A 57671-nucleotide genomic window follows, 5' to 3' on the forward strand; every position below is an offset into this window, starting at 1 on the left:
AAACTAAAAGAACTTCAGAAAAAACTAGGATCTGAAAGATCTAAGCGGTCAAAACCCGGACTTGACGACAAATCAATCGCTTCCTGGAATGCAATGATGATCAGCGGATATTGCCATGCTTTCCAGGCGCTGCAAAAAGAAGATTATCTTGTAAAAGCTGAAGCTGCTATCAATTTTATTCTGAAGAATCTAGTTCAGCCGGGCGGCAGACTTTATCATACTTATAAAAACGGAAAAAGTAGTATCAATGCCTATCTCGAAGACTATGCTTTTGTGATTCAATCTTTATTGGATCTGTATGAGAGCAGTTCCCGAGAATACTACCTGGACAAAGCTCAAGAATTACTTGAGATTGTGGAACATGATTTCAAGGATGAGGAGACCGGCCTATTTTATTTTACTTCATCACTAGACCGGGCGTTGATTAACAGAATTATAGATGTACAGGATAATGTGATTCCAGCAGCTAACTCGGTGATGGCACATAATTATTACAAGCTAGGTAAACTTACAGGTAATACCACGCTTATTGACAGGTCAGAAAAAATGTTGCAGGCAGTGCTTCCAGGCATTACCGACTATGCACAATCCTACTCGAACTGGTTGCTTTTATTACTTAATTTCACACATCCTTTCTACGAGATTGCCATTACTGGAGATAATTACGAAGAACTTGTGAAAGGATTTCAACAGCAATATTTACAAAATAAAGTGCTGGCCTCTTCTAAAAGCAAATCTGAACTTGGAATATTAAAGGATCGGCTTAAGTCTGGTGTTTCATTGATCTATGTTTGTAAACAGGGAAATTGTCAGCTTCCAGTGCAGAAATTAAGTGACGCTTTAGGACAGATGATTTAATTTTAACATAAAATAAACAGGATATGGCCTCTATTTTTTTAGACTAGGGGCTTGAACTTAAATTAGAAAAAAAAGAATGGACAAGTTGAACAACTACGGCGAAATCGCAAAAGAATACGCGAACAAGTTTATCGATTACCTCCCTACGCTAATCGGTGCGATCGTGCTGCTACTTGTAGGACTTTGGGTAATAAAACTCATTGTAAAATATTTAAAGAAATTATTCGACAAGAAGGACTACGATCCTACTCTAGAAAAGTTCACTGTAAACGCTGCCAGTTGGGGTCTCAAGGTGTTACTTTTTGTGCTGGTTATCACACAACTTGGTGTGGAGAGTGCATCGCTTGTAGCAGCAATTGGTGCTGCAGGTCTGGCCATTGGTCTTGCTTTGCAGGGATCGCTTTCCAATCTTGCCGGTGGAGTGCTTATAATAGTTCTAAAACCATTTAAAGTTGGAGATTGGATCGAAGCACAGGGAGTTTCCGGTAGTGTAGTAGAGATCTCATTATTTTACACGAAGCTTGACACTTTTGGGAACCAGAGAGTGGTAATTCCAAATGGTGAACTAAGTAATGATAATATCACGAATTACAGTTTCAACAAAACCCGTAAAGAGAATCTAAGCTTCGGAATTTCTTATGATGATGATATTAAGAAAGCAAAAGAAGTGCTTACAAATATGGTAATGGAACAAGAGAAAATCCTTAAGGATCCAGCCCCGCAGATCATTGTTTCTGAACTTGGAGATAGTTCGGTTAACTTCTCTGTTCGATATTTTGCTGAATTGCCAGACTTCTGGGATCTACACTGGTATATGATCGAGGAAGGTAAAATTAGACTTGAGGAGGCTGGAATGACCATTCCTTATCCACAAAGGGATGTTTACCTGTACGATCAAACTAAAATGAGAGGAACTGAAAGAGATAAAAGATCGGCAGAATAATTAACCGATCATAAAATCTTTGAGATAATAGGGCTCAAAATAAGCGACATCTTCGGTGTCGCTTTTTTGGTACTTTACCTCAACGATCTCTGCCATTCCTGAAGCCGAAGGGAACTTTTGTTCGTGGAAAACTGCATTTTCAGAAGAGATGATCTCCCTGAATTTTGCCACTCCATTCCCAATAAAATGCACTTTAGATTTCTGAAGATATTCCGAAAAAGAGGTTTGATCTAAAATCTCAGCATTCGTATCACGGACCTGGCTTAGATCCTGAGAAAAAACAGCAGCATAAACTTCCATTCTTCTGGCATCAAGCATAGCGATTTTCATACCGGGTTCATTCTTTAATTGATGCACCAGCAGGTCCAGCGTAGGAACAGAGATCATTGGTATATTAAGAGAAAAACATAATCCTTTGGCAGCAGAAACTCCAATTCTTAAACCTGTATAAGAACCTGGCCCCTTGCTAACTGCAATTGCATCCAGATCCTGAAGAGTCTTCCCAGATTCCTTCAATACATCCTGAATGAACAGGTGTAGCTTTTCAGCATGTGAATAACCTTTGGTATTATCTTCCTTTAGACCGATTAGTTTCCCATTAACAGAAAGACCAACTGAGCAGTTGGTCGTTGCAGTTTCAAGACATAATATAGTCGCCAAATCTTTAAAATTTATTCAGCCTCTTCTTCCTCCGTCTTTTCTTTTTTAACCTCGATATCATCTCCGGTATTAAGATTTTTAGTAACGGTATTGTAAGGGCCAGTGATTACTACATCACCTTCTTTCAGACCTTCTGTGATCTCGATTTGAGAGTCATCCTGAATTCCAGTTTGTACCACGCGAAGTTTAGCTTTTTGTCCGTCTTTTACAAATACACATTCAAATTTTTCAGTTCCTTCAGTAGCTGGAGTAGTTCCGTAAGTCTTTTTAGTCGCTGTAGTATCAGATTTAATAACGATCGAGCTAATTGGAACTCCAATTACATTCATTCTCTTATTCGTGATAATATCTACTGTAGCAGTCATTCCTGGTCTGAATGGAGAATAACTCTCCGGCTTCCCTTCCATCAGGTCTTCGTAAGACTCCTTCAGAATACGAACTTTTACCTTAAAATTAGTTACCTGATCTGTGGTTAAGGTATTATCTGCAGTGTTAGAAATTTCAGTAACGATTCCTTTAAAATCTTTTCCAAGGTACGCATCTACTTCCACGATCGTAGAGTCACCTACCGCAACTTTTACGATATCATTTTCATTTACATCAACCTCAACTTCCATATTGTCCAGGTTTGCTACCCGAAGAATTTCAGTCCCGGCCATTTGCTGAGTACCTACAACTCTTTCCCCAAGCTCTGCATCCAGTTTTGAGATCGTACCACTCATTGGAGCATAAATATTGGTACGTCCAAGATTATCGGTCGCTTCAGTTACCGTAGCAGCGCTACTTTGCATACTATAGTAAGCAGATTCTTTATTAGCTTCTGCCATCTCATAATTTGAAACGATCCCATCCCATTCAGCTTTTGAGATCACACCTTTTTCAAACAAAGTTTTGTTACGATTATAATCAGCTTCAGCCTGTTTCAAATTTGCCTGTGTCTGGGCAAAATTTGCTTTGGAATTGGAATAACTTGCTCTGGCTCTCTGTACGCTGGACTGGTATATATCAGGGTTTACTTTTACTAAAAGGTCTCCTTTTTCTACTAACTGACCTTCAACGATTGGTAATTCAATGATCTCTCCGGAAACTTCAGAAGAAAGTTTTACCTCAACCTCTGGCTGAATTTTACCTGTTGCCGATACGGTTTCGATAATATCTACCGGTTCAATTTCAGTGATCTCCACTTCTTTGATGTTGGCGGAACTTCCAAACCAACCGGATTTTTTACCGATAACTAGTACAACGATTAAAACGATGATGATCCCAAGGATGATGAAAAGCTTCTTCTTATTCATTATTTACAGTTTTAAATCCCTAACCGGAATTCCAAAATAAAGTTCTACAACTTTTAATTTAAAAATATAATCGTATTTGGCTCTTAGTGCCTCTCTTTGTATATTCTCAAAACGAATCTTAGCCTGGCTAAAATCGAACGCGTTGGTAAGACCAACATCATACCGCTCTGTGGCATATTCAAATGCTTTCTCCTGAGCTTCAGAAGCTACCAAAGCAGCTTCATAGGCTTCGAAAGCTCCTTTTGCATCAGTATATGCCTGGTAAACATTCGCTTCCAGATCAAGTTCAGCCTGCTCCAACTGGAATTCAGCTCTTTTCACATTGATCTGATTTCTTTTTACAGCATTTCTGGTGGCAAAGCCATTTAAGAATGGAACGCTTAACTGGAAACCATAACTTATCCCGTCATTTCTATATAACTGATCGAAAAATGGCAACGGACTTCCTAGCGTTGGTATGGTATTAGGAGCCACTACAACCTGCTCTGTATCCTGCACCAAACCAATTTGTCTTGTAGGTTCGGTTGGATCCAGCACGGCACCTGTTATTCTGCCCTGTCCTGTTTCCCTTGTATTATAGTTAAAGAAAGCACCTAAGGTTGGCAGGTAAGCTCCTTTAGCCAAAGCAACATCCTGCTCTGCAAGATCTCTGTTAGCTTCCGCTATTTTTAATTCTGAACGCTCCTCTTTAGCTTTTTCGATCACATCGTAAACAGAGTTCGCAAGAATCTCATTTCCGAAGACCGCGTAATCACGATCCACAATGTCGAAACTTTGATAATCTCTTATTCCTAAAGTTTGTGCTAAACCTATAAGTGATATTTGTATCTGGTTTTCAGCAAGAATGATTCGTTGCTTCTCATCTGCCATGGTAGCTTTAATCTCCAGAAGGTCACCCTGAGGCAATACTCCTGCTTCAACCAGATCCTGAGTTCGGGTTAATTGTTCTTTGGTAACTTCATTCTGAGCCTGTAGAACATCAAGATTTTGTTTGCTGAACAATACCTGCAGGTAGGCATCTGCAACGAACAAAGCTATATCATCTTCCATTTTATCCAGAGAGTACTGGCTGGCCAGTCTTGAGATCTTAGCTCTTTGTAATTGTTTGAAATTTCGAAGTCCGTCAAAAATTGTAAGACCAGCAGTTAAATTCGCAGAGAAGTTTCTTACTGTTTGATTCTGAAGGATTCCCGTGGTAACATTCTGAGTAAGACCGGTATTCCATGCATTGGTAGCCTGACCGTTAATACTTGGAATAAAATTACCCAGTGCATCCAGTTTCTCAATTTCGGAGAGTTCAAGATCAAGTTCAGATTGTTTAACCTGAATATTATTTTGCAATGCGTACTCCACACATTCTTCCAGTGTCCACTCTTTCTGCTGCGCATTCATCATTCCGCAGAAAAGAAAAAGGGTAAAAAGTAAACTATAATTCTTCATAATATAATTCTGTATGATATGTCTGTAAAAGGTACAGGTTGTTACACCTAAAAATTAAATTCTAGTTTTGAGCTATGTTTGTTGGAGCTTTAAGTTGGTTCCAAACCTTGATTTTATCGCCCATTTTCAGACCTTCGGTCACCTCTACATTAATTCCGTCACTTACTCCAAGTTTAATTTCCCTGCGTTCAAATTCCTGGTCACCGGTCATGATCTCCACATATGGCTTCTTGCTCTCATCATCAAATTGCACAAGCGCTTCCTTGATCGCAAGTACATCTGTAGCTTTCGCAAGAATAATAGATGCATTCGCACTAAGCCCCGCTCTAATAAAGGTAGTATCTGCCTTGTTAAGAGTTCCCTTAATCTCAAATTGTATCGCCCCGTTCTCCTCTACTCCTTTTGGAGCTATATAATCAAGGACAGCATCGAAAGATTTATTTTCAATCGCACCAACGGTTACTTCAAGCGGAAGATCTTCTTTAATCTTTCCAACTTCACTCTCATCAACTTTCCCTTCAAAGATCATTTCGTTCACATCGGCAAGCGTTGCGATCGTGGTCCCATCGTTGAAATTGTTACTTTCAATTACCTGGTTTCCAGTCTTCACGGGAACATCCAGCACCATCCCCTCTACAGTGGAACGTATAAGGGTATTTGCTGCACTTCCAATTCCACTGGTGGTTCCGGTTCTTACGATCTCATAATTTTGTTGTGCTGAACGATAGTTTTGCTCACTTCTCTGGTAAGAAACTTCAGCTGCATCATAATCGTTGGCAGAGATCACGCCTTTATCATAAAGCTCTTTCTGTCTTTGATAAACTTTCTTTTCGTTATCAAGGTTAATACGGGCAGTTGCCACGTTATCTTTCGCGCTTTGCAGTGATGATACATTTGGAATTACGCGAATTTTGGCAATTAGATCCCCTTGTTTGATCTTATCACCAGCCTCGATGTATATTTCATCGATGATTCCTGAAATATTTGGCTTAATAAGCACTTCTTCCTTCGGAACAATTTTTCCGGTAGCGACAGTTTTCTTAATAATAGTTTGTTCTGAAGGTTCCTCGGTTTGATAGACAACTGGATCTTCTTCACTTTTTTGATAGAGATAATAAAGCGCCCCTACGAAGGTCACCGCTATTAAAACTAAAATTCCGATGGTTACAAATTTTTTCATTTCTTGATTGTGTTTCTATTTACTAACTATTCAGTACGCAGAGCATCCACAGGTTTTACTTTGATGGCGTGCTGCGCAGGTATAAGACCGGCCAGAAGACCAGAGATTATTAAAATACTAAGGGCTACGATCACCACTCCCAGGTCTACGGAAGGGTTTAAGAACATCATTTCTGAAGTATCCATCTGGTCCAGCTGGAAATTGACCAGCCAGATTACCCCGGTAGCAAGAATGATCCCACTCATTCCTGAAATGATGGTAAGAAAAATTGACTCCATCAGGATCTGCCCTCTTATAGACCATGGCGTTGCTCCCAAAGCACGTCTTACTCCAATTTCATTGGTACGCTCTTTAACCACAATGAGCATAATATTACTAATCCCAATAATTCCTGAAAGTAAGACCAGTACTCCCACAAAATAGGCTACTGCCTTGAGGGCTACAAAAAGTCCGTTTACTTTAGAAAATTCCTGGTAGAGGTCAAAATTACCTACCGCGCGATCATCTTCCGGATGTATTTTATGACGTTCCTTGACCAGATCGATAATATCTCCCTTAAGTGCTGTTATACTATTATTGTCTTTTGCGGTGATGGCCATCCAGCCAACTTTGTTCCCACGATTAAAGGCCTGGGAAAAAGCTGTAAAAGGAACAAATATTTCCTTCTGACCTTCCTCGGCGTCACCACCCCGACTTTTCTTCTTGTAAGTTCCAATCACCATGAAATTCACTCCACTAATCTTGATGTAAGTCCCAAGCGGATCTTCGCCCTTGTCGTAAAGCGCAGCTAACACACCGGTTCCAATCACCGCAACTTTCCTTTTCTGATCGATATCTGAATGATTAATGAACCTTCCGGTGGTAATATCCATGGGTTCCTGCTGAATAATTTCCGGATAATCTCCGTACACATTGAAAGCACCGGTATTTAAGCCTCGCACCACGTTATTGTCTCCACCAAAACCGCCAAGCTGATTTCTAGGCGAAACAAACCTTAAGTCTGGTATTTCCCTTTTGATAGCCGCTACATCTTCTACTTCAAAGCTGTAGAATCTTCCTTTCGGCATTCCTTTATAAGGTCTTGAAGCTACCTGTGTCCACATGAACATGGTGTTGGTTGCAATACCACCAAAACCCTGCTTTACTCCGTTTTCCAATCCTTTTCCTGCAGCTAGTAGGATGACAAGGATAAATATTCCCCATAAAACTCCAAAAGCAGTCATCAGGGTTCTAAACCAGTTCGAGGTTAGTGCTTCTATAATTTCATTCCAACGATCTCTACTAAACATACTATTCGTCTCTTAGTGCTACAATTGGTTTGATCCTGGCTGCTCTCCAGGCCGGGAAGAATCCCGCCAGTGCTCCTGCTATCACCAGAATAAACACCGTATTGATCGCTACCGTGAAATTAACGGTTGGGTTATAAATATATTGGGTTTCGATCATAGGTCCCACAAACTCCAGTAGTGCGAGACTAAATATGAGTCCGAGGAAACCTGCAATAGCTGTTACAAAGATCGATTCATGAAGTACCATTCCAATAATTGAAAGTGGCTGAGCTCCTAATGCTTTCCTTACGCCAATTTCACGGGTGCGTTCTTTCACAATTATAAGCATGATGTTACTAACCCCAACAACTCCCGCGATAATAGTACAAACACCAACACCCCAGAAGAATAATTTTATCATATCCATTAAAGTGAAAAAGCGTTTCGCATTTTCCAGCGAGTTATTTACGTAGATGGCACTATTATCATCTGGTGCAACCGTATGGCGTTCCTTTAAGAACTGGTCCAGTTCTGCAGTAAATTGTGTGGAGGCAGCTACCGACTTGTCAAAATCATCTTCAGGTTTGAGGGTAAGATACATTCTGGCTATATCATTTCCACCACCAAAAGCTTTCTGAGCAGTGGTTATCGGAATTATAGCGCGGGATTCTTCACGTTCTCCCCCGGGATCGGTATAAACTCCAACAATTTTAAAGTTCACTCCGGAAACCTGCACGTATTTACCAATAGGATCTTCATCCTTAAAAAGGTCCAGCTTGATTCGCTGACCTATCACCATATTTTTTTCTGAATTATCAAGGTCTGGGATATTGATAAATCGACCTGTAGTAAGAGTGTTGTTTTCCAGAACCTGGTAGCTGGGAAAACTTCCGTAGACCTGGTAGGAACCAGATTCTTTCCCGTAAGTGAGCACCTGTCCCCATTGCTGATATAACGAAGCGCTTTTATCAAGTTTATCGCCGTAAAGTCTTAGAATCTGATCGTAGTCTTCATTTTTAAACTGAATACGTCTTCCCGGGTTTAGTCCTTTATATTCTTTAGAGGTCATTCCTGGATAAACCAGCATTAAATTTGCAGCATCCTGCTCAAATTCGCGGGCAATACCATTTCTCATTCCTTCACCAATTCCAAGCAGGATGACCAGGATAAAAATTCCTGATGCTACTGAAAGTCCGGTTAAGAATGTGCGTAACTTATTTTTTCGGATGGTTTCGAAGATCTCATCCCAACGATCCAGATCAAACATTTTCTGAAGCTCTTATTTGTGAAACCAAAGTATCTTCAATGATCAAACCGTCCTTAAGATTTACGATCCTTTTAGTCATCTGGGCGATATCATTTTCATGAGTTACCACCAGTATGGTTCTTCCTTCATCATTTATCTGCTGAATGAGATCCATCACTTCATAAGAAGTTTTTGTATCTAAAGCACCTGTTGGTTCATCTGCCAGCAAGACTTTTGGATCACTAGCTAGTGCTCTTGCGATGGCAACACGCTGCTTCTGTCCACCTGAAAGTTCATTAGGTAAATGTCCAGCCCATTTAGCCAGACCTACCTTCTCCAGGTAACTCATTGCTTTATCCATACGTTCACCGCGAGGTAAACCCTGGTAATAAAGTGGAAGTGCTACGTTATCCAATGCAGATTTATAGCTTATCAAATTAAAAGACTGGAAGATGAAACCCAGAAATTTATTTCGATACTTCGCTGCTTGTTTCTCGCTAAGTCCCTTGATAGGAACTCCATCGAGAATATAGGAGCCTTCATCGGCTTCATCCAGCATTCCCAGGATATTTAGTAGTGTAGATTTTCCGGATCCTGAAGAGCCCATAATGGAAACGAGTTCACCTTCAGCAACCTCGAAATTGATCCCTTTGAGCACGTGCAATGAATTCGCGCCCATTTTATAGGATTTGTGAAGATTGGTAATATTGATCATGATTGATGGTTATTAAACAGAAGAACCTGTCTTCTATTCAATAAGACTATCAAAAAAATGAAATGTTACAATAATGTTAGGGAAAGTGTAATTCTTAAACTTAAGTTTACAGTAGACAGAATCTAAGCTTCTTCTTTTTCTCTTCTCTTCCAGGTGCGATAAATGAAATAACCAATTCCACCAATAAGCAGATATGGGAAAATCATAAGATATAGAATACCATCATTAATTCCCTTTGCGGTACTTTGATCACCTTCACTTTCCAGCACGGCGCGACACATGGAGCATTGCGCTTCAGCAGTTTCAGGAATTAAAAGAAAGGCTGCAAATAGAATGCTTAGAATAAGTAGTTTCTTCATCTTCAGTCTCTTGATCTCACCAAATTAAAAATTTCCGAAGAGAATTAATAATACGGCATCATAAATAAAAATACCAGTACACCAGTTACGGCTACATATAACCAGATTGGGAATGTCCATCTTGCTATCTTCGAGTGCTTATTATATTCGCCACTCAAACCTCTATACATTGTAAATAAAACCAGCGGCACTATGATTCCGGATAATATGATATGGGAAACAAGAATGAAGAAATAGACGTATCGCAAAACTCCCTCTCCTCCATAAGGCACCGGTTCATTACTGATTTTTGAAAGCACATAACTTACCAGGAAAACTACAGAAAGGCCAAATGCGGCGATCATAGTATTTCTGTGTGCTAAAAAATTATCTGCCTTCATGAAGAAATAGCCAACAACCAGTAAAATTGCAGTTAGGAAATTAAGCACGCCATGAAAAAGCGGAAATGTTATCGAATTAGTTCCAAAGATGTTGTAACGCTCAGGTAGCAACATAAGAACTACAACGATGGCAGGAACGGCGATAGAGAGACCTATGATCACAGGAACAGCGATCTTATCTGAAGTGTTCAAAGAAGTTTTCAAAGTAAGTTATTTATATCTTCAATTAATATTTCGATCTGCGGTTCTTCCTGGTCTCCAGTAACCGACTTATTTCGTTCTACAGAACCACGATAATAGATGATTGGATTTCCAAAATCATCGGTTCTTGACCTTATATAACCTTCCTTATCTACTAAAGCGAACCAGCCCTGATGGGCAAATCCTCCAGCTACAGATGCATCTTCCCCGGCGTATATTCCAAAACCTTTATTCGCCACCTCGTAAATCTTTTCGCGATCTCCAGTGAGCAGGTTCCAGTCTGGATCTGTAATTCCATACTTATCGGCATACTCTGTGAGCACTTCTGGAGTATCATGCTCTGGATCAATAGAAAATGAAGCAATCCCAAAATTGGAAGCATCTTCAAACTCATCCTGTATTTCAACTAGATTTTTGTTCATAATCGGGCAAATGGTAGGACAGGTTGTAAAAAAGAATTCTGCCACATATACTTTACCCGCGTAATCTTTGTTGGTGATCGTATCGCCGTCCTGGTTTACAAAACTAAATTGAGGTGCTTTTTTTCGCTCTCCGTCAATTTCAAGGTAAACCAAAGGAACATCGGTTTTAGTACGCTTTTTACTGGTTGTTTTATTCAGGCGATCTGCTTTAACGATCTCATCATCACTAATCCTGTCTATGATCTTCGGAATAAAAATAATCCCGAAAACCAGGATGATCAGTGAAATTCCTATATATGAGTAGTTTTTCATTAGATCTTATCTTTTCGATTATTACGCTTTAAAGCCAGACGATATTCTGCAAGGATAACTTTTACGTCATCGTTCATCTTGTTATTGAGCTCTGCAACATCTCGTGAATCATAACCATAAAGCTCACCGTGATCTTCATCGTCATCACGCCCGCGAAGATTACGATCTTTATCTACGATATAAACATAAGGCGTGTATTGATCCTTATCAAGTTTATGCGGACTGGCAAAACTTTCAAAGACTGTTTCGATCTCTTCAGAAGTGGCATAAGCTATTTTCCATTTTGAAGATTCACTAATCTTTTTAAATTCTTCAATAAAGTTCCCGGTATCTTCTTTAGTTTCCGAAGGAAGAATTAGAACAAATTGAAAATCGTCAAAATCGTAATATTTTTCAAGTATCTTTTTATCGAGATTGAAGGTATTGCCCTTAATTTTTTCAAGATCTGATCCAAAGAAAGCGACAACTGTGATATGCTCATCAAAACTAAGAACACTATCGGTATTGGTTTCCATTCCTGTTATATCGGTTACATTTTCTGTGAGCACAGGTAACCTGGCGAAGTTGTTCTTGCCAGAAGCAAAGAACAAGTATGCGGTGATTGGAAGGGCGAATAAAATACCAAGAACTAGAAACTTCTTCATAGCAATGAGATGCTTTACAGACGGGTACAAAAATAAAAAGACGGTTTTATAAAACCGCCTTTTCCTATGCTTTTAACTTTTGTTAGAAGTCCCAGGCTACATGCCCGCTCTTATACACTTCGTAGATATATCCACCTTCAGTAAGAAGGATGAAAATAAGATAAGATATAAGGAAAATAGACGTCCAGACGATCGATCTTCTAAGTCCTTTGGTTTCATGTTCAAGGTGCATAAAAGACCAGGCGATATAATACGCTTTATAGATAGTAAGCAGGATAAATATCCAGTTAAGCAATCTCATTCCTAAAAACATAGTGTCTGTTAGGAAAGCAGGCTTAATAATTCCAAGAATTACTTCTGCGATTGTTACTACTGAAAGTATTGCGAAAACAAACCAGATCCTTTTAGTCGCAGATCCTTCGTGTGTTGTATCGTGAGCCATAATAATTTATTTCAGAATTAAACCAGGTAAAAGAATGTAAATACAAATACCCAAACTAAGTCTACAAAGTGCCAGTAAAGACCAACTTTTTCCACCATCTCGTAACTTCCTCTTCGTTCGTAAGTTCCAATAACTACATTAAAGAAGATAATGATATTGATGATAATCCCGGAAAGCACGTGAAATCCATGAAAACCAGTAATAAAGAAGAAAAAGTCTGCAAATAGTGGTGGGCCATACTCGTTTTGAGTAAGGTTTGCACCTTCTACAGTCCCAATAGCTTCAGCGTCTAGCTTAGCCAGAGACTCATCTCTGCTTAGGATGGTTTTCTCGTTATCTTCGGTAAATGTTTGTGTTCTAATTAGCAGATCTTCATTAGCTGCAAAACCAGCTTTGATCTCATCAAGTGAATAGGTTGGCAGATCAGCTCCGGAATCAAACCAGATCCCGTTGTTAGCTTTATGTTCTACTCTATCGCCTTCAATTGGAATTGCGATCTCAGATAATGCTACACGATGACCTTCACCATCTACGAATTGAAGGATGTTACCACCTTTAGTAGTTACAGCTCCATATTCTCCGCTAATAAAGTTCTTCCACTCCCAGGCTTGTGATCCTACGAATATGATACCACCAATAATGGTAAGAAACATATAAAGCGTTACCTTGGCTTTCTTCATATGATGCCCTGCATCTACGGCAAGTACCATAGTCACAGAAGAAAATATTAAAATGAACGTCATCAACGCCACATAATACATTGGAGCATCTACTCCATGCAAGAACGGGAAGTGATTGAAAACCTCATCGGCTATTGGCCAGGAATCAATAAATTTAAAGCGTGAAAAACCATAAGCGGCAAGAAACCCTGAAAATGTTAAAGCATCAGATAGGATGAAGAACCACATCATCATCTTACCGTAACTAGCTTTTAGTGGATCATTACCACCACCCCAGGTTTTTCCTTCAGTGCCTGTTCTAACAACAGTAGCCTCCATAGAAGTGTTTTAATGTTAAAGGATGCGCAAAAATACGCAATTTTATTATTTAAAGAAATATAAAAAGATAATCAGGTAAATCCACAGAAAATCAACAAAGTGCCAAAAAGTTGCACCAAGCTCAAATCCAAGCATTTGACCTGTATTATAACGTTGTTTAAAATGGTTATAAATTAACACTAAAAGTACTATCAATCCTATCGCCAGGTGGGCTAAATGCGCCAGCACCAAAACATAGATAAAAGATGTTGTGATCGTACTCTCACTACCAGTAAAATAATAACCGGATTGCACTATTTCTGAAAAGCTGTAGAACTGGAAAACCACGAATAAAATAGCCAGAATCAAAGTTCCAATCAAGAACGCCGAGGCATTTTTACGATTCCCAGATCTTATCGCCTGTTTAGATAGCCAGAGTGTGATACTACTCGCTACGATTACCAGTGTGCTCCAAAGAAATGAAACTGGAAGTTCAAAGTCGGTTAGCCAGTCTGGCCTGTTCTTACTCACCACATAAGCACTGGTCAAACCTGCAAAGGTCATAACCATACTTATGATCCCGAACCAAAGCATCATTTTCTTTGCACGGGCCTGTTTCATTTCGTCTGATCCCTGTGTTAAATCCATTGTCTAATAAATTTATCGAGTACATATACAATTTGCAGCAACGTGATATAGGACACACTTGCAAACATTAATTTTTTTGCCGCTTCAGCAGTTTTCTCTTTGAAAAGTCTGATCGCATAATACATCATTCCAAGTCCCAGCAGTAAGATTATGACTCCGGAAACCGGGGTCAGATACAACTTACCGGTAACTCCGAAAACGGGAATTAGCGACACCATGATCGTCCAGCAGGTATATAATATAATCTGAACTGCCGTTCCACGATCACGTTTCCCAGTAGGAAGCATAAAGAATCCACCTTTTTTATAATCATCAAACAACCACCAACCAATTGCCCAGAAATGCGGAAACTGCCAGAAAAACTGGATCATAAACAAAGTACCTGGCTCTATACTGAAGCTTCCCGATGCCGCCACCCAGCCCAACATAAATGGGATGGCTCCTGGAAATGCCCCAACAAATACTGCCAAAGGCGTTTTCGTCTTTAATGGTGTATAAAGACTCACATACATGAAGATGCTTATCGCACCGAACATTGCGGTCTTTGGATTGATCACATATAAAACAATCAAACCCAGAACAGTAAAAATACTTGCGATGGTAAATGCTGTGGTAACAGACATTCTTCCTGCTGGCAGCGGACGGTTTTTCGTGCGATCCATTAGACTATCCAGGTTTCTTTCTATGATCTGGTTATACGCATTACTCGCTCCTACCATGAGGTAACCACCAATGGCAAGTAAAGTAACAGTCACAAAATCTATGGAATCGGCACCTAAAAAATAACCCGCCACAGAGGAGAAAACCACACTAATGGCCAGCCTCATCTTAGTAATTTCCTTAAAATCTGAGAGTATGGAAGCGCTGGGATTATGTACGCGAGTGTTGCTCAAAAAAGCTTTTTTTAACTTGTGCAAAGATACTCCTTAATTAGGTTTTAGCAAGGCTGGCAATGTGTTAATTTTCAGGGATAAAAAGACTAGTAATCGAAATACCAGTTGAAAATATCTGTACGCAATCCAAAGTTGATCCAGGTCGTGGAAATTTCAGAATTTAAAGCAGTATTCACCTGAGGATTAAAGTCCCTGTAGATGAAACTAGCAAACAGTTTTAAGTTCGTAGTTGGATTCACGATATAACCTGCTTCTAGTTCAGAATAAAATGAGTTCGTTGTATTTCCCTGCCCAATTTCTACCCCGGTTTCAAATGGGCGGGCCTCTTCGCTTCTGTATAGATCCTGACCGTAATAAGCTCCGTCTTCAGAAAAATCAAAACCGCGCTTTCCAAGAATCAGTTTCGCACTCCCATAATACCTATCTTTTCTATATCGTGCGATTCCTACAAACTCTCTGAAATTCGCACCCCACAAATGAGACATGGACTGGTTATTATGTGCATAGTTCAGCGTAATAGAATTATGAGAATAAGTATATGGGCGCACCTGGTTATATTCAGCCTGAAGGTAAAGATCATCTACTTTGAAAGCGTTGAAATACTTTAAACCAAGTTGAAAACCAAGCTTATTCTTCCAGCTTCCTTCTCCTCCAAAAACATCGGTTGAAGAAAATTCGTCAATCAACCACTGTCCATACGTATACATCTGGTTCGATATCTTGTATTTCCCTGTTAGTCCTATAATCGCGTTTCCACCATCGGCTCCCGTAGCGAATTCTATCGCACGATAAAAGATCACAGGATTCAAATAATTCAAATCAAAACCACGATCGTTGTCATTCTCCCACATAACCGACTCAAAGAATCCAAGATTAAGACGTTTGGTAAGATTCAGACTCAAATAATGATTTGCGATATATTTTGTTCTGAAGGAGCCGCTATTGGTAACTTCCGGACGAACATCTCTTAGAGACATCCAGGTATTTGTATATTTTATCTTCCAGAACTTGGTATTCAGCTTCAAATAAGGATAAGGAGATGGATTGTCACTTAATAAAAGGGAACGATATCCATCACCAATAAAGTTATTGCCATGTCCAAACTGGATATTTATAAATTCTGAAGGAGTAAAGGATAAATAACCTTCTGCAACCGGGTAGTCATACCCATCATTCATAAAAGTTTTAGCTATTCCTCTACCCGGTACGATCGCCGGATCACCTCCGGCAGGACGTATAGATTCAGCAAAATCATTATAATACTGAGCAAATCTTCCCTGACTTTCATAGATGACTGAATAAAAATTGAACTTTTTACCTAAACCTCCCTGTACAATAAATTCTCGGGTATTGTTATACGTAAACTCATGCTCTGTCTGTTCAAAATCCTTTCCTATTTGCAAATCAAATCCAGGATCTATGGTAAACCAGTAATCGTCTGTCTGAAACCTAACCAGGTGCTCATTCCAAAGTTTTCGCCCTGCATAAGTATTTCGATCCTGCAGCATTTCCTGTCTTTCAGCTTCAAAATCATAGTATTTATTCACCTCTGCAAACATTATCGGTTTAGAAGCCGAATGAGAATTAAGACCTATTTGATTGATCTCAGCATCAAACCGACTATAATATTCATGCGATAGCGGGATATTGATCTGGCTACTGTATCGTGGTTGGGTAAAATCATCAGATTTTATTCTCTCATATTCTTCAAGAATATTGGATTCCATGGATTCTTTCTCCTGGGCAACTACTTCTTTATTATTTTCTTCGGAAATATCTTCGACAGGATACAAAGCTGAGCTGGAATCAAGCGGTAGTTTCAGTGGCATCTTAAACTGCATATGAATCGCTCTGCCGTTGTAGGTAGCAGGTTTTAACCGCGGAAGACCTGCAAACACCCTTCTCACTTCTGTCTTTAGATCTTCGTATGCAGCATCCAGATAAATAACTTGAAAAATACCATCTTCATCAACCTCAAAAACTATGGTGATTTTACCGGTATAGTTTTCCTGCATAAAAGATTCCGGTAGCCTGAATTCATCTTTGAACTTCGCGAGGAAGGTATTCTTAAAACAACTTTCCTGATTTGCGTAAGTAACATTGGAGCATTCTTCAAATTCCGGATAGAGTTCAGATACTGTACTCGAATCCTGACCTAAAACACTTAGACAGAAAAATGTAAAAACAAGAAGCAGGCAATACTTCATAGGTAAGTAGCAGGTTAATTGGTGCTGTAAGATACATAAAACAGAAGTATCCCAAAATAAAAAATCCCGGACATAGCCGGGATTTATATGATATTGAGCGGACACTTAATCCTGCACTTTAAAAGCAATTGGAAGGGAGTACATAACGCCTACCGGTTTTCCACGCTGCTTACCAGGCTTCATCTTAGGAAGACTGTTAATTACTCTAGCAGCTTCTTTCTCAAGTCTAGGGTGTGGAGCACGAGCTCTTACCTGACCAATATTACCTTTTTCATCAATTCTAAACTGAACGATCACACGGTTGATACCAGAAAGCCCTAACTCAGAACCAAGATCTGTATCAAACTCCTTGTTCACATACTTACTGATCTTTTCACTCATACAAGCTTTGCGCTCGTTGTTGTTCTTTAGATTTTCACATCCCGGGAAGATTGGCACATCTTCAATAACCGCGAACGGTACATCAGCTACCTCTTCTTCTTCAACAGCCTCAACAACTTCTTCTACTTCAACGATCTCATCAAGATTGGTTTCTGTAGACTGGATCTCATCCTCTTCCACTTCTTCCTCATCTTCTACAACCTCGATAACTTCCGGTGCCGGTGGTGGAGGTGGCGGTGGTGGAGGTGTGTTTTGCATTTCTGTAATTGGCACATCCTCTTCATCAAGTTCGTCCATGTTTAACTGTCCGATATCTACAGCTTCAGGATCATATGTCTTCCATTCTATTGCCTGCCAGGTTATTAGCAAAACAAGAATAAGACCTAACTGCAAATAAAGAGTTCGGTTTCTATTTAAATCAGCTTTTGGATTTTTCTTAGGTTCCATAATGCGTTTAGTTGTTAAGGGTTGCTAAAATAAAGATTTTTTCTAAAAAACTAAATTAATCTGATAGAATAAGTAATTAATCTACAGCTAATTTTCAGTATAAGCTCAAAACTATTGAACTTTAAACCGAATTGGGATAGCATAAGAGACCGGCACTGCCTTTCCTCTTTGCTTCCCGGGTTTCATTTTCGGCAGTTTTAAGATCACCCGCTTAGCCTCTTCTTCAAGTTTAGGATGAGGAGCTCGAGCCTGCACCTGCTCGATTTCACCCTGTGTATTTACCACGAACAGGACGGTTACTAAGTTCATTCCCGTTAGCCCTAATTTCTCCCCAAGTCTGGTATCAAATTCTTTACCAACGAACCTGCTGATTTGTTCACTCATGCAGCTCTTTCTGTCTGCATTATTATCCAGATCCTCACAACCTGGAAATAAGGGAACATCTTCAATAAATATAAATGGGACAGTTTCAATCTCTTCATCAGGTTCTGCATTTATAATATCTTCAGGTTCCACGATATCATCCAGATTGATCTCAGTGGGAGCTATATCATCTTCTTCTACATCTGCATCGTCTGGAGCAATTTTAATTTCCGGAGGCTCTACAGGTGGTGGCGGAGGTGGTGGTGTTTGATCATAAATGGTTACAGGAACTTCCTCCTGGGGCAGATCATCCATGCTCAAAACATCTTTACCTGCCTGAGCAGGATCATAAGTTTTCCATTGAAATGCCTGTAGCGTAAAAAATAAGGTTACAATAAGTCCAATTTGAAGAAACAGGACCCAGTTCCGACGAAGATCGGCTTTCGGATTTTTTTTCGGTTTCATAAAAAGCTAGGTTAATAAAGGTTAATTACAAAGAATACCTGCTTTTCAACTTTTTTATGGTGGGCGCCATTACCAGGAAAAAGATGACTGCAAGCAATACACCAGTCGAATTTGCCAGGCCATCCCACCAATCGGGTGTCCTGTAACTGGTTAGAGTTCCCTGTAGAACCTCAATTAACATACCAAATAGAAAACACGCGATAGCAACCCAGTAGAGATTAGGGCGATAACGTGTAAAATCGGTGCTTTTCAGGATAAAAAATAGCTTCCATAAAACACATAAAAACAAATATGCTCCGGCATGGAGCATTTTGTCTGTAGGATCGAAACCACCTACACTTACTTTGAAGTTCATCACGATCAAAGAAAAGTACGTGATGGCACCTGTATAAAGAAGCGCTAAAATTAAAACTAATTTATGCACCTACTACTTCCTGATATTCTTCGGCAGAAAGAAGACCTTCAACTTCAGAAGCGTCTGAAAGTTTTATTTTGATCATCCATCCATCACCATAAGGATCATTATTTACTTTTTCCGGCTCATCTTCAAGACTATCATTAAATTCAATGATCTCACCTGAAACTGGCATGTAAAGATCTGAAACGGTCTTTACTGCTTCTACGGTTCCAAAAACCTCTTCTTTTTCAAGAGTTTCATCCAGAGTTTCTACCTCAACATATACGATATCCCCAAGCTCACCCTGGGCAAAATCTGTAACTCCGATAGTCGCAGTGTCTCCTTCAATTTTAACCCACTCGTGGTCTTTTGTGTACTTTAATTCTTGTGGAATATTCATGTGCTAGTTTTATCTTGTGGCAAAGTTAATTTTTTCGCTGAATTGTTCAAATATGCCTTAGTTAATTTCCGAAATTATAGATCAGGGTAAAACCAGATCGAATCGTCGTTTGTGGAAATGCTGTTGAAACTGCATATTCAGAGAATGTATGGTCATAATAGAATCTCGCCGTGAGGTTCCTGGTAAATGCATAATCTGCCTTGAAATTGATAGACCAGATATCCTGTCCCGAGATTGTTTGATTATTAGCAAGATCCAGATACCTTACAATCGTTCGGTTCTTACGATAACTAACATCGGTCCTGAAATTAAGATCACTACTAAGTACTCTTCTTCTTCCTCCAAGTGCCGTTGCGATCTTTAGATCTCTCAATCTGTAACCGAGTCCAAGAGTATATTCATTTCCGCTGTATTCTGTAAGCAGGTTATTATCAAAACTGAAAGCGAGCGAGCGATCTTTCTCCATTTTCGCCATGATCTGTATACTGTTCTTGGTTTCAAAATCGATAAGTGCAAGCGGAGTGAATAATTCTGTTAACACCAGGTTTGAGAAAAGAACAGTATTTTTAAAATCACCTGCCTGGTTCAATGCTTCAGGATCTGCAGGATCATAATCAAGGTTTGTCTGGTACTGGTTCAATGTATAATCTGCACGATACCCATGGTTTATGGAAAATCTTCGGAACTTATCCCGGAACCACTCGAAACGCATTAATCCTGTATACTTAAGATTCCAGTTTGGAATAGGCACATTTCTAAAAGCTCCCAATTGAATACTTTCTGCATCCTTTCCAGAATATGCAGCGATGAATGCCGGCAACAATACCGCTTGATTTGTTTTACCAATACCTCTTGGAAAACCTTCTTCATCCACATCTGTAGGATCCAAACCACGTTCGCTGGCAATTCTTCTGGCAACCTCAATTCTGTTCGCCCTGAAATTCTGAAATGCTTCAGAACTGGCTTCATTAGACTGCTGGAAACTTGTCGCGATCAATAATGTTGAAATATTGAAGTTCCCGTAGGTGTAAGGAGTAAGCGATTGATAATCCATACTCACAGGATCTACACGATAATTTTCAGAATAATTCTCGGCCTCGTTCTTTCTCCCGGTAAGTTCAATGGTAAGATCTGGTATAAAACCAAAACCTGCCTGGTAATCCAGTTGCTCATTTTTCACTGCGGAAAACTGCTGATTGAAATTCTGGAATAACGTAAGCCAACCTCTTTCTGCCGCCATTTGCCTGATATCATCCTGAAAACCAAAAGTAAATCCAGCGGTTGGCCTGAAGGTTCCCATAAAGCCAACACTCTCTGTATAACCTGGAAGAAATATCCCGCGGCTATTGCGATAGTTGACCTGAAAAGTTTTCAATCCTGTAGCGATCCCGATAAGTGTATTATATCCTTTATTGGTTTTTGGCCTAGGTTTTTCCTCCACCTCTTCATCTTCTTCGGAAGGTGGACCAAGTGTTGGAATTCCCCTGCTCCGTTCCTGAATACTTTTCCCGGCACTGTTATTCTTCTTCTGAACTAAACCAACATAATTATATAGATCCTGAAGATTTAAACTGGCATTGATCTGGTGCGTATTGGAATTCTGAACACTGTTTCCTATCGTCGGAATATCCTCTAACTGCTGGAATCGCTGAGATCCTCGCTGCCATTGAAAGTCTCCGGTATAAGAATAAGTGGCGTTCACGAACTTTAAGACTGGTATCTTTTCAAAAGGCAGGTCATAATTCACCTGAAGTGTTTGGAAATGCTGATTTGGTTCTCCAATATTAAAAAAGTCATCCCATACTCCTATAGAATCATCAGCAAAACCTTCATCATCTATATAATTTCTTATAATCCTGTTATTGCTTGCGTTAAACGCAAAACTCAAAGACCTGGTCAAATTATAGTTGATTCCATACTGCCAGTCGAACAGGAAGTTACGTTGGTATAGGGTTGGTATTCCTATATCGCTATCACTAAGATCCAGAGAACGGAACTTTTGCTGATTATACTGCCTGAAGATATTTGAACTCGCATTGATGTTAGTTGGCAGGTAATTAATATTAAAATCTCTGAAAATGGCGAAATAATCACTGCTGTCCAGAACTGCCAGATTCTTTAAAGGCTCCAGGCTTTTCTGCGGAAAACTAAATTCATAAGTTCCACCTACTCTAACACTTTGATCGATACTTTCTTCGATCTCGAAATCCCGATGGTCTACCTGATTGTAGGAAGTAGCAAAAGCAAAATTCTCAATATCATAGGGCATCGGAGTTCGTTCCCCGGTACGCTCTTTTCTTAGCCCAATTACGTTTATGCTCTGTCTTTTGGTATAGGATTGTGACTGCTTCTCTACCGCATCTCTTTGTGCCGGGTCCTCAATATTATCAAGTCTTGTGTCCAACTCCACATCCAGAAATTCCTGATCGTATTTTGGCGTGATCAACTCCTCTCCCCGGCTATAGTTCACAGGTATTTTCACACCCCATTTCTGCGGAAGCAACTGTCCCATATTTAGGTTTGTAACCACATCATATTGTTGAAGATCTTCCCTGCTTCTCTGGTTAGGCCCCTGTCCTAAAGCTCCAAATCCTACCGTACTTCGTCGTCCTGTAGCTGAAATATTGGCGAAATCTGCAAGATTACTATCCATACTTACCACTCCGGCCCAGCCCCCTTCATTTTTAAGGTCTGAAAGTCTTAATTCGTTAAACCACACTTCTCCGCAAAGATCGGTGACCCCATCTTCCCTGGTTCCATTTTTTACTCCAACCATGAGCAACCTTATGTTTCCAAAACTTGGATTTCCTTTTACTCCAATACGTAATCTCCCCATATCATAGGGAGCTTCAGCATCTACTTCCTGAAGATCTTCAGTAAAGAAATTCAAGTCGGTTGAATTCAAAGTTGGATCTCCCAGTACTGAAGTTTTTACCTGTTGTAACAGATCCAGTTCCAGGTTCATTCTGTTCACTTCCGGCCAGATCTCTTCCGCAGTAGAAGCACCAAAAAGTGTTGGTGACAAGGGTATTTCCACCTGGTAGAAGTTGTCACTAAAATCTGTTCCCATTCTAACAAATGCGACCAACTGTCCATCCTTAAGCGGCTGGCGGTTAATTACAGATTCAGCATGCAGGAACATTTCAAGATTCTTATACTGCCGCATATCGATCTGGAAATTCTTATAAACCGCACGGGCATCCTGAGGTTCCAGATCACAAACGCTTAAGGAAAGTGATTGTTCGTTTTGACGTAAGCTGGTATTATTTTGATACAGCTGTTCTCTTTGAACTCCCGGAGGCAATCGATAAGGAATAGGTTGCCTGTTCTCGTTTTCTTCTATATTCACAGCATTTACTTCAAAGGAAGTATTTGGGTTCTCCAATTGCCCTGAATCCTCAAATAAGCTCTGGTTATACCTCCTGTAGTCTCCCCGAACAAGATCCATAGTTCCAAATCTAAGGATGGTTTCATCCTGAAAGTCGCTAAGGAACATTCTTATAAAACGAATGGACCTAAAATCTGCGATACCTCCAATGGCATTGGTGGGTTCAAAAATTGGCACTTTAAACTGCACCCAACGCACCGGCAGATCCTGCCCATTTCGAAGTGTGGTCGTTAATTCCTTAACGTCTGTGATGTACTTGTTATTATCAATATTCATCCCCCGGAAAAAAGGGATCTTATATTCGAAATAACTATTGATGGTATTCATCGTGTTATCCCGGTTAATATCTTCAGTAGTAGGTAATGTGGTATTACCTCTATTAGTATCAGAAACATCTGTTGGTGAGTTGCCTTCAGTTCCATTATAATCCAGGTATCGATCTAAAACACTGCCATCCCGATTCAGGAAATACTCGTAATTATCTGCGGAAGGATCGGCAAGGTTTCCATAATCCGGGAATTTCAATGCTTCTTCAGCATCAAGTAGACCGTCGAAACCTGCATCCTGAAGCGTTCTTCCAGCTCCTTCAGAATCAAATGCATACACTAGTGAATTATCTGCCGGAGTATTTCCGAATGCAGAGGTGATCACATTGGCTTCGCCTTCACCTTCGGGTAGTCCGTTTTCATATTGTTTTCGTCCATCCTTCAGTACATCTTCAGAAATATTTCCCAGGTTAAAGTTTATGAGTCCGTCGCTTTTATTAGCATTTTCAGCATATATATAAGGATCCATTACCCAGAACTGGATATACTCCACATTGGTTTGCTCGAAATTGGTCGTATTTATAGGACGGGTGATTCCCGCGAAATTATTTCTAGGTACAGGTAGCGTATTCCCACCAGCTGCTGCAGGATTATAATTGTAAGGACCACGAACCGAGGGTTTATAATTCACATCCATTGTGTAAACAACTTGCGGCTGACCCTGCACTACATCTGTATTTGGAAAGATCTCATTCAGCGCAACCCTTCTGGTCGAATAACTTGAAATATCTGAATCGCTGATCCCATCTGGCCTGTTGTTACTATAGAAAATTGGATCTATTGTATACCAGCTCATTTTCGCTCTTCTGTAACCTGCACTCAGATCTCCATTCGCAAGTTCGCCACCAAAACCAACCGGAACACTGGACAGTTCCCACGCCAGGGGATTATTAATATCAATTGCCGTTTGTGCAGCTTCAAAATCATCTATATAAGTAGTAGCCTCTCCATCAAAATCGTTGGAATTAGGAGATCCTGGCAGCAAATAGGCAAATTCTCCACGCACAGATACATTAGACATAACGTCTGTATCAATATTTGGAAGTTTATTCACCAGCCTCGTTAAAAATGGAACTTCTGTACTGTAATTCAGGTTTAAACCAAGAATTGTATTGTTGATTGGCTCGTAGCTGTAATTCGCTTTCTGAGTTAAAGGGCGCTCTTTAAGGTTAATAAAAGTCCCCCCAATAAGGAAATTTTCATTGAACTGATGTTCTACATTAAGCCCGGTAAATCGCTTGGTCTGCTGACCGAATAAAGCATTATTTTCCGTATTTACCTGGATTGGAATATTGGAAGCAAGCAAGCCCTCATCAAGGATCTGGACTCTTCCAAGTTCGTAATTCACTACATAATCCACTCCTTCCTGAAGGATCCTTCCTCCCGCAGTTACAGTAACCGATCCAGGCGGTAGATTGAATCCAATTGGAATACCTTCTACCTCAGCCGACTTATATCGACCCTTTAACTGGAATTTGTTCTTATCTGCCTCTTCCTGCTCTGCCTGGGTTTTCGTAGTACGATACATAGCACGAAAAACATATTTTTCCTGGTTTGCATTCCAGGTTTCCGGGATATTATAATCTTCACTACCTGCGTTGGGATTCTCATCCAGTTTTCGGAAGAGGTGTTCCCCGAAAGGTTCTACCGTAGTAAAGATGATATTACCATTTTGAGGATCGATGGTAATTTGCTGAACATAGTCAAAAAACCCATCCCCATCATTGATCGGGTCATTATTGGTATTTAATTCATCCAGCCTGAAAACCCGCAATAATGGAGTTTCATTCACATCTGCAGGCAGCGAGGTTCCTTCAACAGGTTTTATATAGTTTAATGGCTGAGGATCTGTATACAGAATATTCATTCTAAAATCTTCACGTTCCAGCTGATACGCATTAAGACTATAAATGTTCTTCATCATCAGGTCCCAGATAGGCTCCTGAACATTGGTAATCGTACTTTTAAGCAACTTAACCACAAGATTCTGACTAGCCCTGGAATTAGTTCCGGTAGTTGATTCTTCAGTTCCGGGATCGTTGGTAGCATTCACTCCATCATTCGCAAATTCACCAACCTGGAAAACCTCGCCATTGATCGTATACTGAAATGCAACCCCAAGCACCTCATCGTTGCTTAAACGTTGATTCAAACTAATATATCCAAGCTGAGTATTAACGGTATATTCTGAAGGTTTTAGTTGTCGCGCATTTTCCAGTTTTGCATAGTCGGTTCCTTCGGAAACAGTTATTGTTCCAAATCCCTGGTCTACAGTAGCGATATCTCTGATAGCCTGATTAAGCACAGATTCCCCATTGCCATTTATACCGAAGGGATTAAAATCATTTACAAGGTTATCTGGAAAAGCTCCTGCTGGCTGATTGAAAAATCCGCCCGGCGGAGTATCCAGTCCAATATTCCCGGGAACATTAGATTCCCCAAGATCCTGGATGGCTACGATATTTCGCGTATCCTGAATATTCTGAATATTGTTGGTTCTGTTCGTGACCCAAACCTGTATCCTCTTGATCTGAATATTGGTATTGATAAACGGATAGTTTCTTAGCGCTTCATCATAAGTATCGCGGAAGTAGTGCGCAAGGAAAAAATGCCTATCGGCATCATAATCCAGGGCAAATTTGGCAAATTCCTCTACGGTTGCCCCACCTTCCACATTAACCGTACGTCGCTCCGACTTCTGTTCTGAAAATACTCCGGTGATCCTAGTTTTCCCAAACTGAAGTTCGGTTTTAAAACCGAAAAGACTCTGCGCACCCTGAATAAGTGCATTGTTAAAAGGCATATTTACGTTACCTACTTCAATTTTTTGAACGATATCATCCTCGTTTGGTGTATACTCAAGTTTCAACTGATTTTGAAAATCGAAAGTTGACTCAGTATCATAATTCGCGGTAACCTGAAGACGCTCTCCAATTTGTCCCAGCATGGAAAGACTAATCCGCTGGTCAAAATCAAAAGATAAGTTGCTTCTGTTCCTTGGAGAAAATGCCGGGTTATCCTGTTTGGTATAGAGAAGTCCAAGATCTATTTCTACCGATCCCTGCGGAACGATATTGATTTCAGAACCACCAAAAATGCTTTCAAATAGATTATTATTGACATAGAAATCTGGTAAAAGATCACGCTGAATATCTTCAGTTCCTTCCTTTCTACCAGAAAGCGCGTCATTTTTCAGCTTAAAATAATTACGCATTTCTTCTTCCAGCACGAGGTCTTCATATTCCTGTGGAGTAAGGACTAATGGCAGTCCTATGTTGATATGTCCTACGCGTTTCCTGTAAAAATAACGGTTGAGGATAGGATCATATTCGTACCTGGACTCTATAGATTGTGGATCTGGGAGCTGAAGCTCACCTAGAGCAAAGCCCGCCTGGATGGTGTCCTGAGGAGCCTCCTGGGAAATGGCGTCTATAGAAAACACCATAAATAACAGGAAAGTCAGGCGTACCGGTAAAGACAATTTCAGGTAATTGTTCTTCAATTTAATTACAGCTTTTTAAGAGCCATTTTTATAATAGATTCTACGGTGGATTCAGGATCATCCTTCAGAATCTTTTCTACAACCTTGCCAGCCTGGCGTCTATTGTAACCCAAGATCTCTAAAGCTGATAACGCTTCTTCCTTATTTGTATTGTTCGGAGTCATTAAAACTTCATCATCGCCCATCACCTTAAGCACTTTATCCTTGAGATCAAGAATGACTCTTTGAGCTGTTTTGGCGCCGATACCTTTCACACTCTGGATGGTAGGAACATCACCGGTCGCAATTGCATTGATCACCTCCTTTGGTTGCAAGGAAGACAGCATTACGCGAGCCGTGCTTGTGCCTACACCAGAAACGGAAATTAGAAGTTTAAAGATCTCTCTTTCAGATTTTTCAATAAAACCGTATAAGGTGTGCGAATCTTCCTTTACCTGTAGATAAGTATAAAGACTGATCGCTTCAGATTCAGGAATTAGTGAAAACGTATGCAGGGAAATATTTACGGTATATCCTATTCCGTTACATCCAATAACCACATAGGTGGGATTTTTTTCTATTAACTGACCCTTGAGGTGATGAATCATGCAAAAAAGTTGTGTTGAGGTTCAAATGTAGTAAAATAAAGCAAAGGCGGGAATCACCTTCCCGCCTTTACTTTATTTAAGGTATTAAGCTTTTTTGTTAGCCTTCTTTTCTTTCTCCTGTGCATCTATGACCGCTACTGCAGCCATATTCACCATTTCCTCTACACTTGCTCCAAGCTGAAGAATATGAACAGGTTTCTTCATTCCCATCATGATCGGGCCTATAGAATCTACATTGTTAAGTTCTTTGATAAGCTTATAAGTACTGTTAGCAGAATCCAGGTCTGGATAAATTAATGTATTTACCTTCTTACCGGCAAGTTTTGAAAAAGGGAATTTATTCTGAAGCATCTCACGATTCAAAGCGAAATCTGCCTGCAATTCTCCGTCAACACTAAGTTCCGGGTGAAACCTGTGCAGGTAAGAAACTGCTTCTTTTACTTTGGTCGCTCTTGGGTGTTTAGAAGATCCGAAGTTTGCGTAAGATACCATTGCGATTACAGGTTCCATTCCAAATAACTGAACCGTACGTGCTGTCATTTGTGCGATCTTGGCAAGATCTTTAGCTGAAGGATCTATATTAATCGAAGTATCACTAATAAATAGCGGACCTCTGGAAGTATTCATCACGTTCGTTGCCGCTACCCTGGAAACGCCATCTGCCAGCCCAATAAGTTCCAGCATAGGTTTTACCACCGTTGGGTAAGCTCTGGAATATCCTGAAAGTAATGCATCTGCATCTCCTTCATTGACCATCATCGCGGCAAAATAATTCCGTTCTCTTAGTAATTTTTCGGCATCGTATTTAGTTACGCCACTTCTATGCCTGGTTTCCCAGTATTTGTAAGCGTATTTTTTCCTGTTTTCCTCTTCATCATCAGATTTTGGGTCAATAATGACCACATCATCTTCCTGAAAATCGATCTCAGCCATTAATTCCTTGATCACTTCACTTCGTCCAAGAAGGATTGGGAATCCAATTCCTTCATCGTTTACGATCTGTGCAGCTTTAAGAACATCAAGATGATCTGCTTCAGCAAAAACGATTCGTTTAGGGTTTGTTTTAGCACGGTTTTGCAACAAACGGGTGATCTTGTTCTCATTACCCATACGTTCCAGTAACTCTTCCTCGTAACGTTGCCAGTCATCGATCCCTTCCCGGGCAACCCCACTTTCCATGGCAGCTTTGGCAACTGCAGGCGGGACTTTAGCAATCAATCTCGGATCGAAAGGCTTCGGAATAATATAATCAGGTCCAAAATTTAACCTGGTTTCGCCATATGCAATATTCACCTGCTCCGGCACCGCTTCTTTAGCCAATTCTGCCAGTGCTTTCACAGCGGCTTTTTTCATTTCTTCATTGATCTTGGTCGCGCGTACATCTAGTGCTCCACGGAAGATAAATGGAAAACCAAGAACATTATTCACCTGGTTTGGATGATCGCTTCTACCTGTCGCCATGATGATATCTTTCCTGGTATCCATCGCCAGGTTGTAATCGATCTCTGGATTAGGATTGGCCATTGCAAAAACGATAGGTCTTTTCGCCATGCTTTTAAGCATTGCCGGACTTACAATATTTGCAATAGAAAGACCCACGAATACATCGGCATCCTTCATTGCTTCATCCAATGTGTCGATCTTACGGGCAGTAGCGAATTCTGCTTTTTCTTCGGAAAGATTTGGTCTGTCTTTTCTAATAACACCTTTACTATCAAGCATCACGATGTTTTCAGCTTTGGCACCAAAAGCCTTGTACAGCTTGGTACATGAAACTGCAGCGGCTCCTGCTCCACTAATGACGATCTTCACTTTGCTCATCTTTTTCTTAGCCAGCTCCAAAGCATTCAGCAATGCTGCTGCTGAAATGATCGCGGTTCCATGCTGATCATCATGCATAACCGGAATATCCAGTTCTGCTTTTAAGCGTTGTTCAATTTCAAATGCTTCAGGAGCTTTGATATCTTCCAGGTTGATTCCGCCGAAAGTAGGCGCAATATTCTTAACCGTTTCTATGAACTTATCTACGTCTTTTGTGTCTACTTCGATATCGAAAACATCAATATCTGCAAAGATCTTAAAAAGAAGACCTTTTCCTTCCATCACCGGCTTTGATGCTTCTGGACCTATATCCCCAAGACCCAGAACGGCAGTACCATTAGAAATCACAGCCACCAGGTTTCCTTTGGTAGTATATTTGTAAACATTCTCCCTATCTTTTTCAATCTCTAGACATGGCTCAGCTACACCTGGAGAATAAGCCAGAGAAAGGTCTCTTTGCGTGGCATATTTCTTAGTTGGTACAACTTCAATTTTCCCGGGCTTAGGTTTAGCGTGGTAAACCAATGCCTCTCTTCTTTTTCTGGAAGTGTTACTCATAATTTTAAGTTTTCGGCTAATTAGCAAAGTTAATAAGGCTGCTGTCCTTAGAGAAATAAAAAGAACAAAAGCTTCAAACGTATTTCTAAGATAATTTATACTTTGGAGGCCTAAATTATTTTCATGATCAAAAGTCTGTTTTTAGCACTTTTCCTGGTGCCTGTGTATACATTTGCGCAAAATCTATCCATAAACGAGGTAGACAGTCCACCACTTATAAAGGGATACTGCGAAGAAGACCCTTCGGAAGAATGTTTTACCATTTCTATAAGTCAGTTTATGAACAGTAATGCTAAAATTGCTGACATCATTAAATCGAAAGAATCGGGAAAGGCGTATATCCAGTTTACGGTGAATGAAACGGGAGAGATCATTAATGTACGATCACGATCCAAATTCCCCACCATCGCCCGGGTAGCAGAAGATGCAGTGAAAGAATTGACGATCGCTCAACCTGCAATGTTAAATAACCAACCCGTAGCGATCACTTACACCTTGCCGTTTAAATTTAGAAGCCTTGAAATAGGGAATGATAGCGCCAGAATTTTAGGGGATGGAGATTTTGCAAACATAACCGATGTGAATGAAGTAGCAACTCCACCTGAGTTTCGAGGCTACGACGCAGGAATTAGAAATATAGTAGATCGCTATAAGTATGATCTTAGAATGAAACTCAGGCAAATGAGTTATGAAGACAAACAAATTGATCTACTGAAAATTTCATTGATCATCGAAGAGAATGGGGAGATCTCCAGAAAAATGGTAATTCATCCCAAGCGTAAACTTCAGAATATTGTAAAAGCTGAAGTAGATAGGATCGTGATCGAGCAAGCAGCTACAAATAAGAATGGAGAAAATGAAAAAGTACTTATTTCTTATGACTTCTCGACTTAGTCACGTTTAAGAAACTCAATATTTCGCTTGAGACCCTCAAATTTTGTTCGTTTCACGGCAGATTTTCTGAAGATCTCATTGAAAGTTTCCCGGGTGATCTCTTCCCAGTCTTTTTTTGAGTTTTTAAGAAGTTCAGGATGCGGATTGAATAATGGCTCCTGGTGAGGTTTAGAAAATCGATTCCACGGGCAAACATCCTGACAAACATCACAGCCAAACATCCAGTCATCAAATTGATTCTTCATACTCTGTGGAAGCTCATCCTTCAGCTCAATGGTGAAATAAGAAATACACTTACTGCCATCAACTTTGTAAGGTTCCACGATCGCTTCCGTAGGACATGCATCGATACAGGCGGTACAGCTTCCGCAGTGATCGGTAACGGGAGTATCGTATTCCAGATCAAGTTGTACGATCAATTCAGCAATAAAATAGAAAGAGCCAGTTTGTTTCGAAAGCAAATTTGAATGCTTCCCGATCCATCCGAGTCCGCTTTTTGCAGCCCAGGCCTTGTCCAGAACCGGCGCTGAATCTACAAAAGCACGACCGTGAAAATCACCGATTTCTTCCTGTAGGGTAGCGAGCATTTCCTTCAATTTATCCTTGATCACAAAATGATAATCTCGACCGTAAGCATATTTACTGATCTTATAGGACTCGCTGTTTTGTATTTCTGAAGGATAATAGTTCAGCAGTAGAGAAATAACGCTTTTTGAACCTGGAACCAGCAAGGTAGGATCCAGACGCTTATCGAAATAATTCTCCATATAGCGCATTTCGCCATGCATATTCTCCTGAAGCCAGCTTTCCAGTCTTGGCGCTTCCTCTTCCAGAAATTCAGCTTTTGAAATTCCGCATGACAAAAAGCCGAGGCGTTTTGCTTCGGCTTTAATAAGTTGTGAATATTTTGCTGCTGAAGGATTCAAAGACTGAATTTAGAGCAGCTAATGTAAAAATTAAATAGCTGAGATCATTGGAGTGTGGGATTAAATGGCGCAAAAACTCCATCGGGATTTTCCAGTCCCACCCAGGCGTGTAGCGTCCACCCTCCAGCGGCGCAATTGAGATGCCAGTGATCATCTTCCCCGATGAAAGGTCCCTCGGGTATTGTATAATCTTCAGTTTGATCGCAGTTAGGAACCGGGATCAAATACTCTGCAGCTACGAATTGCATTTTCCCGTTTTCATCTGGATGATATACCAGAATTTCAGGTTTTAGCAAATCGAACTTCATATCTACATATTCTTCTTTGGCATAATGATAGCCCATACCAGGTACAAGCGGACTCACCTGTACATAACCCTGATCCACAGCCACATTAAAATTGTGAAACCTTCGCATCGCTTTGGCAAGCATTTCCAGCTGATCATCCAAAGTCTCAGCCTTCTCAACCTTGAAATCATAGGACTGTAAGTTCTCATTTTCAAATGGATCTGAACTACAGGAACTAATTAGTGCTAATAATAGAACTGGCAAAACCAGAAATGGTTTCGTAAATAAATTCGTTTTCATCTATATATATTTTTGTTGGTTCCTATTCCATTTGAATGATCATATCATAATCGCCCGCAGTATTTAATACCTCCTGAATAATTTCTGGAGCAACCGACTTTTCCATAGCATTTTCCTCACTGGTGGGTATCCCGTATTTTCGAAAGAATTCTGCGAATCTTTTAGGACTGTGAATATTTACCCATTTACAGTTTTCGCTCTTGGAGTTCACGAAAGTGTGCAGCGTTTTTGGGGGAATGTCTATTGATTCCCCCGCTTTCACATTTCTCTGCTCGCCATTGATGATGAAATCCATCTCCCCCGTTACGATATAAAAAGACTCATGTAAATTTTCATGATAATGTGGTGGTGGACCAGGTACCTGGCTAAGGGATTCGCCAATAATAAGATCGTAGTCACCCGAAAGATTCTGCACTGAAACTTTGCGACCTAACACCCATGATTCTAATTCGTTACGCATCTTATGAGATTTTAGTCTCGTAAATATATAACGGAATTTTGTAGAATCAAAGTTTTATAAGATATTTGTCTCATGAGTAAACAATATATCCAAAAAGGAAGAAAGACTCAGAAGCTGAAAACCCGGGACAAAATCCTTAGAAGCACACAAAAGTTGCTGGAAAAGAACCAGGACATAAGCCTTGAGGATGTTGCTAAGGAAGCAGGTATATCCAGGGCAACGATCTATCGTTACTACTCCAGTATCGATGTACTGGCTGCAGAAGCAGTACTGGACCTGAATACTAAAAGTTCGGAAGATCTCTATGATGAGGTTGCTGGGAAAGACCTGAAAGAAGCTATTCTATCCATGCAGAATTATTACAACCAGTTAACCATTGACAATGAATCTGGTTTTAGAAAATATATGAGTGTAGTCCTGAACAATGATCATAGTGATAAAATGCGTGGTGCACGCCGCAAAAAATCCTTACTGATGTTACTGGAGAATAAGGCTCAGCACATGAGTGCTCAGGACAAGGAAAATTTAGCGAATATTACCACAGTCTTGATGGGTATTGAAGCCTTCGTAGTCACCAAAGACGTATGCGGTTTAAACAATGTAGAATCTAAAAATCTATTGAACTGGGGAATGGAAAAATTGCTGGAATCAATATTAAAGTAAATCTATCTTTTTGAGAACTTCAGAATAGCATTATTAGGCTTTAGAGTTATCAATGGTTTTATTTCGATCTCGGAATTCACCGGCTGCAATTTGTAATCGTTCATCAATTCTGCAACCGCAATGATCATCTCGAACATCGCGAAGTTATTTCCAATACATTTTCGTGGTCCCGCACCAAATGGGAAATATTGTGAGGAATATTGTCTTCCGCCTTCAGCGAACCTTTCTGGCATAAAAGTGTCTGGCTCCTTCCATAGATCTGGGTGTCTATGAACTTCGTGCAATGAAAACAGCAAATTGGAGCCCGGCTCAAAATATTTGCCTTCAAATTCAAATTCCTCAAGATTCACCCGGTCTATAAAATATGCTGGAGGATACATACGCATCGATTCCTCTAGAACCATTTGAGTGAATGGCGCATTAGTCACTAAATGCATTAGATCATCGCTTTCCTTCTTCAAAGTTGAAACCTCCTTGTAGATCTTTTCCTGCCATATAGGATTAAATGCGAGTAACTGAGCTGTAAATGTTAACGAATTCGAGGTAGTCTCATGTCCCGCAGTAAACAGAATCAGGATCTCATCAATAAGTTGTTCTTCATCCATGAAGTTCCCGTCGTCATATTTCGCATCCAGCAGCATATCCAGAAGATCATCATATCGATTTCCTGAAGACTGTCGTTCGTGAACTATAGTTCTTAAAATACTCCTTGCCTCCTCTGTAAGTTGAAGATAACTATCAATTTTTCCACTCAATCTAAACCACCACCCAAGATAGGGTTGCCTTAATTCTTTTACCAGCATTTGCTGCGTGGCTTCAGTTATATATTGGAGTCGGTTGATCTCAGTTTGATTCGCAGCACTACTAAAAAGTGATTTTACAACCGTTTGAAAAGCAAGATCGTTCATAATAGGAAAAATATCAATTTCCTTCCCGTTCTCGATTTTTTCATATTCGGCACAAATTGCTTCCTTAATGGAATCAAGTAAATTGGCAAGTTGCTTTTTATGGAATGCCGGTTGAATCAACTTTCGTTGTTTCTTCCAGTGTTCTCCTTCTGAAGTAAGCAGACCTTTACCCACATATTTCACCAGGTCTTTGGTCTGTATCTCAGATTTCACAAAATTCTTCTGGTTCTTCTGAAGCACATATTCCACGAGAGCTGCATCCCTGCTGAAAATGACCGATTTACTAAAACCGATCTTCAATCGAAAAGTATCTCCCTTTTCTTCAAAGTTCTTCTTATGAAAGGGTAACGGATTTTTTAAAATATTGGCTGAATGCTTTAAAAATTTAGCCAGTGAAACTTCGGGAATATTATTCTCTTTCTCCTTCATGATACTTTTTTAAAACAATCCATTCTGCCCGGGAGTCTTGGTTCTTCCAAGGTGTCGGTAGGCATGCTCGGTCACTTCCCTTCCTCGAGGTGTCCGGTAAATAAATCCCTGCTGAATCAAAAATGGTTCATAAACCTCTTCAATAGTTTCAGCACTTTCACTTACAGCTGTCGCCAGGGTTGTAATACCTACAGGACCACCTTTAAACTTGTCGATGATGGTTTCCAGGATCTTATTATCCATTTCATCCAGCCCATGCGCATCCACATTTAAGGCTTTTAAGCTATATCTGGCGATTTCTATATCGATCTTTCCGTTACCTTTTATCTGTGCAAAATCCCGTACCCTTCTTAGCAAGGCATTTGCAATACGCGGAGTTCCCCTACTTCTTCCTGCAATCTCAATAGCTGCTTCCTGTGAAATTGGAACTTTGAGAATCTCAGAACTTCTTTCCACGATGCCTGATAGCAGTTCTGTAGAATAATACTGTAGTCTACTGGAAATACCAAATCTCGCCCGCATAGGAGCTGTTAATAGTCCTGAACGCGTTGTCGCACCAATTAGAGTGAAAGGATTCAAATTGATCTGTACAGTTCTGGCGTTTGGACCGGTTTCCAACATGATGTCGATACGATAATCTTCCATGGCAGAATATAGGTATTCTTCTACTATAGGACTCAATCGATGAATTTCGTCTATAAACAGAATATCACGTTCATCGAGATTTGTGAGCAGACCGGCGAGGTCTCCGGGTTTATCCAGAACGGGACCCGAGGTGATCTTTATACCAACATTGAGTTCATTAGCCAGTATATGTGCCAGGGTGGTTTTACCCAAACCTGGAGGTCCATGAAACAAGGTATGATCCAGCGCATCTCCACGCATGTTCGCAGCCTGAACAAAGATCTGCAGGTTCTCCAGCACTTGTTCCTGTCCCGCAAAGTCGTCAAAACTAAGGGGCCTTAAAGCTCTTTCTATATCAAATTCTTCAGGAGAAAGATTCTCTCCACTGGCATCCAGGTTCTCGTTCATCGTTTATTTGCTTTTCGCAATATATTCTTTAGTCTGCTTGATCCAATCTTCAGAATTTTCCAGATTAATCTCTGGCTGCACTCCTACAGACTCATATTCCAGATATTTTTTATCGCCTTTAAAAGTAAAGAATCCTTTGAAGTTATAGCAGGGAAAATCATAAGTTTTGCCAAGTTCATACGCGATAGTTCCGCTAGTTTTACTTCCAAGTAAGGTTACATTTTTAAACTTCTGAAGTCTTAGAGCAAACTGCTCTGCATTGCTCGCAGTATTCCCATTTATCAAAACATACAATTTTGCCTCCTTATAATTTTTGCGCAGATATTTATAGAGAATATCAGAATTTCTATCACCACCGCCACCATTGTCGCGAAGATCCAGGATCAGGTCTCTAGTAACAGGTTTCTCTTCCAGACTTTTATAGAAGTTTTCTGCATTCTTCAAGGTTGGATTGTAACCCGAAAAACTTCCAATTCTCATATAAGTAATATCCCCTGATAACGAATATTGATAAGTCCCATTAGCCTTTACCCTGGAATAATCTGGTGTGGCATTGGATTTTGAAAGCTGTAGTTTGGAGATATGACCATTCTTAATCTCCAATGGGAAATTCACAAGTTTTTTATCATGAAACTGGCCTATGGCTGCAAGATATCGACCATTCCCGTATTTCAGGAATTGACCGATAATTTCTCCTTTCTGCCATACCTTCTTTCCACCGCTAAGATTCACTACTATCAAATTCTCTTCGGAAGCATATACTCCTATGCTAAAACCATTACGGGAATAGATACCCTCAACATCTTCTAGTGGTTTAATTTCAAGTTGCGTTTTTAATCTATCCAGATCACCTTCAAACTTTGGAAATTCATGATAGAGTGTATCTGATTGTTTTACTTCATAACCGACTTCAGAATACATCATATTATGCCGATCATTGAGCGTAACAAGTATCTTGCTCATCTGCTGGAAACAATCATATTCTGTGTAGTTTCCGGTATACGAATAATTATTGGCCGCACTTAATGTCTCATTGTATACAAATAGGTCTGATGTATTCCTGGTGACAGGTAATTTTTGGATTGTCTTAGCCAGAACTTCAATGTTCTTAGTGCATTGGCAATCACTCTGTGACGAAACACTGAAGCTAATTATCAAAAGCAAGCAAGAGAATAAATATTTCATTTCAGTTGATTTGTAAAAAGATATTACAATTTGAGAAGTCGGTAAAACTTATAGAATAAAAAAAGCCTTTTCCGTGGTGGAAAAGGCTTTCTAAATATACTTAATGTTCTTCTAGTGATTTAATTCTTCCTCACCTTCTTGAAGTGGCGTCGTTTGCGGCACGAAATCCTGACCGGCAATTACATACTCACCATCTTCTCCGGTTTTAGAGTAATCGTATGGCCATCTGTAAACTGATGGTATTGCTCCTGGCCAGTTTCCATGTACATGTTTTACAGGAGTAGTCCATTCCAGTGTATTCGATCTCCAAGGATTCATTACTGCCTTCTTTCCGTAGAACATAGAAGAGAAGAAGTTATAAATAAACACCAACTGAACTAAAGCGGTAATGATAGCAGCTACCGTAATGATAACATTTACATCTGCATAGTCATCGAAGTATGGAAATTCAGTATTAGTATAATAACGCCTTGGAAGACCAGCGATCCCGATAAAGTGCATTGGGAAAAAGACGCCGTAAGCACCTACAGCTGTTACCCAGAAGTGGATATAACCAAGATTCTTATTCATCATTCTACCAAACATCTTAGGGAACCAGTGGTAAACCCCGGCAAATAGTCCGTATAACGCAGAGATACCCATTACCAGGTGGAAGTGAGCAACCACGAAGTACGTATCATGAACGTTAATATCCAGTGTAGAATCCCCAAGGATAATACCTGTTAAACCACCCGTAATGAAAGTAGATACAAGACCTATCGAGAATAGCATTCCCGGGTTCATCTGTAAATTACCTTTCCAGAGGGTAGTGATATAGTTAAAAGCTTTTACTGCTGACGGTATCGCAATTAATAATGTGGTAAATGTAAATACAGACCCAAGGAACGGATTCATACCAGATACGAACATATGGTGACCCCAAACGATCGTAGATAAGAATGCGATAGCCAGAATAGATGCTACCATCGCACGATATCCAAAGATTGGCTTACGTGAGTTTGTAGCGATAATTTCTGAAGTGATCCCGAGTGCAGGAAGTAATACGATATAAACTTCAGGGTGACCAAGGAACCAGAATAGGTGTTCGAACAGTACTGGAGAACCTCCCTGGTGACTTAACACCTCTCCTTTAATAAAGATATCACTTAAGAAGAAGGATGTACCAAAACTTCTATCCATGATCAATAATAATGCGGCTGAAAGTAATACAGGGAACGATACAACTCCAATAATAGCTGTTACAAAGAACGCCCAGATAGTAAGAGGAAGTCTGGTCATAGACATCCCTGCAGTTCTAAGGTTCAATACCGTAACGATATAGTTCAAGGATCCTAGTAGTGAGGATGCAATGAAGATCGCCATAGAAACTAACCATAATGTCATCCCTGTTCCAGAACCGCTAATTGCCTGTGGTAATGCAGATAATGGAGGATAAATTGTCCAACCTGCCATTGCTGGACCTGACTCCACAAATAATGAACAAAGCATGATCACTGAAGAAAGGAAGAACAACCAGTAGGAAACCATGTTCAAGAATCCTGAGGCCATATCCCGCGCACCAATTTGCAACGGAATTAATAAGTTTGAAAATGTACCAGAAAGTCCGGCGGTTAATACGAAGAATACCATGATGGTACCGTGAATAGTAACAAGCGCCAGGTAAATACTTGGTGACATTACTCCTTCCGGTGCCCAGCGTTCTCCTAATAATGCTTCAAATACCCAGAAAGACTCTGCTGGCCATGCAAGCTGAATACGGAAAAGGATGGACATCCCAATACCTACTATTCCCATTAGAAGACCTGTGATAAGATATTGCTTCGCAATCATCTTATGATCGGTACTGAAAATATACTTTGTTATAAAAGTTTCCTTATGATGATGTCCGTGATCATCGTGGTGATCGTGTGCCGGTGCTGTTGCAGTTGCTGACATATCTCTAATTTCTTTATCTTAAAATTGTACGTTCGTTATCTATTCTACTGAAGCTACTGCATTCTCACCTTCTGGTGCATTTTCAGTCTCCATCTCCCCTTCTGAATCTTCTTGCATTGACTCTGGAGTGCCATCTCCAGCAGTATCTTCTGGTCTATCTACATTCTGACTACTTTCTTCCATAGTACTCCCAAAAGTAGGCTGCTCTGCCATCCATGCATTGAAATCTTCTTCAGATTCTACTACGATCTTCATCTGCATGTTGTAGTGAGCCTGTCCACAGATTTTGTTACATAGTAAGAAGTATTCAAACTCATACTCATCAAGTGTAGGTTCTCCCTGCGCTCTTAATGCTTCGTTACGTTCGTTTCTAACTTCATTTACACTCTTCACCTTATCACGCATATATTCGCTTTCTCTCATTTCTTCGGAAGTGATCGTTGGAGTAAAGCCAAACTGAGTGATCATTCCAGGCACTACGTTCATTTGTGCACGGAAGAATGGGAAATAAGCTGAGTGCAATACATCCTGAGATCTGAATTTGAAAAGGACTGGTCTGTTTACCGGTAAATGTAATTCAGTAGTGATAACGTCATCCTTTCCATAAGAATCAGATTCATCCACACCTAATTGGTTCACACCTTCGATAAAACGAACATTTGCTTTTCCTAATGTGTTGTCTTCACCGGAATATCTCGCTCTCCAGTCAAACTGGTAAGCGTAAACTTCGATCACCAGTGGATCTTCGTCTTCGTTGATATTCATGATATCACTCCAGGTAAATAATCCGTAGATGATAAGACCAGCAAGAGTAATTACAGGAATGATCGTCCAGATAAATTCCAGTTTATCATTATCTGCGTAGAATAATGCCTTTTGAGTTTTCTTCCCTTTGTATTTAAAAGCAAAGTAGTGCAGTAAACCCTGAGTAATGATCTGTACGAACATGATTAATCCGATAGACACAAACATCAAGGTGTCATATTCCGAACCATGTTCAGAAGCAGCTTCCGGAAGGTAGAATTTACTGTATTCCCAGAAGCAGAATATGGTTATAACGTAAAGGAAAATTACAAATGCTAGCATCAGGATCCCGTGAGTACGGTTATCCTTATCGTTTGCAACCTGTGAAGTATCCTCATCTGATCCCTTCGATAACTGAAAGATCTTGGAGATCTGCCAACCTGTTACGGCCAGAAGTGCGAGTACTATGATTACTAAAAATACGGTCATTTTATAAGTTCTTCTTTAAACAATCAATCTTTATTAATAGTGGTAATGTTTACTTTCTTTCAAGTATGGATTACCTTTTACAAGTAGCGGTGCCTTTGTAAGTGAATTGAACACTATGAAGGAGAATAAACCTCCAAACAATAGTATTGAACTAATTTCAGGAATTCCAATGAACCAGGACTCCCCAACTGTCGCAGGCATTACCATTACGTAAACGTTGATGTAGTGACCGCATAGAATTATAATACCGGTCATCACTACAAACCAGTTAACCCGTTTGTAATCGCTGTTCATCAACAATAATACCGGGAAAAGGAAATTTGTTACGATCATACCCCAGAAAAGTATAGGATAATCATTCATTCTCTGAATGAAGTATACCACCTCTTCAGGAATATTTGAATACCATATCAACATAAACTGAGAGAACCATAGGTAAGTCCAGAAAATACTGATCCCGAACATGAATTTCGCAAGATCATGAATATGACTATTATTTACGAACTCAAGGTACCCTCTCGATTTTAGATATATTGTGATTATAGCGATCGTGGTAATCCCTGATACGAACATACTAGCAAATACGAACCAACCGAATAATGTACTAAACCAGTGTGGATCCAAACTCATGATCCAGTCCCATGACATCATGGATTCGGTTACGATAAAGAATACCAGGAATCCTGCAGATAGCTTAAAAGTCTTTTTAAAGATCGAAAGATCTGTTGCATCGTCCATCTTTCTGGAGTTCTTTACAATCAAGTGTCTGAAGATCGCCCATCCACCAAGGTAGATAGCAGCTCTAATTAAGAAAAATGGTACGTTTAAGTATGCAGTTTTATTCTGAATGATTTCATCGTGTGCTACTACTTCCGGATCCATCCATACAAATAGATGATTTAAGTGTAAACCTGAAAGAACAAGTATTACGAACACGATAAGCCCTCCAGGTAGCAAGTAAGCAGTGATAGCTTCCATTACTCTGAATAATACCGGTGACCAACCTGCCTGTGCAGCATATTGAACAGCATAAAAAGCCATAACTCCTAAAGAGATCATGAAGAAAAAGAATGCAGCCACGTAAAGTGCAGCCCATGGTTTGTTCTGTAACTGGTGCAGGATGTGCTCCATATGCTCAGCCTCATGGGATGCTTCTTCACCATGACCTGCTTCAGCATGGTCTGCGTCAGCGGCATGATCTGTATTATCTTCAGTGTGTTCTATAGTTTCAACTTCAGTGTTTCCACCAGGAATCTGCTCGACGTTAACTTCGTGAGTTTCATCTGTCGCATGCTCTTCCCCGTGATGTTCAGAAGCCATCATTGCCTCCACATCCTCGATAGTTTCTGGAGCCGCGATAAACCCGTAAACGAGACCTATTGCTCCCACAACCATACAAATGATTGCTGCTAATTTTATTTTACTGGATAGCGTATACATATTGATAGATCTAAATCTTTATTCTTGAGTTTCGGTTTGGTTGTTTTCAGTAGCACCTTCAGCAGCGGTATCGCCAGCATCCTCATAGATATTAGCATCTGCTCTGGAAGGAAGAAGGCTTGTTTGCTCTTCTTCAAATTCTCTTTCAGGTTTACCTTCCAACTTATCTTTTAAGCTCATCACATAGTGATCGATCTGCCAGCGTTCTTCGATAGAAGTCTGCGAAGCATAAGATCCCATGTTATTAATTCCGTAGTACATCACGTGATAAACACTACCTTCAGTGATTGCTCTACCTGCATCATCATAGGATGGTACACCAAGAATCTTCTCTCTTTCTACAAGAATTCCTTTCCCATCTCCTTTGTCACCGTGACAAACTGCACAATAAATAGTGTACAAACCTTTACCTTCTGCAAGATTATCCTGAGTATATGGAATTGGATTGTTAAGATTTGCCTTTGCATTCGCAAGTCCTGCAGCAGAATTTTCGTAATCATACGGCATCCATCCTCTTGGAATAGATCCTTCTACCGGTAATTTTGCCTCCTGAGCATTCTCGAATACATTGTACTCGCCGTAGGTTTCGTAACCTACAGATTCATACATATCTGGCATATACTGATAGTTTGGATCCTCCTTGTCATTGCAGGAAACAACTGCAAAGCCAAGCAGACAAAATCCTATAGTTTTATGGAACAAACTTCTCATTATCACTATTTATTATCTATTAATCTAATTTCAGATGCTCCAGTATCGTAAAGAAACTTAGTAAGATCATCTATGTTATGGTTCGCAGCATCCACTTCCATAAGAAACAGGTCATCTGTTGTTCTTACATCAGGGTTCTCAGCTTTTTTGAATGGCCATAATCTACTTCTCATGTAGAAGGTGATTACCATAAGGTGAGCTGCAAAGAATACTGTAAGCTCGAACATGATAGGTACGAACGCCGGCATATTCTGAAAGAAACTGAAACTTGGTTTACCACCTATATCCTGTGGCCAGTCTTCGATCATGATGAAATTCATCATTGCAATTGCAACACAGAGACCAACAACCCCATACATAAATGAAGTGATAGCCAATCTAGTTGGAGCAAGTCCCATTGCCTTATCTAGTCCGTGAACCGGGAATGGACAATAAATCTCACCAATATGATAGCGTGCTTCACGAATCTGCTTTACAGCTTGTAATAGCAGATCGTCATCTCGGTAAATAGCGTGTAAAACTTTAGATGCCATCCTGATTATTTATTTTTTAGTTTGTTTGCCTGTTCAACCCAACCTGCTCTATTCTCCTGAATAGGGAAGTTCTCGATCACTTCATCAAGCAATTCAAAATCCTGTTCTGTTAATCTACTTACCTGATCAAAAAGATAAATTCCAACCTGGTGTAGGTGTTGTTGAAGTAATGGTCCAACATTCTTAAGCCTGGTTAGATCATCTGCATCCTGCTTAGCTGGATCGTAAGTACCAATTCTACCAAGCATCTCATCGATACGGTCTTTCATTACTTCTGAAACAACCATTCCATCTGCATTCACTGTCTCTTCATGAACATGGTCTGCTTCTGTGGTAGTGGTATGTTCAGTATCTTCAATTTTATTATGAATTCCGGCTTCTACATTCTGCTTAGGATTTCTTCCTACTGCCTGCGGATCATAATGCAGCGCATCATCACCCTTTTCAGCTCTTAATCTTTTATACTTGTCTCCGGAAGCTTTCAGGATGGTTTTAACCTCTGCCTGAGCGATCACAGGGAATGAACGGGCGTACAATAAGAATAATACAAAGAAGAATCCAATGGTACCAATAAAGATCCCGATATCTACAAATGTTGGAGAGAACATCGTCCATGAAGACGGTAGGTAATCACGGTGAAGCGAAGTCACAATAATTACGAAACGCTCAAACCACATTCCTATGTTTACAACGATCGATATAAAGAAAGAGAACATGATGCTGGTACGTAGTTTTTTGAACCACATGAACTGTGGTGAAAACACGTTACAAGTCATCATACTCCAGTATGCCCACCAGTAAGGTCCGGTAGCCCTGTTAAGGAATGCATACTGCTCGTATTCCACTCCTGAATACCAGGCGATAACCAGCTCGGTAATATATGCAGTACCAACAATAGAACCTGTGATCATGATCACAATGTTCATTAATTCGATATGCTGAATAGTAATATAGTCTTCTAAGTTAGAAACCTTTCTCATGATGATAAGCAAGGTATTTACCATCGCAAATCCTGAGAAGATTGCTCCTGCAACGAAGTAAGGAGGGAAAATGGTCGTATGCCATCCCGGTATTACCGAAGTTGCAAAGTCAAAAGATACAATCGTGTGTACAGAAAGTACAAGTGGTGTTGCCAATCCGGCAAGTACCAGTGATACTTCTTCAAAACGTTGCCAGTCTTTAGCACGTCCACTCCATCCAAAGGATAGAATTCCGTAGACTTTCTTAGTAAAAGGAGTAATCGCACGGTCACGGATCATTGCAAAATCAGGTAGCAATCCAGTCCACCAGAATACCAGTGATACAGAAAGATAGGTTGAGATCGCAAATACATCCCAAAGTAAAGGAGAGTTAAAGTTCACCCATAGTGATCCAAATTGGTTTGGAATTGGTAGTACCCAATATGCCAGCCATGGACGTCCCATGTGAATAAGAGGAAAAAGACCCGCCTGCATTACAGAGAAAATGGTCATCGCCTCTGCAGACCTGTTAATTGCCATTCTCCATTTCTGGCGGAAAAGCAGTAGTACGGCGGAAATAAGAGTACCGGCGTGACCAATACCTACCCACCATACAAAGTTGGTAATATCCCAGGCCCAACCTACGGTTTTATTTAGCCCCCAGGTTCCAATACCTGTAGAAATTGTGTAAACTATACATCCTACACCCCATAGAAAGGCAACAAGGGCAATAGAAAAAACTATCCACCAGGATTTGTTAGCCCGTCCTTCAACCGGAGCAGCAACATCAACCGTCACATCGTGATAGGTTTTGTTCCCGGTAACTAGAGGCTTTCGTATAGGCGCTTCGTAATGAGACATATCCTTATCTAATTGATTCTTAGTTATTAGTTATTTTAAGCTTCGGTTGTATTTCTAACCTTCGTCTGGTACATCACATTTGGTTTTGTACCTACATACTCCAGTAGATGATACATCCTGTCATCATTTTTCTTTTCAAGAATTTGTGTTCCTTCGTTATTCACATCTCCAAAGATGATTGCACCCTTATCACAGGCAGAAGAACAGGCAGTTTCAAATTCTCCATCTCTAAGCGCTCTACCTTCTCTCTTTGCATCAAGGATCGTTTTCTGAGTTTTCTGAATACACATAGAACATTTCTCCATAACCCCTCTGGAACGCACAGTAACATCTGGATTAAGAACCATTCTTCCAAGATCATTATTTAAATGATAATCAAATTCGTCATTCTGTGCATAGCTGAACCAGTTAAAACGACGCACTTTATAAGGACAGTTGTTAGCACAATATCTTGTACCCACACATCTGTTATAAATCATTTGGTTTTGTCCCTGTCTACCATGTGAAGTTGCCGCTACCGGACAAACTGTTTCACAAGGAGCATGGTTACAATGCTGACACATTACAGGCTGGAATACAACCTGAGGATTTTCAGCTGGCTGTTCTAGCTCGCCAAATTCTGAAAGGGAACTTCCAAGCCCTTCTATATTTTCTTTTTTCTCTAAATCATCTGTAAAGGTATCTTCAGAAGAGAAATATCGGTCTATACGCAACCAGTGCATATCACGGGATTTTCTAACTTCTTCCTTACCAACTACCGGTACATTATTTTCAGAATGACAGGCGATCACACATGCTGCACATCCTGTACAGGCATTTAGATCTATACTCATGTTGAAGTGAGGCCCGGTGGTTCTGTCAAAACTTTCCCAGATATCAACTTCTGGTGAAGTAACCGGAGTTTCCTGGTGATTCAGGGAAACTTCAGGAGTAGAGTTCCAAATATGAGCATCTCTGGTATTGAAAATTTCCAGAGTTGTCTCTTTTATAATATCACCTCTACCCATTAAGGTATTATGCAACTGAATACAGGCAAATTCATGTATTCCCGGAGCTTTTTCAATCTTAACCTTTTGCATAGACTTAAAGTCATTATACAAAGGATAAGCATTCACACCAGTCTGCATTTCTTCCTGAACTCCAGCTTTTCTACCGTAACCAAGCGCCAGACCAATAGATCCATCTGCCTGACCTGGCATAATATAAACCGGTACATTTTGAACTATGGTATCACCAACACTAAGATGAACATAACTTCCGTTTAGTCCACCATCAGCAACGTGATAGTTTTCCAGACCCAGCATTTCAGCATCTGTTCTGGACATAGTTACGTAGTTATCCCAACTCGCTCTTGTAAGCGGATCCGGAAGTTCCTGTAACCACGGGTTGTTGAACTGCTGTCCATCCCCGATCGCTACATTTGTATAAAGCGATAATTCAAATCCTTCTCCATCCAGATCATCAACATCTAAGGATATTGCATTTCCACCTGAAGCTGGCATTGAAGGCATAGGCACTGGGGAAGTTGCTTCAAAAACTCCGTCGTGGATTGCTTCACTCCAGGTTTTTGAACCTAATCCTCCAGACCATGTTTCTTTAAGGTATTCATAATAAGAAGCATCATTATCAGACCATTTTAGAAGTGTATCCTGAAATTGTCTCGTATCAAATAATGGTCTTATCGTTGGCTGCATTAAGCTAAAAGCCTGTTCTGTAAATTGAACATCTCCCCAGCTCTCCAAATAATGCGGAGTTGCAGCTACATATTTACTAAGTACAGAAGTCTCATCGATCCTGGTAGTGAAATCTACCACGGTTTCAACCTTTTTAAGCCCTTCTATAAATTCTTTTGCATTTGGAAGTGTATGAACAGGGTTAAGACCAGCGATTAATAAAGCACCAATACTTCCATTATTCATATCTTTTACTACCTGAGCAACTTCGCTGGCATTACCCTGACGAATAACTCTGGCATTAGAAACATCCATCACCTGGCTTCCAAGCGATTCATTAATTTCTAGAGCCCATTTTTGTGCTTCATCATCTGGAATACCACAAACTACTACAGCACCGCTACCAGCAGCTCTTAATTGTTTGTGGGCATTCTGTACAGCTTCGTTGATTCTCTCAGGAAGATCTCCTGAAGCAGACCCACCTCTTAAGGCAGCAAGTACAGCTTTTTGTTGAGAAGGTTTAACAGCTACACGCTTATCTGCATTGGCACCAGTTAAACTCATATTAGACTCAAACTGCACGTGACGAGACATCTCGCCATTCTTCGGAATTCTTGTATGTGCAAAAGCAGCATCAAAACCACCACCCTGCCAGTCGCCAAGAAAATCTGCCCCAACACTAACTACCATTTTCGCTTTTGAAAAGTCGTAATTAGGTAAAGCACGTCTGCCGTATTTAGCCTGAAAAGCATTTAGAGCAGCATCTTCTGAAATTGTATCGTAAACTACGTGACGTACATTACCATACTTAGCAGAAAACTCCTGAATTAATTTTGTAGTGGAAGGACTTGCAAATGTTTGCGTTAGAAGCACAATGTCTCCATTTGTATTTTCAAGGGCTGTTCTTGTCTCACGATCAAATTCTTCCCAGGATACATTTCTTCCTCCAATCATTGGGCGCTTAACCCTATTGTTATCATATAATGAAAGTACCGAAGCATGAACACGGGCATTTGCCCCTGTCTTAACTTCAGAAAGATCATTATACTCAACTTTTATAGGTCTACCTTCACGAGTTTTGATCAACACACTTGCGAAATCAAATCCATCTGCAATAGTAGAGGCATAATAATTCGCAACGCCAGGAACAATCCTGTCTGGTTGAACTACGTAAGGAATAGACTTTGTCACAGGGCCTTCACAGGCAGCCAGTGACGCCGCTGCTGTACTGAATCCAACATACTTAAGGAAATCTCTTCTTGTAGTTTTTGAATCTGCAAGCTTCTCTTTATCCCCAAGGAAATCTTCCACCGGGATCTCCTCAGTAAATTCCTTTTGCCGGAGCGTCTCAACAACAGAGCTACCATTTAGCTCTTCAACACTTTTCCAGTATTTCTTGTTTGATGACATATTATATCTAGATATTAGCTTCTTAAATTAAACCTGAATTTCAGGATTCTAGTAGTGACACTTACCACATTCCAGACCACCCATTTGAGCAGCCGTAAGCTCTTCTACACCATATTTTTTAGACAACTCTGCATGGATCTTTTCGTAGTATTCATTACCCTCGATCCTGATATTTGTTTCACGGTGACAGTTAATACACCATCCCATAGTTAGCGGAGCATCCTGATATACAATTTCCATTTCCTGGATAGGACCATGACATTTTTGACATTCAATGCCAGCCACCGTTACGTGCTGCGAGTGATTGAAGTAAGCAAAGGCCGGAAGGTTGTGAATTCGCACCCACTTCACCGGTTTTTCTTCTCCGGAATAAGTTCTGGTTGCTGGATCCCATCCTGTAGCATCGTATAACTTAGCAATTTCTTTATCGTAAAATTCTTTTGAATATTCTTCTGTAGCCGTTTCAGGAGACACTTCAGCAATAGACTTGTGACAGTTCATACAAACGTTCAAAGAAGGAATTCCTGAATGCTTGGAAACTCTTGCAGAAGAGTGACAGTACTTACACTCGATCTGATTATCACCTGCGTGAATTCTATGTGAATAGTGAATTGGCTGAATTGGCTGATAACCCTGATCAACACCAATCTGCATTAGGAAACCGTAAGAGAAGTAACCTACAGTAAGCAACACAAAAATTGACGTTACAACAAGAAGGAATTGATTCTCTACAAAAGACTGATATAAAGGTTTGGTTTTTGGCTTCTCTGGAATTGCAATTCCAGAAGCAGAAGCGAAATTTCTTAATGTTTTGTTTACAAGGAAAAGCACCACAAGAAGAAGCACCAGGACAAAAGCAAGAATTCCTAAAATAATATTTACAGAAACACCACCTGAACCTTCACCTCCACCTGACTGAGCTGCGCCAGTAGTTGCCGCAGTTGGCTCTGGTTTAGGCTGCTCAACGTAAGCAAGAATATTATCAATATCACTTTCGGTCAACTGAGGAAAAGCCGGCATTGCCGTTTGATTCCATTCATTGTAAACTTCATTAGCTTCTGCATCACCACTAGCGATCAAAGCAGCAGAATTCTGGATCCAGTCATAAAGCCATTCCATTTCATGTCTATCTGTCGCACCGTTAAGAGCAGGACCAATAGAATTAGAATAAGGTTTGTGACAGGCTGCACACAATGAATTAAATAACTCTTTACCAGCAGCAGCATCTCCAAGAGAGGCAGCAGCTGCTCCAGCACCAGCATCAGCTTCGGTCGCCTGGCCAGACTCAGCCTGAGCTGTAGTATCCTGCGCCGTCTGATCCTGCGCATGCGCGAACAGAGAAAATGTAAATAAGAAAGCTACGCTTAAGAGTAGTTGTCGCGAAATTGAATGGCGGAAAATCACCTTTTTCATATTTTAAGTTCGATTAACGTCTAAACTTTGGTACGGTTTTTACACTCAGTATTTTAGGGCTAAATACCTAAAAAGGTACCTTTAAATTCAAGCACAAAAGTAATACTTATAGACGATTCTAGGAATGTTAGATAAGTGTTAATAGGTAATTTATAATAGTTCTAAATAATATTTTACAAGCTGTTTAAGTTATTATATTTTACATTTGTCAAAAGACCACAAGCTATGAAAAAACCTAATATACAGTACTCATTTACGATCGCAGCTTTTTTCCTTCTTTTTAATCTGAGTTCCAGCGCTCAACAGGCCAGTGTTGAAATTCAACAAAGCAAAAAGATCGATAAGCTCATGGAAGTAAAGAAAGAATTGAGTGATAATAACAAGATTGGCGACCGCTTCGTGATTCAGTTATTTTATGGAGATAATGGCAAAGCCAACGAGGTAATTCAGAAATACCGGAATCTTTACGAATACCCTTCCAAGATCGCGTATGAAGCTCCAAATTACAAAGTATGGGTAGGTAACTTTAGAAACAGACTGGAAGCAGACAGAGCGCTCCTTACCCTGAAAGAAGACTTTCCTTCAGCTTTTATTCCGAAGCCACAGAGGAAATAAGAAATTGATTATTATACATTAAAAAGCGGCTCGATGAGCCGCTTTTTTTGTAGTTAGATCTTCGGAAAACGATATGCCCGAACGACCCTATGAGATTAAGTTCATATAGCTGAAGATTTCTCATATTCTAACAAGAAATACAGGGTTTCAATCAAAGTCTGTTCGCCCGTATTCTCAACTGTGTCTTAGGTAGAACTCCACAGGATATTCCTGATCTCCTCCGGCCAATTACTAAGATTTTCCATCGAAACCTAATAGCGCCAAATCCATAATTCTCTTATTGGAATGATGTAAAAAAAACAATGTATTACCCAAAACAACAATTCTTTGAATGGCTACTAACTAAAAGTTTTAGTTAAACCAATGTTACCCATAATAAGCTAACATGATTAATATTCGAATCATTTAAGAAATAAATGTTATTACTCTGATATGATCTTTACAGTCCTGTTTAATATTCTACATATAAAAGTTCATCCAAACGGAGTGATCTCTGTCCTGATCAGCCGATGCAATTCATAGTCGAGGCTAACCGAATGATACTGGCATCTGTAATAATTTCCAGATGATCTGCACTCAAGGATCAACCGATCACGACCTACAGTTTTTGAAAAGCGCACTGAAAACCTGAACACATATTTCAAAAGGTTTTGAAGGAATTGGTGAGAACCTTCGGAAACAAAGGCTGATAGGTTATTGGAAAATCATACAATTAAACCATTTTGATGAATCTGATCTCTTGTGATCGATGAATTCCACACAAATACTGTCGACACCCCTAACAAAAAAAGCGGCTCCAAGAGCCGCTTTTTTAGTTTGAGTATCCTACTCAGTTTATTTTGATTTCAAGGTTTTCTTAACCTCTACTTCTCTAAATGCTTCTACTACATCACCTTCTCTTATGTCATTGTAGTTCTTAATCTGAAGACCACAATCATAACCTTTCTTCACCTCTTTCACGTCATCTTTGAAACGTTTTAATGAAGCTAGTTCTCCAGTATAAACAACAACGCCATCTCTAATAAGGCGTATTCCCGCACTTCTGTAAATAGTTCCTGCCGTTACCATACAACCCGCAATCGTACCAACCTTAGATATCTTAAAGGTTTCTCTAATCTCGGCAGTACCAGTGATCTCCTCTTTAAGTTCCGGTGAAAGCATACCTTCCATCGCATCTTTAAGATCGTTAATCGCATCGTAGATGATCGAGTAAGTACGGATGTCGATTTCTTCCTTATCGGCCACCATTCTGGCATTACCTGCAGGTCTAACATTAAATCCTATAATCACCGCATCTGATGCTGAAGCTAATAATACATCACTTTCAGTAATCGCACCAACTCCTTTGTGGATGATATTCACCTGAATCTCTTCCGTAGAAAGCTTCTGGAAACTATCGGTAAGCGCTTCTACTGAACCATCCACATCCCCTTTCAGGATTATATTAAGTTCTTTAAAGTCACCAAGTGCGATACGTCTACCAATCTCATCAAGCGTTATGTGACGCTGAGTTCTAACATTTTGCTCACGTTGTAACTGAGTTCTTCGTGCAGCAATATCTTTTGCTTCACGCTCATCTTCCATTACTTTGAAGGTATCACCTGCCTGAGGAGCACCATCAAGTCCTAAAATTGAGACTGGTGTAGATGGTCCGGCTTCTTTCACCTCGTGGCCACGCTCATCATGCATCGCTTTAATCTTACCGCTGTTTCTACCGGCAAGTACATAATCTCCGATCTTAAGAGTACCAGCCTGTACAAGAATAGTCGCAATATAACCCCGACCTTTGTCAAGGAATGCTTCCACCACTGTACCTTTAGCAAGCTTCTTAGGATTCGCCTTCAATTCCAGGATTTCGGCTTCCAGAAGTACTTTTTCAAGTAATTCTTTCACTCCAGCACCTGTTTTTGCCGAAATATCATGTGATTGAATCTTACCACCCCAGTCTTCTACAAGAAGATCCATTTGAGCAAGTTTCTCTTTTATCTTTTCTGGATTCGCCGTTGGCAAATCAGATTTGTTGATCGCGAAGATGATTGGAACTCCTGCAGCCTGTGCGTGAGAGATCGCTTCTTTTGTTTGAGGCATCACATCATCATCTGCCGCAATCACAATAATCGCGATATCTGTTACCTGTGCACCACGAGCACGCATTGCCGTAAAGGCTTCGTGACCAGGTGTATCCAGGAATGCGATCTTTTGTCCGCCATCAAGCTCAACTCCGTAAGCACCAATATGCTGCGTGATCCCCCCACTCTCACCGGCAATTACATTCTCTTTACGAACGTAATCCAGCAAGGATGTTTTACCGTGATCCACGTGACCCATTACAGTTACGATAGGAGCTCTGGATACAAGATCTTCAGGATTCTCTTCAACTTCTTCAACAGTTTCTTCTACATCTGCTGTGGTGAATTCAACTTCATAGCCAAATTCTTCAGCAACGATAGTTAATGTTTCAGCATCAAGACGCTGATTCATGGTTACCATCATTCCAAGAGACATACATGCTGAGATAATCTTAGTTACCTGAACATCCATCATGGTTGCAACCTCACTTACCGTAACAAATTCTGTTACCTTTAAGATCTTATCATCAGATTCCTGCTGTGCAAGATCATCTGCTGAACGTTGCCTGTGTTCGTCTCTTTTCTGTCTTCTATATTTAGCACCTTTACCTTTGGAAGATTTACCCTGAAGTTTCTCCAGAGTTTCACGTACCTGCTTCTGTACTTCTTCTTCGGTTGGCTCTTCTTTTGTAATCGGTTTACTTCTTGCTCTTCCGCCTTTTTTGGCAGCTGCACCGCGCGGACTGTTTCCACCACCACCTTTAACATCTTTACTGATGCGGCGACGACGTTTCTTACGCTTATCTTTTTCGTCCTTAGATTCGGTTTTCTTCTCGTCCTTTTTCTTTACAGGTTTCTTAAACTGTGAAAGATCGATCTTCTTACCGGTGAAGTTAGGTCCGTCAAGCTTCGTGTAGTTGGTCTTGATTGTATCAGAACCTTCTTCCTTCTTCTCTTCGGTAGCTTCTGGAGCTTTTTCAGTTTCAGCCTTAGCCTCAGTTTTCACTTCTGGCTTCGCTTCTTCTTTTTTAGCAACTGGAGCTTCTTCCTTTTTAGGAGCAGGAGCTTCTTTTTTCTCAGCAGGTTTTTCCGCAGGAACCTCTTTTGGCTTCTCTGCAGATTTCGCTGGTTGTTCTTTTTCTTTAGTAGTCTTCTCCGCTTCTTTGACAGGTTCAGCTGGAGTTTCTTTTACATCTTCAGTTTCTTTAGAGGCTTCTTCCGCAGGAGCTTGTTCTCCGGGTTTTTTGTCCAGGTCTATCTTACCAACCGTTTTTGGACCGGCAAGCTTAGCTCGGGAAGTAGAAACTTCTTCCTTCTTCACCTCTACAGCTTTACGCTTTTCCTCTATTTCCTTGCGAAGTTCCTCCTTCTCCTTCTTTCTCTCTTCTCCTACTTCTTTGGAAGCAACCTTTTTACTCTTATCGGTTTGGAACTCGTCAGAAAGCACCTCGTAGATTTCTCCCGAGATCTTGGTAGTTGGACGTGCATCAATCTCGTAGCCTTTGGAAGTAAGATATTCCACAGCCCTGTCTAACGAGATATTGAACTCACGTAGAACTTTATTTAATCGCGTTGTTTTCGCTTCTGCCATAAATTGCCCTCTAAATTAACCTCTTTTAATGTATTCTGTATTAAAAAAATATTATTCTTCAAATTCTGAGCGAAGAACCGACATAACGTCTTTAATGGTTTCTTCCTCAAGGTCTGTACGACGCACAAGATCATCAACATCCTGTTCCAGTACAGCCTTTGCAGTATCCAGACCAATTTTCGAAAATTCGGCAATCACCCAATCTTCAATTTCATCTGTAAACTCTTTTAACTCCACATCTTCTTCAACACCTTCTCTGTAAACATCGATCTCATAACCGGTTAACTGCCCGGCCAGTCTAATGTTGTGACCACCTCTACCAATTGCTTTGGAAACTTCTTCCGGCTTCAGCATTACCTCAGCTGTTTTAGCTTCCTCATCCATTTTAATGCTGGTTATCTTCGCAGGGCTCAAGGCTCTAGTGATGAATAACTGCTCATTATTGGTGAAATTGATCACATCAATGTTTTCATTTCCAAGCTCACGAACGATGCTGTGAATACGAGAACCTTTCATTCCCACACAGGCACCAACAGGATCGATCCTATCATCATAAGAATCTACTGCTACTTTCGCTTTTTCACCAGGTACACGAACTACTTTTTTGATAGTAATTAAACCATCAAACACTTCAGGGATTTCCTGCTCGAATAACTTCTCAAGGAAACCTGGTGCGGTTCGGGACATGATGATGGTAGGCTTGTTACCTTTTAACTCAACGCTTTCAATGATTCCACGTACGTTTTCTCCTTTTCTGAAGAAATCTGAGGGAATCTGGCGGTCTTTAGGAAGCACGATCTCATTGCCCTCGTCATCAAGGAGAATGATTGCTCTGTGCCTGATATGATGAACTTCTGCAGTATAAATTTCTCCTTCAAGATCTTTAAACTGCTTATAAATATTCGTGTTATCATGCTCATGGATCTTAGAGATCAGGTTTTGACGCAACGCCAAAATAGCTCTTCTTCCAAGATCAATAAGCTTCACTTCTTCTGAAACATCTTCACCAACTTCAAAATCGGGTTCGATCCTTCTGGCCTGAGTAAGAGAAATTTCTCTATTGGAATCTTCAACTTCACCATCTGCAACAACGATCCGGTTTCTCCAGATCTCAAGATCTCCTTTATCAGGGTTTACAATAATATCAAAATTATCGTCTTCTCCATACTTTTTCTTCAAAGCATTTCTGAAAACGTCTTCCAGGATCGCCATAAGCGTAACCCTGTCTATAAGCTTATCATCCTTAAATTCTGAGAATGATTCAATCAACGCGATATTTTCCATATCAATTTGTGATTAAAATGTTATTTTAACTTTCGCTTCCACAATCTCATCGTAAGACAATGTTGCCTCTTTATCAACTGTGACCTTCCCTTTACCCACCGGCTTGGGCTCCCTGGCTTTCCAGGCTAGCTTGATTTCTTTTTCGTCTGCAGCTAAAAGATCTCCTTCAAATTTATCATTTTCAGTTTTCACCTTCAACCTGCGACCTATGTTTTTTCTGTATTGCCTTGGTAAGCTCAAAGGTTCAGAAACCCCTGCAGAAGTCACTTCCAGTGAGAAATCTTCCTCTTCCCTGTCGAGATTATGTTCGATCCCGCGACTTACTGTAATACAATCATTTACTGAAACTCCCTCATCACCGTCTATTACGATCTTTATGTGATTAGCGGAGTTTATGTCAAGGCTTATTAAAAATAAGTTCTTATTCTCTTCAAAGACCTGCTCTGCTAATTTTTCTACTTTATCCTTCAGCATATTTTTATAAAAAGAGGGGACTTCTGTCCCCTCGCTGTACCAAAATTTTAGTTTCAACGCTGCAAATATAGCAATATTTTTCAAGTATAAAAACGCCAGAGGAAATGAAATATTCTTCGTAAATTTAATAGAGACTTCACCTTCAATCTATTACTTCGAATTATGAAAAATATTCTAGTTCCCACCGATTTCAGCGATCAGGCCGAAAAAGCTCTTAAGGTCGCTGCACAACTAGCCCGAAAATTCGACAGCGAGATCTATTTACTCCATATGCTGGAGCTACCAATGATGTTGATCGATCCGGTGCACGGCAGTAGCCAGAACGTTCCGGAGGCGTTATTTTTTATGAAGCTTGCACATCAAAGATTTTCCAAATTAAAGGCGGCAAACTATCTTGAAGGAATAAAGGTGCATGAAACCGTCCAGTTCCACCGGGCTTTCGAAGGAATCATTGAAATTAGCCAGGAGAAGAATTGCGACATGATCGTGATGGGTTCACATGGCGCCAGCGGCTACCAGGAAATGTTCATTGGCTCCAACACAGAGAAGGTCGTTCGTAATTCTGAAATTCCTGTACTGGTCATCAAAAACGAGATCCCAGATTTCAGAATTGAAAATTTTGTATTTGCTACAGACGCAACATCAGATCAAAAAGACCTGCTTTCCAGGGCCATGAAATTTGCGCGTGCTATCGATACGCAAATGCACCTGTTGTTCGTAAACACGCCCAACGATTTTTTAAGCACTGCGGAAGCTACTAGAAGAATGCTGAAATTCACCGAAGAATATCCCGAGCTGGAAACCAATATTCATATATACAACGACATTAGTGTAGAAAAAGGCATTCTAAATTTCGCCCGTAAGCGGGGAGCAGACCTGCTTGGTATTGGAACTCATGGTCGTAAGGGTCTCGCTCACTTTTTCAATGGAAGTATTAGCGAAGACCTGGTCAATCACGCCAACAGGCCGGTAGTAACCTTCAGAATTTAAATAAATGCTTTCAAAGCTCCATTCTTGATCATATTCCAGAGATAGTTCCAGAAGGATTTAGTTCTGTCCCTGTCTACAGTAATATCTTTGTGATTCGCTTTACTATTCTGCGCTTTATTCTTTACGATAAGGTTCGCCAGTGCAGATACCACTTTGTTCTTCTCTTTTCCATCCTTCTGCAGTACTTCGATCTTAAAATCCTTATACTCCAGGCGCATATCACCCTTAGCTGAATAAGGACCACCTGAAAAATTATAATACAGATCCTCAATTTCTCCATGAGCCTGCACATTCATGGCAGGTTTCATAAATTCATTGATCTGTTCCGCAGCGATCCTGCCAAGCTCCCCATTTATATTAAAACGATCCTGGGTATCAGCAATATTAAATGACCAATTCACATCCAGAGATGCAGTTTCCATAAAATTTGCCTGAGCCTTGATGCTGGTTTCCGGGAAATCTTCCCTATCCAAATTAACGTTGGAGATCTGACTTATCTGAAAATTCATATTAGAAAAATCTACAGTTCCCGGCTCGCGATCTGCATGTATCTTTTCTTCGTACTTGAGATACCCGTTAGTAAGACTTATACTATCAATTTGCAATAGCACAGGCATTTCTCTAAGCATTTGACTATATAAAGGCTTAATACTAGTATCATCTGGCTGTAACTTATCCCTGTAGATCACGAAATCGAATTGATCTATATGCGTTAGGGAGTTTCCAATTTTCAGACTATCGTTTTGCAGGCTCCAGGTAAGGCCCTGCATTCCAATACTGTCGATCTCAAGATCATACCAGTCGGTTTCCTTACGAATATTTTGCTGATGCTCACTCTTGGAAAATTTTGGTTTAAGCTGAAAATCGGTGATTTTTACATCGTTATTTTTAATTACAAGATCGCCAACATATAATTTCTGAAGATCATTCAGGTCATAAAATAAACTATCAATATTCAGAAGGATAAGATCATAATTAAAAGGAACTGATTCCTTCAGAGAGGTTGAATCAATTCGCACCTGTTCCATGCTGATATCCCGAAGTTTTGAATAAAATCTATGAGTGGAACTATCTTTTTCGAAAATCTTCAGGCTTCCGCCGGACACTTTAACCGCCTTGATCCTGATCTTATTTTTAAAACTATTCTGTTTTTTGGAAGAGGACGTATCCTTCTCTTTCTTCGGAAATTTGAAGATCTTTACTTCAGGATTAGAGATCTTCAGATTACCAATGATGATATTCTTGTTAGTTAAATACTCAAGGATCTCGATATCATTTAATCTGATGGTATCAACTTCCAACATTTTACCACGAATACTGATGGCTGCATTAATCACTTCCGCAGAACGATCTAAAAGTTTTACATCGACCTTTTCATAAATCGCATTTGCAGCATCCAGATTTTTCTCGATTCCTTTCTTGATCTTACTCTCCAGAATATTGTTCGCTATCACTAAAATGAGAGCCAGAACTCCAATTGCGATCAAAACTCCAACAGCAATTTTGTTTGATTTCTTCAATTTACCAGGATTTAGGTGAGCCAATTTACTATTCGGCAGGCATGATTCTGGCCGAATTAAGAATATTTAACTTAAAAGATTGTGAGCCAGAAGTTACCAAAGTTAAATATTCGTCAAACTTAATTTTAAACTTTCAAGCTAAGCTTATTGC

General features: G+C 40.1%; 47 protein-coding genes (1 of these 47 only partly in view). 6 read left to right on the forward strand and 41 right to left on the reverse strand.

The annotated features are described in order from the left end of the window. Nucleotides 1–858, forward strand: the final stretch of a protein-coding gene (locus T8I65_RS13555) for a thioredoxin domain-containing protein (protein WP_322301100.1). 1179 nt of this gene lie to the left of the window's left edge; only the last 858 of its 2037 coding nucleotides appear in the window; its start codon lies off the left edge, out of view; the stop codon is at nucleotides 856–858. Between the two features lie 76 nt (nucleotides 859–934). Then, nucleotides 935–1801 (forward strand): mechanosensitive ion channel family protein, encoded by an 867-nt coding sequence (locus tag T8I65_RS13560; protein WP_322301101.1) that lies wholly within the window; start codon nucleotides 935–937, stop codon nucleotides 1799–1801. Here T8I65_RS13560 and tsaB read toward each other — a convergent pair whose 3' ends face one another. From tsaB to T8I65_RS13675, 23 genes are all read right to left on the reverse strand, one after another. Continuing rightward, on the reverse strand, nucleotides 1802–2461 hold the full coding sequence (gene tsaB / locus T8I65_RS13565; RefSeq protein ID WP_322301102.1) for a tRNA (adenosine(37)-N6)-threonylcarbamoyltransferase complex dimerization subunit type 1 TsaB: 660 nt from the start codon (nucleotides 2459–2461) through the stop codon (nucleotides 1802–1804). 11 nt (nucleotides 2462–2472) lie between these two features. Then, entirely contained in the window at nucleotides 2473–3756 is a 1284-nt protein-coding gene (locus T8I65_RS13570) for an efflux RND transporter periplasmic adaptor subunit (RefSeq protein WP_322301103.1), read from the reverse strand. Between the two features lie 3 nt (nucleotides 3757–3759). Further along, nucleotides 3760–5196, reverse strand: coding sequence for a TolC family protein (locus tag T8I65_RS13575; protein WP_322301104.1), 1437 nt, complete (start codon nucleotides 5194–5196; stop codon nucleotides 3760–3762). 61 nt (nucleotides 5197–5257) lie between these two features. Continuing rightward, nucleotides 5258–6376 (reverse strand): efflux RND transporter periplasmic adaptor subunit, encoded by a 1119-nt coding sequence (locus tag T8I65_RS13580; protein WP_322301105.1) that lies wholly within the window; start codon nucleotides 6374–6376, stop codon nucleotides 5258–5260. A gap of 26 nt (nucleotides 6377–6402) precedes the next feature. Continuing rightward, nucleotides 6403–7665, reverse strand: coding sequence for an ABC transporter permease (locus tag T8I65_RS13585; RefSeq protein WP_322301106.1), 1263 nt, complete (start codon nucleotides 7663–7665; stop codon nucleotides 6403–6405). A 1-nt stretch (nucleotide 7666) separates the two neighbouring features. Beyond that, a complete protein-coding gene (locus T8I65_RS13590; protein WP_298246155.1) occupies nucleotides 7667–8911 on the reverse strand; it encodes an ABC transporter permease in 1245 nt (414 codons plus the stop codon). Continuing rightward, the gene (locus T8I65_RS13595) at nucleotides 8904–9605 is read right to left on the reverse strand and encodes an ABC transporter ATP-binding protein (protein WP_322301107.1); all 702 of its coding nucleotides are present in this window, start codon (nucleotides 9603–9605) and stop codon (nucleotides 8904–8906) included. Before T8I65_RS13595 ends, T8I65_RS13590 begins: the two co-directional genes overlap by 8 nt. 122 nt (nucleotides 9606–9727) lie before the next feature. After that, entirely contained in the window at nucleotides 9728–9964 is a 237-nt protein-coding gene (locus T8I65_RS13600; protein ID WP_322301108.1) for a hypothetical protein, read from the reverse strand. A gap of 44 nt (nucleotides 9965–10008) precedes the next feature. Continuing rightward, nucleotides 10009–10548 (reverse strand): DUF420 domain-containing protein, encoded by a 540-nt coding sequence (locus tag T8I65_RS13605; protein ID WP_322301109.1) that lies wholly within the window; start codon nucleotides 10546–10548, stop codon nucleotides 10009–10011. Further along, nucleotides 10545–11279: an SCO family protein gene (locus T8I65_RS13610; RefSeq protein ID WP_322301110.1), complete on the reverse strand. Its 735-nt coding sequence runs from the start codon at nucleotides 11277–11279 to the stop codon at nucleotides 10545–10547. Before T8I65_RS13610 ends, T8I65_RS13605 begins: the two co-directional genes overlap by 4 nt. Further along, the gene (locus tag T8I65_RS13615) at nucleotides 11279–11923 is read right to left on the reverse strand and encodes a hypothetical protein (RefSeq protein ID WP_322301111.1); all 645 of its coding nucleotides are present in this window, start codon (nucleotides 11921–11923) and stop codon (nucleotides 11279–11281) included. The genes T8I65_RS13610 and T8I65_RS13615 overlap by 1 nt, the downstream gene beginning before the upstream one ends. Nucleotides 11924–12005: 82 nt before the next feature. Beyond that, nucleotides 12006–12365: a cytochrome C oxidase subunit IV family protein gene (locus tag T8I65_RS13620; protein WP_322301112.1), complete on the reverse strand. Its 360-nt coding sequence runs from the start codon at nucleotides 12363–12365 to the stop codon at nucleotides 12006–12008. Nucleotides 12366–12382: 17 nt separating this feature from the next. Beyond that, entirely contained in the window at nucleotides 12383–13363 is a 981-nt protein-coding gene (locus T8I65_RS13625; RefSeq protein WP_322301113.1) for a cytochrome c oxidase subunit 3, read from the reverse strand. Between the two features lie 45 nt (nucleotides 13364–13408). Continuing rightward, entirely contained in the window at nucleotides 13409–13990 is a 582-nt protein-coding gene (locus tag T8I65_RS13630) for a cytochrome c oxidase subunit 3 (protein WP_322301114.1), read from the reverse strand. Next, the gene (gene cyoE, locus T8I65_RS13635; protein WP_322301115.1) at nucleotides 13981–14883 is read right to left on the reverse strand and encodes a heme o synthase; all 903 of its coding nucleotides are present in this window, start codon (nucleotides 14881–14883) and stop codon (nucleotides 13981–13983) included. Before cyoE ends, T8I65_RS13630 begins: the two co-directional genes overlap by 10 nt. A gap of 86 nt (nucleotides 14884–14969) precedes the next feature. After that, the gene (locus T8I65_RS13640) at nucleotides 14970–17090 is read right to left on the reverse strand and encodes a gliding motility protein RemB (RefSeq protein WP_322301116.1); all 2121 of its coding nucleotides are present in this window, start codon (nucleotides 17088–17090) and stop codon (nucleotides 14970–14972) included. A 105-nt stretch (nucleotides 17091–17195) separates the two neighbouring features. Further along, the gene (locus T8I65_RS13645) at nucleotides 17196–17918 is read right to left on the reverse strand and encodes an energy transducer TonB (RefSeq protein ID WP_322301117.1); all 723 of its coding nucleotides are present in this window, start codon (nucleotides 17916–17918) and stop codon (nucleotides 17196–17198) included. A 111-nt stretch (nucleotides 17919–18029) separates the two neighbouring features. Then, the gene (locus T8I65_RS13650) at nucleotides 18030–18746 is read right to left on the reverse strand and encodes an energy transducer TonB (RefSeq protein WP_322301118.1); all 717 of its coding nucleotides are present in this window, start codon (nucleotides 18744–18746) and stop codon (nucleotides 18030–18032) included. A gap of 25 nt (nucleotides 18747–18771) precedes the next feature. Continuing rightward, nucleotides 18772–19170 carry a VanZ family protein gene (locus T8I65_RS13655; RefSeq protein ID WP_260443446.1) on the reverse strand — a complete coding sequence of 133 codons (399 nt, stop codon included), beginning with the start codon at nucleotides 19168–19170 and terminating at the stop codon, nucleotides 18772–18774. Then, nucleotides 19163–19543 (reverse strand): glycine cleavage system protein GcvH, encoded by a 381-nt coding sequence (gene gcvH / locus T8I65_RS13660; RefSeq protein WP_141878760.1) that lies wholly within the window; start codon nucleotides 19541–19543, stop codon nucleotides 19163–19165. The genes T8I65_RS13655 and gcvH overlap by 8 nt, the downstream gene beginning before the upstream one ends. Nucleotides 19544–19604: 61 nt before the next feature. Continuing rightward, complete coding sequence (sprA, locus tag T8I65_RS13665) at nucleotides 19605–26702, reverse strand: cell surface protein SprA (protein ID WP_322302803.1); 7098 nt, start codon at nucleotides 26700–26702, stop codon at nucleotides 19605–19607. Nucleotides 26703–26764: 62 nt separating this feature from the next. Continuing rightward, complete coding sequence (ruvA, locus tag T8I65_RS13670; RefSeq protein WP_322301119.1) at nucleotides 26765–27346, reverse strand: Holliday junction branch migration protein RuvA; 582 nt, start codon at nucleotides 27344–27346, stop codon at nucleotides 26765–26767. Nucleotides 27347–27430: 84 nt separating this feature from the next. Further along, nucleotides 27431–29725, reverse strand: coding sequence for an NADP-dependent malic enzyme (locus tag T8I65_RS13675; RefSeq protein WP_322301120.1), 2295 nt, complete (start codon nucleotides 29723–29725; stop codon nucleotides 27431–27433). Nucleotides 29726–29848: 123 nt separating this feature from the next. Between T8I65_RS13675 and T8I65_RS13680 the strand changes: the two genes are divergently transcribed. After that, complete coding sequence (locus T8I65_RS13680; protein ID WP_322301121.1) at nucleotides 29849–30619, forward strand: energy transducer TonB; 771 nt, start codon at nucleotides 29849–29851, stop codon at nucleotides 30617–30619. On the opposite strand, the gene queG is transcribed toward T8I65_RS13680, so the two are convergent. Genes queG through T8I65_RS13695 form a run of 3 tightly spaced genes read right to left on the reverse strand, consistent with a single transcriptional unit; the run spans nucleotide 30616 to nucleotide 32592 of the window. After that, the gene (queG, locus tag T8I65_RS13685) at nucleotides 30616–31545 is read right to left on the reverse strand and encodes a tRNA epoxyqueuosine(34) reductase QueG (protein ID WP_322301122.1); all 930 of its coding nucleotides are present in this window, start codon (nucleotides 31543–31545) and stop codon (nucleotides 30616–30618) included. The two genes, T8I65_RS13680 and queG, sit on opposite strands and share 4 nt — an antisense overlap. A gap of 44 nt (nucleotides 31546–31589) precedes the next feature. Beyond that, nucleotides 31590–32132: a hypothetical protein gene (locus T8I65_RS13690; protein ID WP_322301123.1), complete on the reverse strand. Its 543-nt coding sequence runs from the start codon at nucleotides 32130–32132 to the stop codon at nucleotides 31590–31592. Between the two features lie 22 nt (nucleotides 32133–32154). Next, on the reverse strand, nucleotides 32155–32592 hold the full coding sequence (locus T8I65_RS13695) for a cupin domain-containing protein (protein ID WP_322301124.1): 438 nt from the start codon (nucleotides 32590–32592) through the stop codon (nucleotides 32155–32157). A 72-nt stretch (nucleotides 32593–32664) separates the two neighbouring features. Between T8I65_RS13695 and T8I65_RS13700 the strand changes: the two genes are divergently transcribed. After that, entirely contained in the window at nucleotides 32665–33255 is a 591-nt protein-coding gene (locus T8I65_RS13700; RefSeq protein ID WP_322301125.1) for a TetR/AcrR family transcriptional regulator, read from the forward strand. Nucleotides 33256–33257: 2 nt separating this feature from the next. On the opposite strand, the gene T8I65_RS13705 is transcribed toward T8I65_RS13700, so the two are convergent. The 11 genes from T8I65_RS13705 to T8I65_RS13755 all read right to left on the reverse strand — a co-directional run bounded on the left by T8I65_RS13705 (nucleotide 33258) and on the right by T8I65_RS13755 (nucleotide 48977). Further along, nucleotides 33258–34592: a cytochrome P450 gene (locus tag T8I65_RS13705; protein ID WP_322301126.1), complete on the reverse strand. Its 1335-nt coding sequence runs from the start codon at nucleotides 34590–34592 to the stop codon at nucleotides 33258–33260. Between the two features lie 9 nt (nucleotides 34593–34601). Beyond that, the gene (gene ruvB / locus T8I65_RS13710; RefSeq protein ID WP_322301127.1) at nucleotides 34602–35624 is read right to left on the reverse strand and encodes a Holliday junction branch migration DNA helicase RuvB; all 1023 of its coding nucleotides are present in this window, start codon (nucleotides 35622–35624) and stop codon (nucleotides 34602–34604) included. 3 nt (nucleotides 35625–35627) lie between these two features. Then, the gene (locus T8I65_RS13715) at nucleotides 35628–36809 is read right to left on the reverse strand and encodes a S41 family peptidase (protein WP_322301128.1); all 1182 of its coding nucleotides are present in this window, start codon (nucleotides 36807–36809) and stop codon (nucleotides 35628–35630) included. Nucleotides 36810–36920: 111 nt separating this feature from the next. Continuing rightward, nucleotides 36921–38744, reverse strand: coding sequence for a cytochrome c oxidase subunit I (locus T8I65_RS13720; protein WP_322301129.1), 1824 nt, complete (start codon nucleotides 38742–38744; stop codon nucleotides 36921–36923). Nucleotides 38745–38783: 39 nt separating this feature from the next. Then, entirely contained in the window at nucleotides 38784–39977 is a 1194-nt protein-coding gene (locus T8I65_RS13725) for a cytochrome c oxidase subunit II (RefSeq protein WP_322301130.1), read from the reverse strand. Nucleotides 39978–40010: 33 nt separating this feature from the next. After that, nucleotides 40011–41417: a quinol:cytochrome C oxidoreductase gene (locus T8I65_RS13730; protein ID WP_322301131.1), complete on the reverse strand. Its 1407-nt coding sequence runs from the start codon at nucleotides 41415–41417 to the stop codon at nucleotides 40011–40013. Between the two features lie 18 nt (nucleotides 41418–41435). Next, complete coding sequence (locus T8I65_RS13735) at nucleotides 41436–42128, reverse strand: cytochrome c (RefSeq protein WP_322301132.1); 693 nt, start codon at nucleotides 42126–42128, stop codon at nucleotides 41436–41438. Between the two features lie 5 nt (nucleotides 42129–42133). Continuing rightward, complete coding sequence (locus T8I65_RS13740) at nucleotides 42134–42661, reverse strand: DUF3341 domain-containing protein (protein ID WP_322301133.1); 528 nt, start codon at nucleotides 42659–42661, stop codon at nucleotides 42134–42136. Between the two features lie 5 nt (nucleotides 42662–42666). Then, nucleotides 42667–44481: an NrfD/PsrC family molybdoenzyme membrane anchor subunit gene (nrfD, locus tag T8I65_RS13745; protein ID WP_322301134.1), complete on the reverse strand. Its 1815-nt coding sequence runs from the start codon at nucleotides 44479–44481 to the stop codon at nucleotides 42667–42669. A gap of 35 nt (nucleotides 44482–44516) precedes the next feature. Then, complete coding sequence (locus T8I65_RS13750) at nucleotides 44517–47564, reverse strand: TAT-variant-translocated molybdopterin oxidoreductase (RefSeq protein WP_322301135.1); 3048 nt, start codon at nucleotides 47562–47564, stop codon at nucleotides 44517–44519. Between the two features lie 48 nt (nucleotides 47565–47612). Beyond that, complete coding sequence (locus T8I65_RS13755) at nucleotides 47613–48977, reverse strand: c-type cytochrome (protein WP_322301136.1); 1365 nt, start codon at nucleotides 48975–48977, stop codon at nucleotides 47613–47615. Nucleotides 48978–49202: 225 nt separating this feature from the next. On the opposite strand from T8I65_RS13755, the gene T8I65_RS13760 reads away from it, so the two are divergent. Continuing rightward, nucleotides 49203–49592, forward strand: coding sequence for an SPOR domain-containing protein (locus tag T8I65_RS13760; protein WP_322301137.1), 390 nt, complete (start codon nucleotides 49203–49205; stop codon nucleotides 49590–49592). Nucleotides 49593–50426: 834 nt separating this feature from the next. Here the strand turns inward: T8I65_RS13760 and infB are convergent. Genes infB through rimP form a run of 3 tightly spaced genes read right to left on the reverse strand, consistent with a single transcriptional unit; the run spans nucleotide 50427 to nucleotide 55010 of the window. Then, entirely contained in the window at nucleotides 50427–53252 is a 2826-nt protein-coding gene (infB, locus tag T8I65_RS13765) for a translation initiation factor IF-2 (protein WP_322301138.1), read from the reverse strand. A 51-nt stretch (nucleotides 53253–53303) separates the two neighbouring features. Further along, nucleotides 53304–54536: a transcription termination factor NusA gene (nusA, locus tag T8I65_RS13770; protein WP_026914123.1), complete on the reverse strand. Its 1233-nt coding sequence runs from the start codon at nucleotides 54534–54536 to the stop codon at nucleotides 53304–53306. 12 nt (nucleotides 54537–54548) lie between these two features. Continuing rightward, nucleotides 54549–55010, reverse strand: a complete 462-nt coding sequence (gene rimP / locus T8I65_RS13775) for a ribosome assembly cofactor RimP (protein ID WP_298527632.1) — start codon at nucleotides 55008–55010, stop codon at nucleotides 54549–54551. A gap of 162 nt (nucleotides 55011–55172) precedes the next feature. On the opposite strand from rimP, the gene T8I65_RS13780 reads away from it, so the two are divergent. Continuing rightward, on the forward strand, nucleotides 55173–56000 hold the full coding sequence (locus T8I65_RS13780) for a universal stress protein (protein WP_322301139.1): 828 nt from the start codon (nucleotides 55173–55175) through the stop codon (nucleotides 55998–56000). On the opposite strand, the gene T8I65_RS13785 is transcribed toward T8I65_RS13780, so the two are convergent. Beyond that, nucleotides 55997–57520: a hypothetical protein gene (locus tag T8I65_RS13785; protein WP_322301140.1), complete on the reverse strand. Its 1524-nt coding sequence runs from the start codon at nucleotides 57518–57520 to the stop codon at nucleotides 55997–55999. The genes T8I65_RS13780 and T8I65_RS13785 overlap by 4 nt on opposite strands. Between the last annotated feature and the right edge of the window lie 151 nt (nucleotides 57521–57671).

Origin of the sequence: Christiangramia sp. OXR-203, from assembly GCF_034372165.1 — a bacterium.
GTDB lineage: Bacteria > Bacteroidota > Bacteroidia > Flavobacteriales > Flavobacteriaceae > Christiangramia.

Excerpts from the sequence above, each read along its gene's own strand:
- sprA (WP_322302803.1), bottom strand. The coding sequence starts at position 26,702 with ATGGTGTTTTCTATAGACGCCATTTCCCAGGAGGCTCCTCAGGACACC.
- ruvB (WP_322301127.1), bottom strand. The coding sequence starts at position 35,624 with ATGAACGAGAACCTGGATGCCAGTGGAGAGAATCTTTCTCCTGAAGAA.
- T8I65_RS13760 (WP_322301137.1), top strand. The coding sequence starts at position 49,203 with ATGAAAAAACCTAATATACAGTACTCATTTACGATCGCAGCTTTTTTC.
- infB (WP_322301138.1), bottom strand. The coding sequence starts at position 53,252 with ATGGCAGAAGCGAAAACAACGCGATTAAATAAAGTTCTACGTGAGTTC.
- T8I65_RS13630 (WP_322301114.1), bottom strand. The coding sequence starts at position 13,990 with ATGGATTTAACACAGGGATCAGACGAAATGAAACAGGCCCGTGCAAAG.
- T8I65_RS13695 (WP_322301124.1), bottom strand. The coding sequence starts at position 32,592 with ATGCGTAACGAATTAGAATCATGGGTGTTAGGTCGCAAAGTTTCAGTG.
- T8I65_RS13610 (WP_322301110.1), bottom strand. The coding sequence starts at position 11,279 with ATGAAAAACTACTCATATATAGGAATTTCACTGATCATCCTGGTTTTC.
- T8I65_RS13585 (WP_322301106.1), bottom strand. The coding sequence starts at position 7,665 with ATGTTTAGTAGAGATCGTTGGAATGAAATTATAGAAGCACTAACCTCG.
- ruvA (WP_322301119.1), bottom strand. The coding sequence starts at position 27,346 with ATGATTCATCACCTCAAGGGTCAGTTAATAGAAAAAAATCCCACCTAT.
- T8I65_RS13620 (WP_322301112.1), bottom strand. The coding sequence starts at position 12,365 with ATGGCTCACGATACAACACACGAAGGATCTGCGACTAAAAGGATCTGG.
- T8I65_RS13750 (WP_322301135.1), bottom strand. The coding sequence starts at position 47,564 with ATGTCATCAAACAAGAAATACTGGAAAAGTGTTGAAGAGCTAAATGGT.
- T8I65_RS13730 (WP_322301131.1), bottom strand. The coding sequence starts at position 41,417 with ATGTATACGCTATCCAGTAAAATAAAATTAGCAGCAATCATTTGTATG.
- T8I65_RS13725 (WP_322301130.1), bottom strand. The coding sequence starts at position 39,977 with ATGACCGTATTTTTAGTAATCATAGTACTCGCACTTCTGGCCGTAACA.
- T8I65_RS13755 (WP_322301136.1), bottom strand. The coding sequence starts at position 48,977 with ATGAAAAAGGTGATTTTCCGCCATTCAATTTCGCGACAACTACTCTTA.
- T8I65_RS13645 (WP_322301117.1), bottom strand. The coding sequence starts at position 17,918 with ATGGAACCTAAGAAAAATCCAAAAGCTGATTTAAATAGAAACCGAACT.
- nusA (WP_026914123.1), bottom strand. The coding sequence starts at position 54,536 with ATGGAAAATATCGCGTTGATTGAATCATTCTCAGAATTTAAGGATGAT.
- nrfD (WP_322301134.1), bottom strand. The coding sequence starts at position 44,481 with ATGTCTCATTACGAAGCGCCTATACGAAAGCCTCTAGTTACCGGGAAC.
- T8I65_RS13690 (WP_322301123.1), bottom strand. The coding sequence starts at position 32,132 with ATGAAAACGAATTTATTTACGAAACCATTTCTGGTTTTGCCAGTTCTA.
- T8I65_RS13740 (WP_322301133.1), bottom strand. The coding sequence starts at position 42,661 with ATGGCATCTAAAGTTTTACACGCTATTTACCGAGATGACGATCTGCTA.
- rimP (WP_298527632.1), bottom strand. The coding sequence starts at position 55,010 with ATGCTGAAGGATAAAGTAGAAAAATTAGCAGAGCAGGTCTTTGAAGAG.
- T8I65_RS13575 (WP_322301104.1), bottom strand. The coding sequence starts at position 5,196 with ATGAAGAATTATAGTTTACTTTTTACCCTTTTTCTTTTCTGCGGAATG.
- T8I65_RS13650 (WP_322301118.1), bottom strand. The coding sequence starts at position 18,746 with ATGAAACCGAAAAAAAATCCGAAAGCCGATCTTCGTCGGAACTGGGTC.
- T8I65_RS13715 (WP_322301128.1), bottom strand. The coding sequence starts at position 36,809 with ATGAAATATTTATTCTCTTGCTTGCTTTTGATAATTAGCTTCAGTGTT.
- T8I65_RS13600 (WP_322301108.1), bottom strand. The coding sequence starts at position 9,964 with ATGAAGAAACTACTTATTCTAAGCATTCTATTTGCAGCCTTTCTTTTA.
- T8I65_RS13615 (WP_322301111.1), bottom strand. The coding sequence starts at position 11,923 with ATGAAGAAGTTTCTAGTTCTTGGTATTTTATTCGCCCTTCCAATCACC.
- T8I65_RS13640 (WP_322301116.1), bottom strand. The coding sequence starts at position 17,090 with ATGAAGTATTGCCTGCTTCTTGTTTTTACATTTTTCTGTCTAAGTGTT.
- T8I65_RS13675 (WP_322301120.1), bottom strand. The coding sequence starts at position 29,725 with ATGAGTAACACTTCCAGAAAAAGAAGAGAGGCATTGGTTTACCACGCT.
- T8I65_RS13720 (WP_322301129.1), bottom strand. The coding sequence starts at position 38,744 with ATGTCAGCAACTGCAACAGCACCGGCACACGATCACCACGATGATCAC.
- T8I65_RS13680 (WP_322301121.1), top strand. The coding sequence starts at position 29,849 with ATGATCAAAAGTCTGTTTTTAGCACTTTTCCTGGTGCCTGTGTATACA.
- T8I65_RS13735 (WP_322301132.1), bottom strand. The coding sequence starts at position 42,128 with ATGAGAAGTTTGTTCCATAAAACTATAGGATTTTGTCTGCTTGGCTTT.
- T8I65_RS13580 (WP_322301105.1), bottom strand. The coding sequence starts at position 6,376 with ATGAAAAAATTTGTAACCATCGGAATTTTAGTTTTAATAGCGGTGACC.
- T8I65_RS13705 (WP_322301126.1), bottom strand. The coding sequence starts at position 34,592 with ATGAAGGAGAAAGAGAATAATATTCCCGAAGTTTCACTGGCTAAATTT.
- T8I65_RS13700 (WP_322301125.1), top strand. The coding sequence starts at position 32,665 with ATGAGTAAACAATATATCCAAAAAGGAAGAAAGACTCAGAAGCTGAAA.
- T8I65_RS13570 (WP_322301103.1), bottom strand. The coding sequence starts at position 3,756 with ATGAATAAGAAGAAGCTTTTCATCATCCTTGGGATCATCATCGTTTTA.
- T8I65_RS13625 (WP_322301113.1), bottom strand. The coding sequence starts at position 13,363 with ATGGAGGCTACTGTTGTTAGAACAGGCACTGAAGGAAAAACCTGGGGT.
- T8I65_RS13560 (WP_322301101.1), top strand. The coding sequence starts at position 935 with ATGGACAAGTTGAACAACTACGGCGAAATCGCAAAAGAATACGCGAAC.
- gcvH (WP_141878760.1), bottom strand. The coding sequence starts at position 19,543 with ATGAATATTCCACAAGAATTAAAGTACACAAAAGACCACGAGTGGGTT.
- T8I65_RS13590 (WP_298246155.1), bottom strand. The coding sequence starts at position 8,911 with ATGTTTGATCTGGATCGTTGGGATGAGATCTTCGAAACCATCCGAAAA.
- T8I65_RS13780 (WP_322301139.1), top strand. The coding sequence starts at position 55,173 with ATGAAAAATATTCTAGTTCCCACCGATTTCAGCGATCAGGCCGAAAAA.
- T8I65_RS13595 (WP_322301107.1), bottom strand. The coding sequence starts at position 9,605 with ATGATCAATATTACCAATCTTCACAAATCCTATAAAATGGGCGCGAAT.